This is a genomic window from Arthrobacter sp. Soil764, from assembly GCF_001428075.1.
Classification (GTDB): Bacteria; Actinomycetota; Actinomycetes; order Actinomycetales; family Micrococcaceae; genus Arthrobacter.
Map to the genome: position 1 here is coordinate 1 of NZ_LMSI01000007.1, position 57,671 is coordinate 57,671.

The 57,671-nt window shown below is 66.1% G+C and carries 51 protein-coding genes and 2 pseudogenes (1 of these 53 running past the window's edge); 17 read left to right on the forward strand and 36 right to left on the reverse strand.

The features are described from left to right. The 4 genes and pseudogenes from ASG86_RS20475 to ASG86_RS06185 all read left to right on the forward strand — a co-directional run. Positions 1-140, forward strand: a pseudogene (locus tag ASG86_RS20475) (lipoyl synthase); the annotation flags it as partial. A gap of 88 nt (positions 141-228) precedes the next feature. Then, positions 229-981: a DUF4191 domain-containing protein gene (locus tag ASG86_RS06175; protein ID WP_056331638.1), complete on the forward strand. Its 753-nt coding sequence runs from the start codon at positions 229-231 to the stop codon at positions 979-981. Positions 982-1,109: 128 nt separating this feature from the next. Continuing rightward, the gene (locus tag ASG86_RS06180) at positions 1,110-1,463 is read left to right on the forward strand and encodes a DUF3817 domain-containing protein (RefSeq protein ID WP_056331640.1); all 354 of its coding nucleotides are present in this window, start codon (positions 1,110-1,112) and stop codon (positions 1,461-1,463) included. Between the two features lie 17 nt (positions 1,464-1,480). After that, complete coding sequence (locus ASG86_RS06185) at positions 1,481-2,458, forward strand: DMT family transporter (protein ID WP_327019817.1); 978 nt, start codon at positions 1,481-1,483, stop codon at positions 2,456-2,458. 34 nt (positions 2,459-2,492) lie between these two features. On the opposite strand, the gene ASG86_RS06190 is transcribed toward ASG86_RS06185, so the two are convergent. After that, a complete protein-coding gene (locus ASG86_RS06190; protein WP_056331644.1) occupies positions 2,493-2,930 on the reverse strand; it encodes an RDD family protein in 438 nt (145 codons plus the stop codon). Positions 2,931-3,213: 283 nt separating this feature from the next. On the opposite strand from ASG86_RS06190, the gene glnA (ASG86_RS06195) reads away from it, so the two are divergent. After that, positions 3,214-4,638 (forward strand): type I glutamate--ammonia ligase, encoded by a 1,425-nt coding sequence (gene glnA, locus ASG86_RS06195; RefSeq protein WP_056331646.1) that lies wholly within the window; start codon positions 3,214-3,216, stop codon positions 4,636-4,638. A gap of 275 nt (positions 4,639-4,913) precedes the next feature. On the opposite strand, the gene ASG86_RS06200 is transcribed toward glnA (ASG86_RS06195), so the two are convergent. Genes ASG86_RS06200 through glnA (ASG86_RS06210) form a run of 3 tightly spaced genes read right to left on the reverse strand, consistent with a single transcriptional unit; the run spans position 4,914 to position 9,810 of the window. Then, positions 4,914-5,459: a GNAT family N-acetyltransferase gene (locus ASG86_RS06200; protein WP_056331649.1), complete on the reverse strand. Its 546-nt coding sequence runs from the start codon at positions 5,457-5,459 to the stop codon at positions 4,914-4,916. Beyond that, the gene (locus tag ASG86_RS06205; protein WP_056331787.1) at positions 5,449-8,460 is read right to left on the reverse strand and encodes a bifunctional [glutamine synthetase] adenylyltransferase/[glutamine synthetase]-adenylyl-L-tyrosine phosphorylase; all 3,012 of its coding nucleotides are present in this window, start codon (positions 8,458-8,460) and stop codon (positions 5,449-5,451) included. Before ASG86_RS06205 ends, ASG86_RS06200 begins: the two co-directional genes overlap by 11 nt. Before the next feature lie 9 nt (positions 8,461-8,469). Next, the gene (glnA, locus tag ASG86_RS06210; RefSeq protein ID WP_056331789.1) at positions 8,470-9,810 is read right to left on the reverse strand and encodes a type I glutamate--ammonia ligase; all 1,341 of its coding nucleotides are present in this window, start codon (positions 9,808-9,810) and stop codon (positions 8,470-8,472) included. Between the two features lie 277 nt (positions 9,811-10,087). On the opposite strand from glnA (ASG86_RS06210), the gene panB reads away from it, so the two are divergent. Further along, positions 10,088-10,996: a 3-methyl-2-oxobutanoate hydroxymethyltransferase gene (gene panB / locus ASG86_RS06215; protein ID WP_056331651.1), complete on the forward strand. Its 909-nt coding sequence runs from the start codon at positions 10,088-10,090 to the stop codon at positions 10,994-10,996. Between the two features lie 151 nt (positions 10,997-11,147). On the opposite strand, the gene ASG86_RS20480 is transcribed toward panB, so the two are convergent. Beyond that, positions 11,148-11,315 carry an SPOR domain-containing protein gene (locus ASG86_RS20480; RefSeq protein WP_156386138.1) on the reverse strand — a complete coding sequence of 56 codons (168 nt, stop codon included), beginning with the start codon at positions 11,313-11,315 and terminating at the stop codon, positions 11,148-11,150. Positions 11,316-11,436: 121 nt separating this feature from the next. Here ASG86_RS20480 and map point away from each other — a divergent pair, with 121 nt between their 5' ends. Both map and ppgK read left to right on the forward strand, forming a co-directional pair. After that, positions 11,437-12,315: a type I methionyl aminopeptidase gene (map, locus tag ASG86_RS06220; RefSeq protein ID WP_056331652.1), complete on the forward strand. Its 879-nt coding sequence runs from the start codon at positions 11,437-11,439 to the stop codon at positions 12,313-12,315. A gap of 109 nt (positions 12,316-12,424) precedes the next feature. Beyond that, entirely contained in the window at positions 12,425-13,228 is an 804-nt protein-coding gene (ppgK, locus tag ASG86_RS06225; protein ID WP_056331654.1) for a polyphosphate--glucose phosphotransferase, read from the forward strand. A 52-nt stretch (positions 13,229-13,280) separates the two neighbouring features. Here the strand turns inward: ppgK and nrdR are convergent, their stop codons facing one another. The 3 genes from nrdR to ASG86_RS06240 form a co-directional block, all read right to left on the reverse strand. Then, positions 13,281-13,784, reverse strand: a complete 504-nt coding sequence (gene nrdR / locus ASG86_RS06230) for a transcriptional regulator NrdR (protein WP_056331656.1) — start codon at positions 13,782-13,784, stop codon at positions 13,281-13,283. Positions 13,785-13,927: 143 nt separating this feature from the next. Next, entirely contained in the window at positions 13,928-15,295 is a 1,368-nt protein-coding gene (hisD, locus tag ASG86_RS06235) for a histidinol dehydrogenase (protein WP_056331658.1), read from the reverse strand. Between the two features lie 4 nt (positions 15,296-15,299). Further along, a complete protein-coding gene (locus ASG86_RS06240; protein ID WP_056331659.1) occupies positions 15,300-15,830 on the reverse strand; it encodes a hypothetical protein in 531 nt (176 codons plus the stop codon). Positions 15,831-15,958: 128 nt separating this feature from the next. On the opposite strand from ASG86_RS06240, the gene ASG86_RS06245 reads away from it, so the two are divergent. Then, positions 15,959-16,459: a flavin reductase family protein gene (locus ASG86_RS06245; protein WP_056331660.1), complete on the forward strand. Its 501-nt coding sequence runs from the start codon at positions 15,959-15,961 to the stop codon at positions 16,457-16,459. Between the two features lie 91 nt (positions 16,460-16,550). Here ASG86_RS06245 and dnaE read toward each other — a convergent pair whose 3' ends face one another. The 23 genes and pseudogenes from dnaE to dinB form a co-directional block, all read right to left on the reverse strand. Beyond that, positions 16,551-20,111, reverse strand: coding sequence for a DNA polymerase III subunit alpha (gene dnaE / locus ASG86_RS06250; protein WP_056331662.1), 3,561 nt, complete (start codon positions 20,109-20,111; stop codon positions 16,551-16,553). A 49-nt stretch (positions 20,112-20,160) separates the two neighbouring features. Next, entirely contained in the window at positions 20,161-21,087 is a 927-nt protein-coding gene (locus ASG86_RS06255) for an RluA family pseudouridine synthase (protein ID WP_056331664.1), read from the reverse strand. After that, positions 21,080-21,652: a signal peptidase II gene (gene lspA / locus ASG86_RS06260; protein ID WP_056331666.1), complete on the reverse strand. Its 573-nt coding sequence runs from the start codon at positions 21,650-21,652 to the stop codon at positions 21,080-21,082. The genes ASG86_RS06255 and lspA overlap by 8 nt, the downstream gene beginning before the upstream one ends. A 92-nt stretch (positions 21,653-21,744) precedes the next feature. Continuing rightward, positions 21,745-22,431, reverse strand: a complete 687-nt coding sequence (locus ASG86_RS06265) for a DivIVA domain-containing protein (RefSeq protein ID WP_056331667.1) — start codon at positions 22,429-22,431, stop codon at positions 21,745-21,747. Positions 22,432-22,605: 174 nt separating this feature from the next. Next, positions 22,606-22,893: a YggT family protein gene (locus ASG86_RS06270; RefSeq protein ID WP_056331668.1), complete on the reverse strand. Its 288-nt coding sequence runs from the start codon at positions 22,891-22,893 to the stop codon at positions 22,606-22,608. A gap of 135 nt (positions 22,894-23,028) precedes the next feature. Beyond that, positions 23,029-23,559, reverse strand: coding sequence for a cell division protein SepF (locus tag ASG86_RS06275; protein WP_056331670.1), 531 nt, complete (start codon positions 23,557-23,559; stop codon positions 23,029-23,031). Positions 23,560-23,649: 90 nt separating this feature from the next. Further along, a complete protein-coding gene (locus ASG86_RS06280; protein ID WP_056331673.1) occupies positions 23,650-24,402 on the reverse strand; it encodes a YggS family pyridoxal phosphate-dependent enzyme in 753 nt (250 codons plus the stop codon). Further along, positions 24,395-25,084, reverse strand: a complete 690-nt coding sequence (locus ASG86_RS06285) for a polyphenol oxidase family protein (RefSeq protein ID WP_056331675.1) — start codon at positions 25,082-25,084, stop codon at positions 24,395-24,397. The genes ASG86_RS06280 and ASG86_RS06285 overlap by 8 nt, the downstream gene beginning before the upstream one ends. A gap of 8 nt (positions 25,085-25,092) precedes the next feature. Further along, entirely contained in the window at positions 25,093-26,346 is a 1,254-nt protein-coding gene (ftsZ, locus tag ASG86_RS06290; protein ID WP_056331677.1) for a cell division protein FtsZ, read from the reverse strand. 184 nt (positions 26,347-26,530) lie between these two features. Further along, positions 26,531-27,451, reverse strand: coding sequence for a cell division protein FtsQ/DivIB (locus ASG86_RS06295; RefSeq protein WP_056331679.1), 921 nt, complete (start codon positions 27,449-27,451; stop codon positions 26,531-26,533). After that, complete coding sequence (gene murC, locus ASG86_RS06300) at positions 27,444-28,820, reverse strand: UDP-N-acetylmuramate--L-alanine ligase (RefSeq protein ID WP_056331681.1); 1,377 nt, start codon at positions 28,818-28,820, stop codon at positions 27,444-27,446. Before murC ends, ASG86_RS06295 begins: the two co-directional genes overlap by 8 nt. Continuing rightward, positions 28,817-29,917 (reverse strand): undecaprenyldiphospho-muramoylpentapeptide beta-N-acetylglucosaminyltransferase, encoded by a 1,101-nt coding sequence (murG, locus tag ASG86_RS06305; RefSeq protein ID WP_056331682.1) that lies wholly within the window; start codon positions 29,915-29,917, stop codon positions 28,817-28,819. The genes murC and murG overlap by 4 nt, the downstream gene beginning before the upstream one ends. Before the next feature lie 6 nt (positions 29,918-29,923). Beyond that, positions 29,924-31,273, reverse strand: a complete 1,350-nt coding sequence (ftsW, locus tag ASG86_RS06310; protein ID WP_056331684.1) for a putative lipid II flippase FtsW — start codon at positions 31,271-31,273, stop codon at positions 29,924-29,926. Positions 31,274-31,275: 2 nt separating this feature from the next. Then, positions 31,276-32,853: a UDP-N-acetylmuramoyl-L-alanine--D-glutamate ligase gene (gene murD / locus ASG86_RS06315; protein ID WP_056331686.1), complete on the reverse strand. Its 1,578-nt coding sequence runs from the start codon at positions 32,851-32,853 to the stop codon at positions 31,276-31,278. Further along, a complete protein-coding gene (gene mraY, locus ASG86_RS06320) occupies positions 32,835-33,944 on the reverse strand; it encodes a phospho-N-acetylmuramoyl-pentapeptide-transferase (protein ID WP_056331687.1) in 1,110 nt (369 codons plus the stop codon). Before mraY ends, murD begins: the two co-directional genes overlap by 19 nt. Further along, positions 33,941-35,404 (reverse strand): UDP-N-acetylmuramoyl-tripeptide--D-alanyl-D-alanine ligase, encoded by a 1,464-nt coding sequence (locus ASG86_RS06325; RefSeq protein WP_056331689.1) that lies wholly within the window; start codon positions 35,402-35,404, stop codon positions 33,941-33,943. Before ASG86_RS06325 ends, mraY begins: the two co-directional genes overlap by 4 nt. Positions 35,405-35,410: 6 nt before the next feature. After that, positions 35,411-37,042: a UDP-N-acetylmuramoyl-L-alanyl-D-glutamate--2,6-diaminopimelate ligase gene (locus ASG86_RS06330; protein ID WP_056331691.1), complete on the reverse strand. Its 1,632-nt coding sequence runs from the start codon at positions 37,040-37,042 to the stop codon at positions 35,411-35,413. A gap of 96 nt (positions 37,043-37,138) precedes the next feature. Further along, the gene (locus ASG86_RS06335; RefSeq protein WP_056331693.1) at positions 37,139-38,944 is read right to left on the reverse strand and encodes a peptidoglycan D,D-transpeptidase FtsI family protein; all 1,806 of its coding nucleotides are present in this window, start codon (positions 38,942-38,944) and stop codon (positions 37,139-37,141) included. A gap of 48 nt (positions 38,945-38,992) precedes the next feature. Further along, positions 38,993-39,739: a hypothetical protein gene (locus ASG86_RS06340; RefSeq protein WP_056331695.1), complete on the reverse strand. Its 747-nt coding sequence runs from the start codon at positions 39,737-39,739 to the stop codon at positions 38,993-38,995. After that, positions 39,736-40,867, reverse strand: a pseudogene (gene rsmH / locus ASG86_RS06345) (16S rRNA (cytosine(1402)-N(4))-methyltransferase RsmH). The gene ASG86_RS06340 and the pseudogene rsmH overlap by 4 nt, the downstream one beginning before the upstream one ends. A gap of 28 nt (positions 40,868-40,895) precedes the next feature. Beyond that, positions 40,896-41,324: a division/cell wall cluster transcriptional repressor MraZ gene (gene mraZ, locus ASG86_RS06350; RefSeq protein WP_018763545.1), complete on the reverse strand. Its 429-nt coding sequence runs from the start codon at positions 41,322-41,324 to the stop codon at positions 40,896-40,898. Positions 41,325-41,669: 345 nt separating this feature from the next. Next, positions 41,670-42,041 carry a DUF3040 domain-containing protein gene (locus tag ASG86_RS06355; protein ID WP_056331699.1) on the reverse strand — a complete coding sequence of 124 codons (372 nt, stop codon included), beginning with the start codon at positions 42,039-42,041 and terminating at the stop codon, positions 41,670-41,672. 253 nt (positions 42,042-42,294) lie between these two features. Then, the gene (gene dinB, locus ASG86_RS06360) at positions 42,295-43,527 is read right to left on the reverse strand and encodes a DNA polymerase IV (protein ID WP_056331701.1); all 1,233 of its coding nucleotides are present in this window, start codon (positions 43,525-43,527) and stop codon (positions 42,295-42,297) included. 123 nt (positions 43,528-43,650) lie between these two features. Here dinB and ASG86_RS06365 point away from each other — a divergent pair, with 123 nt between their 5' ends. Together ASG86_RS06365 and ASG86_RS06370 are read left to right on the forward strand one after the other, a co-directional pair. After that, complete coding sequence (locus ASG86_RS06365) at positions 43,651-44,175, forward strand: hypothetical protein (protein WP_056331703.1); 525 nt, start codon at positions 43,651-43,653, stop codon at positions 44,173-44,175. After that, the gene (locus tag ASG86_RS06370) at positions 44,172-45,266 is read left to right on the forward strand and encodes a polyprenyl synthetase family protein (protein WP_056331704.1); all 1,095 of its coding nucleotides are present in this window, start codon (positions 44,172-44,174) and stop codon (positions 45,264-45,266) included. The genes ASG86_RS06365 and ASG86_RS06370 overlap by 4 nt, the downstream gene beginning before the upstream one ends. Before the next feature lie 9 nt (positions 45,267-45,275). On the opposite strand, the gene ASG86_RS06375 is transcribed toward ASG86_RS06370, so the two are convergent. Then, positions 45,276-45,629, reverse strand: a complete 354-nt coding sequence (locus ASG86_RS06375; RefSeq protein WP_056331706.1) for an Rv2175c family DNA-binding protein — start codon at positions 45,627-45,629, stop codon at positions 45,276-45,278. 249 nt (positions 45,630-45,878) lie between these two features. Between ASG86_RS06375 and ASG86_RS06380 the strand changes: the two genes are divergently transcribed. Both ASG86_RS06380 and pknB read left to right on the forward strand, forming a co-directional pair. Then, positions 45,879-47,270, forward strand: a complete 1,392-nt coding sequence (locus tag ASG86_RS06380) for a lytic transglycosylase domain-containing protein (protein WP_056331708.1) — start codon at positions 45,879-45,881, stop codon at positions 47,268-47,270. A gap of 101 nt (positions 47,271-47,371) precedes the next feature. Beyond that, positions 47,372-49,465 (forward strand): Stk1 family PASTA domain-containing Ser/Thr kinase, encoded by a 2,094-nt coding sequence (pknB, locus tag ASG86_RS06385; protein ID WP_056331709.1) that lies wholly within the window; start codon positions 47,372-47,374, stop codon positions 49,463-49,465. 70 nt (positions 49,466-49,535) lie between these two features. On the opposite strand, the gene ASG86_RS06390 is transcribed toward pknB, so the two are convergent. Together ASG86_RS06390 and ASG86_RS06395 are read right to left on the reverse strand one after the other, a co-directional pair. After that, the gene (locus ASG86_RS06390; RefSeq protein WP_056331711.1) at positions 49,536-50,927 is read right to left on the reverse strand and encodes a class II 3-deoxy-7-phosphoheptulonate synthase; all 1,392 of its coding nucleotides are present in this window, start codon (positions 50,925-50,927) and stop codon (positions 49,536-49,538) included. 98 nt (positions 50,928-51,025) lie between these two features. Continuing rightward, the gene (locus ASG86_RS06395) at positions 51,026-51,865 is read right to left on the reverse strand and encodes a lysophospholipid acyltransferase family protein (protein WP_056331713.1); all 840 of its coding nucleotides are present in this window, start codon (positions 51,863-51,865) and stop codon (positions 51,026-51,028) included. Positions 51,866-51,976: 111 nt separating this feature from the next. Between ASG86_RS06395 and ASG86_RS06400 the strand changes: the two genes are divergently transcribed. From ASG86_RS06400 to ASG86_RS06410, 3 genes are read left to right on the forward strand one after another with little or no spacing between them, the layout of a single operon-like run. After that, positions 51,977-52,765, forward strand: a complete 789-nt coding sequence (locus ASG86_RS06400) for an alpha/beta hydrolase (protein WP_056331716.1) — start codon at positions 51,977-51,979, stop codon at positions 52,763-52,765. After that, positions 52,762-53,559, forward strand: coding sequence for an alpha/beta hydrolase (locus tag ASG86_RS06405; RefSeq protein WP_056331718.1), 798 nt, complete (start codon positions 52,762-52,764; stop codon positions 53,557-53,559). Before ASG86_RS06400 ends, ASG86_RS06405 begins: the two co-directional genes overlap by 4 nt. Next, entirely contained in the window at positions 53,546-54,106 is a 561-nt protein-coding gene (locus ASG86_RS06410; protein ID WP_056331720.1) for a hypothetical protein, read from the forward strand. Before ASG86_RS06405 ends, ASG86_RS06410 begins: the two co-directional genes overlap by 14 nt. 28 nt (positions 54,107-54,134) lie before the next feature. Here ASG86_RS06410 and ASG86_RS06415 read toward each other — a convergent pair whose 3' ends face one another. Further along, positions 54,135-55,223: an ROK family glucokinase gene (locus tag ASG86_RS06415; protein WP_235565112.1), complete on the reverse strand. Its 1,089-nt coding sequence runs from the start codon at positions 55,221-55,223 to the stop codon at positions 54,135-54,137. Positions 55,224-55,395: 172 nt separating this feature from the next. Here ASG86_RS06415 and ASG86_RS06420 point away from each other — a divergent pair, with 172 nt between their 5' ends. Then, complete coding sequence (locus ASG86_RS06420) at positions 55,396-57,204, forward strand: AMP-dependent synthetase/ligase (RefSeq protein ID WP_056331722.1); 1,809 nt, start codon at positions 55,396-55,398, stop codon at positions 57,202-57,204. Between the two features lie 239 nt (positions 57,205-57,443). Here the strand turns inward: ASG86_RS06420 and ASG86_RS06425 are convergent, their stop codons facing one another. Then, positions 57,444-57,671: the end of a pyruvate carboxylase gene (locus tag ASG86_RS06425; RefSeq protein ID WP_056331724.1), read on the reverse strand. It continues 3,171 nt past the right edge of the window; only the last 228 of its 3,399 coding nucleotides appear in the window; its start codon lies off the right edge, out of view; its stop codon occupies positions 57,444-57,446.

Consider the following 57,671-nt stretch of genomic DNA (forward strand, 5'->3'; position numbering starts at 1 on the left):
GCGCCGGCCGCCTCTGGGCCACCGCCATGCGCAAAAAAGGCCGCGACATCCCCGCCGAACTCGCCCACATCGCCGACGGCATCCAGGACTCCGGCACCACCCGCCAGGAAGCCGCCACCCTCCTGGCAGCACGTTCCTGACCTCCCTGCAGTGACGTGGCAAGGGGCCGGACGCCGGATCATTCCAGCGTCCGGCTCTTTGGTTTAAGTCACGTAGAATTGAGGCACTATGGCGAAATCCCCTGACTCCAGCAACTCCACCCCGGCGGGCTCAAGCGCGGTGAAGCGCGGCCTGTTCACGCGCAAGCCGAAGGAAGCAAAGGCCAAAAAGCCCAGCAGGCTCAAGCAGATTGGCGAGGTCTTCACCATGACCCGCCGCCACGACCCCATGGTTCCGTGGCTCATGCTGCTGGCGTTCCTGGGCGTTGTGGCGGTCAGCTTCCTGGTGGGTTTCTGGCTGGACAACTGGATTACCGGCCTCATCATCGGCATTCCGCTGGGCCTGCTGGCGGCAACGTTTATTTTGTCCCGCCGCGCCGAACGTGCCGCCTTCGCGCAGATTGAAAACCAGCCCGGTGCCTCTGGTGCCGCCCTGGGCACGCTCCGCCGTGGCTGGATCACAGAGGAGCAGCCTGTGGCTGTCAACCCGCGCACCCAGGATGCCGTGTTCCGCGCCGTTGGCCGCCCCGGCGTCGTCCTTGTCAGCGAAGGCCCCGGCCACCGCGTGAAGCCGCTGCTCGATGCCGAGCGCAAGCGCCTGGCGCGCATCCTGCCGAATGTTCCCGTGCACACCATCCAGACCGGGCACGGCGAGGGCCAGGTGCCCCTGAGCCAGGTAGCCAAGAAGATGGGCAAGATGAAGAACGAACTGACCAAGCTGGAGGTCAGCACGGTATCCAAGCGCATTGCCTCGATGGGCACCCGGATGCCCATCCCCAAGGGCATCGATCCCTACAAGGCCCGTCCCAACCGCGGACGCTAGCCGACGGAACGCCCCGGTACCGGCACTGCCGGGCCGGGGCGTTTTTTCGTACGCGCCAATTATCTGTGCCGAACGGCAGCCTTTGCCCAACTGACTGGCCCGGCCATCAACCTAGACAGGACGTGACCATGAACCCCAGGACAGCCGTGATCCGCGCCTTCCATATCCTCGCCGTGGCCGAGGCCTGCAGTTGGGCAGCGCTCCTTGCCGGGATGTATGTCAAGTGGATAGCGGGCACCAGTGAGCTTGGCGTCCAGCTGGCTGGACCCATCCACGGTGCGCTGTTCATCGGGTACGGGGTTGCCGCGTTGATGCTGTGGCGGGTGCAGCGCTGGCCCTTCATGGTGGCGGTGCTGGCGGGGTTCTCCGCCGTCTTCCCCTTTGCCACCCTCCTGTTCGAGCGATGGGCCGGGCGGCGCGGTTACCTCGGTGCCGCAGGGGCAGAAGTGCCCGCCGGTGAGCCTGAGTCCAGCCGGGTGTAGGCGAACGCTCATCAACCGTGGACTCCATTGATTCAAAACTGAAGCCAGAGCCGTCCTCCAAGCCAGGGCCGCCGTCGGGGCGCGCGCAGGGCCGCAGGCGCATGGTCGCGCTCCTCTCCCTCCTTGGGGCAACGCTGTTCTGGGCCGGCAACTACGTCGTGGGCGCGGGTGCGGTCCAAAGCATTGAGCCGCTGAGCCTGGTCTTCCTGCGCTGGGCCATCGCGCTGGTGCCGCTGCTGGTCATAGCCCAGCTGGTGGAGCGGCCAAACTGGCGCTCGGTCCTGACCGCGTGGCCGTGGCTGGTCGCCCTTAGCATCTGCGGGCTGCTCGGCTATAACCTCCTGCTGTATGTCGCCCTGGAGCACACCGATGCGTTCAATGCATCGTTGATCAACGCCTTCAATCCGGCACTCATCACGCTTGCCGCCGCCGTCTTCCTGCAGGAACGGCTGACGCGGTTGTCAGTTGCCGGCGTCCTTCTGGCCCTGGCCGGCGTCCTGATCGTGATCAGCGGCGGGGATGCCGGCAGGCTGCTCACCGCCGGCTTCGGTACGGGCGAGGTGCTGATGGTCGGCGCCGTGGTTGTCTGGACCGCGTACACGGTGATCGGCCGCCGGGCCCCGAAGATTCCTCCGATTACGGCCACGGCAGTCCAGGCAGCAGTGGCGGTGGCCCTGCTGGCCCCGGTCCGGTTGGCGACAGGCGGCCTGGCCCTGCCTTCGACCGCAAACTCCTGGGCGTCGCTGTTGTTTATCGCCGTTTTCCCGTCGGTGCTGTCTTACCTGCTGTGGAACCGTGCACTGACGATCCTGCCCGCAAGCGGTGCCGGGGTGTTCCTCAACCTCATTACGGTGTTCACCGCCATCCTCACTATCCTCGCCGGACACGTCCACACCACCGCGCAACTGGTGGGGGGCGCCATCGTGATCGGCGGCGTGGTCATTGCCAATGCCCCGAACTTCCGCCGGCAGAAAGCCCGGGAAGCGCAAGGCTGAGGATCGTGTGGATGCCCGGCAGGGGCATCCGTGCCTAGCGGCGGATGAGGAGCGTGTTCATCGCCTTGTCGTGAAGGCCGCGCTGGTCCGGGTCGAAGATCACGGCGGGGATGACCAGGCAGAGCAGCACGGCCCTGACCAGGGCCGCGAGTGGTCCGGGCGCGCCGCCTCCCGGCTTCACCACGGCGATGCCCATCATGCGGTGGCCGATGCTGTAGCCGAGCGTTCCCACCAGGAGGATCTGCTCAATGGCGAAGACCGCAAGGGTAGCCCAGGAGTCGCCGCCGAAAGCGAAGTTGCTGATGAGCAGCGCGATGCCCCAGTCGATGCAGATGGCTGCGATCCTGCGCCCCGCCCGTGCCATGGAACCCGGCCCGGACTCGGGCAGGCCCAGGCGCTCCCCCGGATACTTGGAGATGCCGGAGGTGTCCGGTCCGCTGAGCCAGGACCCAATGTCTTTGCGATCTACCACCGTCCAAGTTTACCGAGCCACGCCGGTGCCGGGTGCGCCCACAGTGTGGATGGGACTCGACCGCCATGTGGACGGAGGATAGCGTGGTCATAGCAGGGCATTCTGTAACCTGCCCGAAACAATGCGGACACGGACGGGAAATGCCGCATCCATAGTCTGTTAGCAGTTTCAAGTAATCCCCGGCAGGTACCCCGCAGGGAAACCACGCGTTCTCCCTGCTTTTGGATTGCGCTGGATCAGATGGCTTCCATGCCAGATATTTACATATGCGTTAGGAGCATAGATGTTCAAGACTGCGGACGAAGTCCTCAAGTTCATCAAGGACGAAGATGTAAAGTTCGTCGATATCCGCTTCACCGATCTTCCGGGCGTCCAGCAGCACTTCAACGTCCCCGCCAAGAGTGTTGACGCTGATTTCTTCGTCAACGGCCAGCTCTTCGACGGTTCCTCCATCCGCGGCTTCCAGGGCATCGCCGAATCCGACATGCAGCTGATCCCGGACGTCACCACCGCGTTCCTGGACACCTTCCGCATGGAGAAGACCCTCGCGCTGAACTTCTCGATCGTGAACCCCCGCACGGGTGACCCCTACCACCGCGACCCCCGCGGCGTAGCGGAAAAGGCTGAAGCCTACCTGGCTTCCACCGGCATCGCCGACACCGCGTTCTTCGCTCCCGAAGCCGAGTTCTTCGTGTTCGACAACGTCCAGTACCAGTCCTCCCCGCAGGGCAGCTTCTACAAGATCGACTCCGAGGAAGCCCACTGGAACACCGGCCGTGAGGAAGAGGGCGGCAACCTGGGCTACAAGACCCCCGTCAAGGGCGGTTACTTCCCGGTCTCCCCCACCGACAAGCAGGCTGACCTGCGCGACGCCATGTGTGTTGCCCTGGACGAAGCCGGCCTCGAGGTCGAGCGCAGCCACCACGAAGTTGGATCCGCCGGCCAGGCCGAGATCAACTACAAGTTCACCACCCTGACCCACGCTGCCGATGACCTGCAGAAGTTCAAGTACGTCATCAAGAACACCGCTGACGCCTGGGGCAAGTCTGTTACCTTCATGCCGAAGCCTGTCTTCGGCGACAACGGCTCGGGCATGCACTGCCACCAGTCGCTGTGGAACGGTGGCGAGCCGCTGTTCTACGACGAAAAGGGCTACGCCGGCCTGTCCGACACTGCCCGCTGGTACATCGGCGGCCTGCTCCAGCACTCCTCCGCCGTCCTGGCCTTCACTAACCCCACGGTGAACTCCTACCGCCGCCTGGTCAAGGGCTTCGAGGCTCCGGTCAACATGGTGTACTCGCAGGGCAACCGCTCCGCCGGTATCCGCATTCCGATCACCGGTTCCAACCCGAAGGCCAAGCGCATCGAATTCCGCGCTCCGGACCCCTCCTCCAACCCGTACCTGGCATTCGCTGCCCAGCTGATGGCCGGCATCGACGGCATCCGCAACCGCATCGAGCCGCCGGCTCCGATCGACAAGGACCTCTACGAGCTCCCGGCCGAGGAAGCCAAGGATATCCCCAAGGCTCCGGGCACCCTGGAAGAAGCACTGGAGGCCCTGCGCGAGGACAACGAGTTCCTGCAGGCCGGCGGCGTCTTCACCCAGGACCTGATCGACACCTGGATCGAGTACAAGTACGAAAACGAGATCCGCCCGCTGTCCCTGCGCCCGAACCCCTACGAGTTCGAGCTCTACTACGGCGTCTAGTCCCAGCCCTGCCCTGCAGGACAGCTGAACAGCAGAAGGCGGCCACCGGTGATGAACCGGTGGCCGCCTTCTGCGTTTGTCCGGGCCTTAAAGCCGCGGACGGAGACCATAAGGTGGGGGTCCGCCTCCAGACGTGCTGAGACCGGGAACCGGACCCCCTGACGAATGCCCCCCGAGACGAAGACTGTCCAGCCTTCCCCCCAACAAGGTTGGAGAACACCGCCAATCCACATGATCGGGCAATCGCTTGATAAGCGCAATGCCGGTCCGGCGCGTTACGCAGGCGCCTCCGCGGCGAAACTGCGGAACATGGTCCGTTGCGGCCCGGACGTTCCGCCGAGGTACGGCCCGGAGTCGATGAAGCCGGCGCGGCGGTAGGCGGAGAGGCCCGCAGGGTTTTCCTGGTTGACGGACAGTACGACGCCGGACTCGCCGCTTTGGTGCCGGGCGGTCAGCTTGCGCGCTGCCTCCAGAGCGGCGGCAGCCGCGAGCGTGCCCAGGCCCTTGCCCTGGTGCCGCCGGTCGATGAGGAACCCGCGCAGGAGCCACGCGGAGTGATCGTCAGGCCAGCCGGCGAGTCCCGCGGCACCGGACTGCAGCGTCAACAGGCCAACGGCGCTTCCTTCTGCCTCGATCACGTATGGCCGTCGTGATTCCTCCGCCAGTCCGGTAAGGGCCATCCGCAGCGGGTCGCCCACGAAACGGTCCTGGCCCGGCACCAGCCGCATGTTGGCGATGGCGTCCAGCTGAATGGCCAGGGCGTCGGAGTCCAGGTCCTCCAATTGGATGAGCCAGACCCACGGCTGGGGTTCAATGCCCATAGAAGACGCGCTCGAAGACTGCCCTGGCCCGCCGGCTCACCCTGAGGTAATCCTCCTCCAGCGCGGCGGCGTGTCCGGGCTCGTAGCCGCACCAGCGGGCCACGGCCTCAAGGTCGCGGCGCGAGGACGGCAGGAGGTCGGAGGCCTTGCCATTCCAGATGACGTTGGCGGACCGGATTCGGCTGGCCAGCCGCCAGGCCTCGGCGAGCAGGCCGGCGTCGGAGCTGTCCAGCAGCCCCAGCTCCGCTGCGGCCGCCAGGGCTTCCAGGGTGGACGGGGTCCGGAGCTCCGGATGCTTCCCGGCATGCTGGAGCTGCAGGAGCTGCACCAGCCACTCAACGTCGCTGAGGCCGCCGCGCCCCAGCTTGAGGTGGCGTGCGGGGTCGGCGCCGCGCGGCAGCCGCTCGGATTCCACCCTCGCCTTGATCCGCCTGATTTCGCGGACGTCCTGCTCGGACACGGACTCCGGGTACCGGATGGGATCGATGAGCTTGACGAAGTCAGCGGCCAGGGCGTCGTCGCCGGCCATGGGGCGTGCCCGCAGCAGGGCCTGCGCTTCCCAGATCAGGGACCAGCGGCGGTAGTACTCGGCGAAGGAGTCCAGGGAGCGCACCATGGCCCCGTTCTTGCCCTCGGGCCGGAGGTCCGCGTCCATTTGGAGCACACGCTCAGCCATGATGGCCGGTTTCAGCGGCTGGGTGAGCAGATTTGAAATTTTCGCCACGATGCGCGCGGCCTGTTCCTGCGCCTCCGCCTCGGAGAAGCCTGGAAGTGCACGGTGGACGTACATGACATCGGCGTCGGAGCCGTAACCGATCTCGCGGCCGCCCTGGCGGCCCATGGCCACCACCAGGACGGTGGTCTTGAGTGGCCCGCCGGCGGAGACGATTCCTTCCGCCACCCGCAGGGCACCCAGGACCGCGGCGCGGTCCGTATCGGCCAACGCCGTGCCCACCTGTTCCTGGTCCAGGAGGCCGGCCGAATCGGCGATGGCGATGCGCAGGATTTCGCGGCGCCGGATCAGCCTGATCAGGCGCATGGCGCTCTCCGGGTCCGCGTGCCGGGACATCTTGGCAGTGATTTCCTGCCACTGGGCCTCGAAGCCCACGGGAACCAGGTCCTTGTCCTGTCCCAGCCACGCCACGGACTCCGGCGAGACTTCCAGGAGGTCTGCGATGAGGCGGGAGTTGGACAGCATGTGGCACAGGCGTTCGGCGGCCGCGTTGGAGTCACGGAGCAGTCCCAGGTACCAGTGCGTGGTTCCCAGGGCCTCGCTGACGCGGCGGAAGGCAAGGAGGCCGGCGTCGGGATCCACGCCTTCCGCGAGCCAGTCCAGCAGGATGGGCAGGAGCTGGCGCTGCAGCGCTGCGCGGCGGCTGACCCCGCCCGTCAGCGCCTCAATATGGCGCATTGCCCCTTGGGGGTCCCTGTATCCGAGGGCCGCCAGCCGCCCCTGCGCCGCCTCGGGCGTCAGTTTGGCGTCCTCGCTGCTGAGCTTTGCCGCGGTGTTCAGCAGCGGGCGGTAGAAGATGCGCTCGTGCAGTTCGCGGACGGAGCGCTTGGTGCGCTGCCATGCTGACAGCAGGGAGTCCGGGCTGGGGCGCTCGTTGGAGAAGGGTCCCAGCACGGCTTTGGCCAGTGAGCGCAGCGCCGGCTCCGCCACCGGCATCAGGTGGGTGCGGCGCAGCTGGAACAGCTGGATCCGGTGTTCCAGCAGCCGGAGGTAGCGGTAGGCGTTGTCGAAGGCGGCGGCGTCGGAACGGCCAATGTACCCTCCGGCCGACAGCGCGGCGATCGCGGAGGTGGTGTCCCGCCGTCGTAATGACTCGTCCGCCTTGCCATGCACCAGCTGGAGCAACTGGACGGTGAACTCGACGTCGCGCAGCCCCCCGCGCCCCAGCTTGATCTGGCGCTGCTCCTCGGCGGCCGGGATGTGCTCCGTTACCCGGCGGCGCATGGCCTGGACGGACTCAACAAAGCCCTCGCGCCCGGCCGAGCTCCAGATCAATGGCGCCACGGCTTCCTCGTAGGCGCGGCCCAGTGCGGCGTCACCCGCAATGCAGCGGGCCTTGAGGAGGGCCTGGAATTCCCAGCTTTCCGCCCACCTGGCGTAGTACGTCTCGTGGGAGGCGAGCGTGCGGACCAGTGGTCCCGATTTGCCCTCGGGCCGAAGATTCGCGTCCACCTCCCAGAGCCCCGGTTCCCTGGCAACCGATGAAATGGCCCGCGAGATGCCGCTCGCCAGGGCCGTGCCGATGGTGTTGGCGTGGGCGTCCTCCAGGCTGCCCGGGTCCACCACGTAGATGACGTCGACGTCGGAGATGTAGTTCAGCTCCCGGGCTCCGCACTTGCCCATGCCGATCACGGCAAGGCCGACGTCGGCGACGTCGGCAGCGCTGTGCTGCTCCGCGGCCTCGGCCCTGGAAACGGCGAGGGCGGCCTCGATGGCCGCGGCGGCCAGGTCCGCCAGTTCGCCGCCAACGGACGGCAGGAAGTCCAGCGGATCCGCGGCGCACAGGTCCTTGACGGCGAGATCAACCAGTCCGCGCCTGTAGGCGGTGCGCAGGGCTGCGTACGCGTCCACACCTGTCACGGCGGCAACGGGACGGGCGGCGCGGGGATCGGCGCCCACGGACTGCAGGAGCGCGGCGCGCAACCGGCCCGGGTCGGCGGGAAGCGGCTCCGGACTAGCCCGGACCTCGAAGGCCTCCAGGTGCTCGGGGTGCCGGATCAGGAACTCCCCCAGAGCCTCTGAGGCGCCCAGGACGCGGTACATCGGTTCGCTGGCCTCAGGCTCGGCCGCCGCCAGATCCCGCAGTTGCGGGTGCTTTTCGATCAGCCGGACCAGGGACTGCAGTGCGGTGTCCGGGCTGGCCGCAAGATGCAGCCCGGCAAAGAGCCTGTCCTGGTCCAGTCCCTCGAGTTCGCGCGCGGCAAGGAACCGTTCGCCCTTTTCCAGGTCGCTGAATCCGGCCGCGATCAGGCGGCGTGCCAGGCTCACGCCGGGCACCTAGAGGATGCCGAGGTTGCGCTGCAGCTCGTAGGGCGTCACCTGCAGCCGGTAGTCCTGCCATTCAGCGCGCTTGTTGCGCAGGAAGTGCTCGTAGACCTGTTCGCCCAGGATCTGCGGCATGAGCTCCGAGTCCTCCATGGAGCGGATGGCATCATGCAGGCTGGCCGGCAGGGGGTCGTGGCCCATGGCGCGGCGCTCGGCCGAGCTCAGCGACCAAACGTCGTCCTCGGCGGCTGCCGGCAGCTCGTAGCCTTCCTCGATGCCCTTCAGCCCGGCACCGAGCAGGACGGCATAGGCCAGGTAGGGGTTGGCAGCGGAGTCGATGCCGCGGTACTCGATGCGCGCGGACTGGCCCTTGCCCGGCTTGTACAGGGGCACGCGGACCAGGGCCGAGCGGTTGTTGTGGCCCCAGCTCAGGTAACTGGGGGCCTCGCCGCCGCCCCACAGGCGCTTGTAGGAGTTGACGAACTGGTTGGTCACAGCCGTGAACTCGGGGGCGTGCTTGAGGATGCCGGCAATGAACTGCCGGGCCGTCGTGGACAGCTGGAACTCCGCACCTGCCTCGAAGAAGGCGTTGCTGTCGCCCTCGAACAGGGAGAAGTGCGTGTGCATGCCGGATCCGGGGTGGTCGGTGAACGGCTTGGGCATGAACGTGGCATAGGTGCCCTGCTGCAGCGCCACCTCCTTGATGACGGTGCGGAACGTCATGATGTTGTCGGCCGTCTGCAGCGCGTCCGCGTAGCGGAGGTCGATCTCGTTCTGGCCGGGCCCTGCCTCGTGGTGGCTGAACTCCACGGAAATGCCCACGGATTCCAGCATGGTGACGGCCGTGCGGCGGAAGTCCTGCGCCACGCCGCCCGGAACATGATCGAAGTAGCCGCCCTCATCAACCGGCACCGGTGCGCCGTCCGGACCGGGCTCGTGCGACTTGAGGAGGTAGAACTCGATCTCCGGGTGGGTGTAGCAGGTGAAGCCCATGTCCGCGGCCTTGGCGAGGGTCCGCTTCAGCACATTGCGCGGATCGGCCGCGGAAGGCTCGCCATCAGGGGTGAGGATGTCGCAGAACATCCGCGAGGTCTGTTCGGTCTCACCGCGCCACGGCAGGATCTGGAAGGTGGCAGGATCGGGCTGGGCCAGCATGTCCGATTCAAAGACGCGGGCCAGTCCTTCGATGGAGGAACCGTCGAAGCCAAGGCCTTCCTCGAATGCTCCCTCGACCTCCGCCGGCGCCAGGGCCACGGACTTCAGCGAACCCACGACGTCGGTGAACCACAGGCGCACGAAACGTACGTCCCGCTCTTCGATTGTGCGCAGGACAAATTCTTGCTGGCGGTCCATGATGGCCTCTTCTCCGGTCAACGTTCATGCTCCGGGGCCCGCGCAAAGGGGAAAGCCGGCAGCAGTTCATCAACACTGTACTAATCATTCGGCGCCGATGCTTGAGCCCGGGCCCTGCGTAACACAGCATTAACCTGGCAGGCACCCCAGGCCGCCCACCTCCGGGGTTCCCAACCCGCGGTGGCACGCGTCCACGCACTTTGCTATGACGCTAATCACCTTTGTCCCGCCTTGCCCGCGGTAGCTAGTACAGCGGATGGCGCACTACGCTCATCCCATGGCCTCCAGCAACAGCTCCGACTCCAGCGCGTCCGCAGAAGTACCCGCCCCGTATGGCAGCGGCCCCGGCACACCGGCTGCGGCACCGGTTCCCGCTCCGGGGGAACGGAAGCCGGCAAAGGTCCGCATCCACCACCTGCAGCAGGCCAAGCGCGATGGGACCAAGTTCGCCATGCTCACTGCATACGAGCAGTACACGGCCGAGATTTTCGACGCGGCCGGCATCGAGGTGCTCCTGGTGGGCGATTCGGCCTCGAACAACGTCTTTGGCAACGAGACCAGCCTGCCGGTGACCGTGGACGAACTGCTCCCCCTGTGCCGGGCCGTCGCCAGGTCCGCCAAGCGTGCCCTGGTGGTGGCGGACCTTCCCTTCGGCAGCTACGAGGTCAGTGCGGAACAGGCCGTGGGCGCCGGCGTCCGCTTCCTGAAGGAAGGACTGGCCCACGCCGTGAAGATCGAGGGCGGGAAGTACTATGCGCCCACGGTCCGGGCCATGGTGCAGGCAGGCATTCCGGTCATGGCGCACATCGGCTTCACCCCCCAGAGCGAACACGCACTGGGCGGGTACCGCGTCCAGGGCCGCGGCGACGACGCCCAGCGGTTGATTGACGACGCCGTTGCGCTGGCCGACGCCGGAGCGTTCTGCGTGCTGATGGAAATGGTGCCTGCGGAGACGGCGGCGGCGGTTGACGCTGCGGTCAGTGTCCCCACGGTGGGCATCGGCGCCGGCAAGGCCACCACCGGACAGGTCCTTGTATGGCAGGACATGGCAGGTTTGCGGGGCGGCCGGATGGCCAAGTTCGTCAAGCAGTACGCGGACCTGCGGAGCACCCTGCTCGACGCCGCCACCGCCTATGGTGAGGACGTCAGGTCCGGCCAGTTCCCCGGCCAGGAACATACCTTCTAAGCCCGCCCCGGCCGTCAGACGAACCAGCGCCAGCCGTCAAGACCGCGGGTGGCGCCTGGCGGCACTCCTCCGCGGACTGCCTCGGCCGCGGGCGGCCTCACCTTGACGTCCGCTTCCGGAGCACCGCAAGGCGCCTTGCCCAACAAAGCCGTCAGTCGTCGTCGTCCTGCTTTTCCCAGGCCTCGTTGCGGGCCTTGACCTTCTCCAGGGCATGTTCGGCTTCTGCCCGGGTCTTGTAGGGCCCGATTAGCTGGCTCCAATCAGACAGCCGGTCCTCTTCGATCTCGTGCGTCCTGACGTTGTACCAGTACTCAGCCATCGTTTGCTCCTCGTCCGGCGGCGGGGAAGCGGCGGCGTGACCCACGTAACGTTGATTCTTACGGAGGCCGTGCGCCGCTTCCGGTTGTTAGGCGTTCTGTGGTGCCTTATATGATCAATCTATGCCTTCCCTTGCCTCGACTGCACCCATCGGCACCCTCACCCCGGGCACCGTGAGTCCGCAGCGTCCCGTCCCGGCGTCCATCCCCCGTCCGGAGTACGTGGGCAAGCCCGCGCCTGCAAAATTCACCGGTTCCGAGGTCAAGTCCGCGGAGACCATCGAGAAGATCCGGATCGCCGGAAAGATCGCGGCACAGGCCATCGTTGAGGTGGGCAAGCACATCCAGCCGGGCGTCACCACCGACGAGCTGGACAGGGTGGGCCACGAGTTCCTGCTGGACCATCACGCCTACCCGTCCACGCTCGGCTACCGCGGATTCCCCAAATCGCTGTGCTCCTCATTGAACGAGGTCATCTGCCATGGCATCCCGGACAGCACCGTGGTCCGGGACGGCGACATCCTGAACATCGACATCACGGCCTTCATCAACGGCGTGCACGGGGACACCAACCACACCTTCCTGGTGGGGGACGTGGACGAGGAATCCCGGTTGCTGGTCGAACGCACCAGGGAATCGCTGAACCGGGCCATCAAGGCGGTGGCGCCGGGACGGGAAATCAACGTCATTGGACGTGCCATCCAGTCGTACGCCAAGCGGTTCGGGTACGGCGTGGTGCGTGACTTCACGGGCCACGGCGTTGGTGAAGCGTTCCATACGGGGCTCATCATTCCGCACTATGATGCCGCTCCTGCCTACAACACGGTCATTGAGGCCGGGATGGTGTTCACCATCGAGCCGATGCTCACCCTCGGCACCGTGGAGTGGGACATGTGGAGCGACGACTGGACGGTTGTCACCCGGGACCACCGCCGCACCGCCCAGTTCGAGCACACCCTGCTGGTCACCGAGACCGGTGCCGAGATCCTCACCCTCCCGTAGCCCGTCCCATGCCTGCACCGGGCATGCTGCCGGTGCAGACCGGACACCTGTTACTGGCCGCCGAAAGCGGCCCCTTTTCCTGCCCACCCCTGTCACGAACGGAATCCCATTGGCCAAGAAGGACGAAAAACCGCACAAGAACGCACCGCTGATCGGCATCGACATCGGTGGTACGGGGATCAAGGGCGGCATTGTCGACCTGAAGAAGGGCAAGCTGCTGGGTGACCGCTTCCGCGTGCCCACCCCCCAGCCTGCCACCCCTGAGGCCGTCGCCGAGGCCGTGGCCCTGGTGGTGGCCGAGCTTTCGGCACGCCCCGAGGCACCGGAAGCCGGCTCCCCCGTGGGCGTGACGTTCCCGGGGATCATCCAGCACGGCGTGGTCCACTCGGCCGCCAACGTGGACAAGACCTGGCTGGACACGGACATCGACGCCCTCCTCACCGCAAAACTGGGCCGCCCCGTGGAGGTCATCAACGACGCCGACGCGGCCGGCCTTGCCGAGGCCCGCTACGGTGCCGGCGCCGGCGTCTCCGGGACCGTCCTGGTCATCACCCTCGGCACTGGCATCGGTTCCGCCTTCATTTTCGACGGCAAGCTGGTTCCCAATGCTGAACTGGGCCACCTGGAGATTGACGGTTTCGATGCCGAATCGAAGGCATCGGCGGTAGCACGGGAGCGGGACGGGCTGTCCTGGGACGAGTACAGCGTGCTGCTGCAGCGCTACTTCTCCCACGTGGAGTTTCTGTTCTCGCCGGAACTGTTCATCGTGGGCGGCGGGATCTCCAAGCGGGCGGACGAGTACCTGCCCAACCTCAAGCTGCGCACCCCGATTGTCCCGGCCGTCCTGCGCAATGAGGCAGGGATTGTGGGCGCCGCGCTGGAAATCGCCCTGAAGCACAAGCTGGCCAAGTAGGCAGTGGTGCCGGTGGCGGCCGCGGCTTCCCCTCCGCTGCCGCCACCGGAGTCTAGAGGGGGCTCTTCTCGGAGCTCTTGGCGCTGGTGGCCGCGCCCTTGGCGTCTTCCTCGGCCTCGTGGCGGAGCAGGGCGATGGCGGTTTCAAAATCCTCAAGGGACTCGAACGCCTGGTACACGCTGGCAAAGCGGAGGTATGCCACCTTGTCGAGTTTCTGAAGCGGTCCGAGGATCACCAGGCCCACCTCGTGGGCATCGATTTCGGCGGCTCCCGAGGCCCGGATCTGTTCTTCAACTTCCTGGGCCAGCATGGCGAGGTCGTCCTCGCTCACCGGCCGGCCCTGGCAGGCCTTGCGCACTCCATTGATGACCTTGCTGCGGCTGAAGGGCTCACCCACGCCGGACCGCTTGATCACGGAGAGGCTGGTGGTTTCCACCGTAGTGAACCGGCGGCCGCATTCAGGGCACTGCCGGCGCCGGCGGATGGCTGAACCGTCATCCGCCATGCGGCTGTCCACCACGCGGGAATCGGGGTTGCGGCAGAACGGGCAGTACATGGCGTTCCCCCTTTTCGCTTGTGGTGTGCAACGTCGTTGGAAGCCAGCAGCACCGCCGGGGGGCAATGCTGTGGCGCTTCCCAGTTTACGGGCACATCTGGGGTAATAACAATCCTGTAATTACTAGATGTAGTGGTACAACCTCAGCCGGGGAAGCGGACCGAGACGGCGTCACCGTGGGCCGGAAGGTCCTCAGCCCGGGACAGGCTCACGATGTGTCCGCTGACCGCTGCGAGGGCGTCACGGCTGTAGTTGACCACCTGGATGGCGCGCAGGAAAGTGGTGACGTTCAGCCCTGACGAAAAAGCAGCAGTGCCGCTGGTGGGCAGCACGTGGTTGGAGCCGGCGCAGTAGTCGCCCAGGCTCACGGGGCTGTAGTCGCCAACGAAGATGGCGCCCGCATTCCGGATCCGCGAAGCCACCGCTGCAGCATCCCGGGTCATGATTTCCAGGTGCTCGGCCGCGTAGGCGTCGCAGGCGGCGATCCCCTGCTCCAGGCTGTCCACCAGCACGACGCCGGACTGCGGGCCGGAGAGCGCCTCCTTTACCCTGGCGGAGTGCTTGGTGGCGGCGGCCTGCAGTTCGAGTTCGGCGCGCACGGCCGCGGCCAGCTCTTCCGAATCCGTGATCAGGACCGAGGCGGCCTTGGGGTCGTGCTCGGCCTGGCTGAGCAGGTCGGCGGCAACCAGTGCCGGCTGCGCGGAGTCATCGGCCAGGATGGCAATCTCCGTGGTGCCCGCCTCGGAGTCGATTCCCACAACGCCCTTGACAAGCCGCTTGGCCGTGGCGACGAAGATGTTCCCGGGCCCGGTCACCACATCCACGGGCTCCAGGGCAGGCCCGGCAGGTGAGGCTTCGACGCCGTAGGCGAAGGCGGCGATGGCCTGGGCGCCGCCGATGGCATAGACCTCGGTGATGCCCAGCAGCGCTGCTGCCGCGAGGATGGTGGGGTGCGGCAGCCCGCCGAACTCCTTCTGCGGCGGCGAGGCCAAGGCTATGGACTCCACGCCTGCCGCCAGCGCGGGCACAACGTTCATGATCACCGATGACGGGTAGACGGCAAGGCCGCCGGGAACATACAGCCCCACGCGGGCCACGGGCACCCAGTTCTGGCTGACCACCGCGCCATCGCCCAGTTCGACGTCCACGTTGCGGGGGCGCTGGGCGTCAGCGAATTTCCGCGCCCTGCTGATGGATTCCTCCAGGGCGGCCCGCACCGCCGGGTCCAACTGGTCCAGCGCTGCGTCGATCGCATCCCCGGGGACCAGCGGGTGGTCCTGCGCTACGCCGTCGAACCGTTCCGCCAGCTCGGCCAGGGCCGCGAAGCCGCGCTGCCGGACGGAGGAGATGATCTCCAGGACCTTTTCCTCCGCATCCGCCACTGTCTGGCCCTGGGCGCGGGGCACGGCGGCGCGCAGGGCGGCAAGCGTCAGGTTGCGGCCACGAAGGTCGACGGTACGGAAATCGACGGCGGCTGCAGCAGGGGCGGGAAACTCCGGGAAAGTGGTCACGGGACTATTTTACTGGGCTGTTCCCGCCTGCCCGTTCCGCCGCCTCCGGCTGCGGCTTCCTGCCCGCCGCTCCCACCAGTTCCAGCACGAAGACCGATACGGCCGTGGCGGCAGGCCACAGCAGCAGCACCGGCCAGGCGCGGAGGGAAAAGGCGATGCCGGGGTTGGCTGAGGCGTCGACAGCAGGACCAAACAGCCGGGCTGCCAGGATCCCTGTCCCCCAGGCCAGGACGCTGCCGGCCAGCGCCCCGGCAAGGCCCGTCAGCACGGCTGCCTGCGGGTCCCGGCGCTTGCCGTCGGCCAGGAACACGGCCAGCAGGCAGCCGGCCAGCACCAGGATCCCGGCGAGGGTGAGGTCCCGCGGCAGCCACACCAGTGGAACAGTGCCTGATGCCAGGGCTGGATCCCGCGTCATCAGGTTCAATCCGCCCGGCGCCAGGAGCCACCAGAGGAGGCCTGCCGGAATCCCCGAAGCCGCGGGGACCAGCAGCAGTGACCAGGGCAGCCGCCGGGCAGGGCGGGCGGAAGTTGTCATGCAACACACCTTAACAAAGGTTCCTGGCAGGGCCTCCGGCCGGGGTGTTGCCGCTGCCTGTTTTCCGGCCGCGACCGCTGGCCAATACGCTTGGAGAAAGAGTTACACCACTTAGTGCAGGAGTTCCGGTGACCGACAACAGCGAGCCGTTCGAGCAGACGTTCAGGGAGATGTTCCGCCGCCACGCCGCGGGCGTGGCCATCATTACCGTGAACTACCAGGACGAGCCCTATGGCTTTACCGCCACCTCGGTGGCGTCGCTGTCCGCCAAGCCGCCCCGGTTCACGTTCAACATGGCACGTAGTTCCAGGTCCTGGCCGGCCGTGGCCAACACCCAGTACCTGGGTGTCCACATGCTGGGGCTGGAGAACCAGGAACTCGCTGCCCGCTTTGCCCGCCCGGGCAACCGCTTCGAAGGCAACCACTGGGAGATCGGGCCACACGGGGTTCCCATCCTGAAGGACGTGGCGGGCTGGCTGATCGGCGAGATCCAGATGCGGCTCTCCTTCGAGAACAACGCGGTGGTGGTGGTCCAGGTGGTGGACGGCCAGGTGGGCGGCGAGGGATCGCCCCTGCTGTACCACGGCGGCGCGTACGGGCAGCCCGTGCCGCTGGACTACGAGATCTAGCCGCGGGTAAACCAGCCCGGCACAAAAGAAGCGGCCGACGGCGGGAACTGCTTCCCGCCGTCGGCCGCTTCTTTGTCAGGCGTCCGGTCTTTCAGGCGTCGAGGCAGGCAGGGCCCAGCAGGACCTTCAGGTCGCCGAACAGCGACGGGCTGGGGTTCACGCGGAGGTGGACCGGCAGGCCCATGATCTCCGTGCGGGTATCGCCCTGCAGGTGCAGCCGCACTTCGGAATTGCCCCGGTGGGTGCGCAGCACGTCGCCCAGCTCAGTGACCACGGCCTCGGTGGCCTTGTGGGTGGGCATGGTGATTACCAGGGGTCCGTTCAACCCTTCGCTGAGGTCCGGGACGGACAGCTCCATGCAGTTCAGGGTGATGGCGCCGTCGTCGCGCTTCTGCAGGCGGCCCTTGACCACCACGATCAGGTCCTCGGCAAGGACCGATGCGATCGGCCCGTAAACCTGCCCGAAGAACATGACCTCGATCGAACCGCCCAGGTCCTCTACCTCCGCCCGGGCATAAGCGTTGCCGCTGGCTTTGGCAATGCGCCGGCTCAGCGACGTGATCATCCCGGCAATGGTGATGATGGCGCCGTCCTGGGGACCGTCCTCGCCCAGGATGGTGGTGATGCTCATCTCGGCATGCTGGGCCAGGAGGCCCTCCAGGCCCTGCAGCGGGTGGTCCGACACGTAGAGGCCCAGCATGTCCCGTTCGAAGGAAAGCTTGTCCTTCTTCTCCCACTCGGGAAGGTCCGGAATCTCGATGCTCAACGAAGAGGACTCCGCACCGGCGTCCTCGAAGCCGGCGAAGAGGTCGAACTGGCCAATGGCCTCGTTGCGTTTGAGGGTGATGACGGAGTCGATGGCCTCTTCATGGATCATTGCCAGGGCGCGGCGGTGGTGGCCCAGCGAGTCGAACGCGCCGGACTTGATGAGGGATTCGATGGTCCGCTTGTTGCAGACCACGGCCGGGACCTTCATCAGGTAGTCCTTGAACGAGGTGAAGGCACCCTCGCTTTCGCGGGCAGCCACCATGGCCTCGACGGCGTTGACGCCCACGTTGCGGATGGCACCCATGCCGAAGCGGATGTCGTTCCCTACCGGGGTGAAGTTCAAGGCGGATTCATTGACGTCCGGCGGAAGCACCGTGATGCCCATGCGGCGGCACTCGTTGAGGTAGATGGCGGACTTGTCCTTGTCATCACCCACTGAGGTCAGCAGCGCCGCCATGTACTCCGGCGCGTAGTGCGCCTTGAGATAGGCGGTCCAGTAGGAGATGACGCCGTACGCGGCCGAGTGGGCCTTGTTGAAGGCGTAGTCGGAGAAGGGCAGCAGGATGTCCCAGAGGGTCTTGACGGCCTCCATTGAGTAGCCGTTGTCCTGCATGCCCTGGGAGAAGCCCGCGAACTGCTTGTCCAGCTCGGACTTCTTCTTCTTGCCCATGGCGCGGCGGAGGATATCTGCCTGGCCCAGCGAGTAGCCGGCCAGCTTCTGCGCCACGGCCATGACCTGCTCCTGGTACACGATCAGGCCATAGGTTCCGCCGAGGATCTCCTTGAGGGGTTCCTCCAGTTCCGGATGGATCGGGATCACTTCCTGGATCCCGTTCTTGCGCAGCGCGTAGTCGGTGTGGGCGTTGGCGCCCATGGGGCCCGGACGGTACAGCGCCAGCACGGCGGAGATGTCTTCGAAGTTGTCAGGCTTCATGAGCTTCAGCAGCGAACGCATGGGTCCGCCGTCGAGCTGGAAGACACCCAGGGTGTCACCGCGGGCCAGGAGTTCGTAGGACGGTGCGTCGTCCAGCTCAAGGTTTTCCAGGTCCAGGTCGATGCCGCGGTTCATCTTGATGTTCTCAAGGGCATCGGAAATGATCGTCAGGTTCCGCAGGCCCAGGAAGTCCATCTTGATCAGGCCAAGGCCCTCGGACGTGGGGTAATCGAACTGGGTGATCACCTGGCCGTCCTGGAACCGGCGCATGATGGGGATGACGTCGATGATGGGGTCCGAGGACATGATCACGCCGGCGGCGTGCACGCCCCACTGGCGCTTCAGGCCTTCGATGCCCAAGGCGGTCTCGAAGACCTTGGCAGCTTCGGGGTCGGTAGCGATCAGCTGCCGGAAGTCCCCTGCCTCGCCGTAGCGCTTGGCTTCCGGGTTCTGGATGTCCGCCAGCGGGATGTCCTTGGCCATCACGGCCGGCGGCAGGGCCTTGGTCAGCTGTTCGCCCATGCTGAAGGGGTAGCCGAGGACGCGGGAAGAATCCTTCAGGGCCTGCTTGGTCTTGATGGTGCCGTACGTGACGATCATGGCCACGCGCTCGTCGCCGTACTTCCGGGTCACATAGTCGATGACTTCGGAACGGCGCCGGTCATCGAAGTCGACGTCGAAGTCGGGCATGGATACGCGGTCCGGGTTGAGGAACCGTTCGAAGATCAGCCCGTGGCGGAGGGGGTCGAGGTCGGTGATGCGCATGGCGTAGGCCACCATGGAGCCTGCACCCGAGCCACGCCCCGGGCCCACGCGGATGCCGTTGTTCTTGGCCCAGTTGATGAAGTCGGCAACCACCAGGAAGTAGCCCGGGAAGCCCATGGAGGTGATGACGCCGAGCTCGTAGTCGGCCTGCTTGCGGACCTCGTCCGGGATGCCGGCCGGGTAACGGTACTTCAGGCCCTTGTCCACTTCCTTGACCAGCCAGGAGGTCTCGTCCTCACCGGGCGGGCAGGGGAACCGCGGCATGTAGTTGGCATCCGTGTTGAAGGACACCTCGCAGCGCTCGGCGATGAGCAGGGTGTTGTCGCACGCCTCCGGGTGGTCGCGGAAGAGTTCACGCATTTCCTGCGGCGATTTGAGGTAGTAGCCGCTGCCGGAGAACGCGAACCGCGATCCGCCGTTGTCGTATGTGGGTTCCAGCAGCGTGGAGCCGGACTGGATGGCCAGCAGGGCCTCATGCGCCTTGGCGTCGTGCTCGTGGGTGTAGTGGAGGTCGTTGGTGGCAACCAGCGGCAGGTTCAGGTCCTTGGCAAGCCGCAGCAGGTCCCCGGTGACCCGCCGCTCAATGTCCAGCCCATGGTCCATCAGTTCGCAGAAGTAGTTTTCCGCGCCGAAGATGTCCCGGAATTCGGCCGCCGCTTCAAGGGCTTCGCGGTACTGGCCCAGCCGCAGCCGGGTCTGGACTTCCCCGGAGGGGCAGCCGGTGGTGGCAATGAGCCCTTCGGAGTAGGTGTTGAGCAGTTCACGGTCCAGCCGGGGCCACTTGCCGAACACCGAATCGAGGGACGCGATGGACGAGGCCCGGAAGAGGTTCCGCATGCCCACGTTGTTGTAGCTCAGGAGCGTCATGTGGGTGTAGGAACCACCGCCGGAGACATCATCCTTGCGCTGGGATTCATCGCCCCAGCGGACGCGTTCCTTGTCCGTGCGTGCGGTGCCGGGAGTTACATATGCCTCGACGCCGATGATCGGCTTGATGCCCTTGTCCGTGGCTTTCCGCCAAAAATCGAAGGCCCCGAACAGGTAGCCGTGGTCCGTCGTGGCGAGGGCAGGCATGCCCAAACGCTCGGTTTCGTCGAACAGCTCCCCCAGGCGGGCCGCCCCATCCAGCATGGAATATTCGGTGTGGGTGTGCAGGTGGACAAACGAATCATTGCTGGAACTCACCGGACCATTCTAAGCTCTGCCGAGTTGCAGCCCCGCCAGGCGGTCCGTGTCAGGCCTGTCCCGATTCCAGTACTTCCAGGGCGTAGGCCAGGTCCTGGGGGTAGTCGCTGGAGACCGTGACACGCTCCCCCGTCACCGGGTGGTCAAAGGCCAGTTCGCGGGCATGCAGCCACTGCCGGGTAAGGCCCAGGGTGGCGGCAAGGCGGGGGTCGGCGCCGTAGGTCAGGTCGCCGGCGCAGGGGTGCCGGAGCGCGGAGAAGTGCACCCGGATCTGGTGGGTGCGTCCGGTCTCCAGGTGGACCTCCACCAGGCTGGCCTTGCCGAAGGCCTCCAGGACTTCGTAATGGGTCACCGAGGGGCGGCCGTCCTCGATGACGGCAAATCGCCAGTCGTGTCCAGGGTGGCGTCCAATAGGGGCATCGATGGTTCCGGTCAGGGGATCGGGAAGGCCCTGCACCACAGCGTGGTAGACCTTGTCCACCGTGCGCTCCTTGAAAGCCCGCTTAAGGGCTGTGTAGGCCGGCTCGGACTTGGCGACGACCATCACGCCGGAAGTGCCGACGTCGAGCCGGTGGACTATGCCTGCCCGCTCCGGGGCACCTGAGGTGGAGATGCGGTAACCAGCGGCGGCCAGGCCGCCCACCACAGTGGGTCCCACCCAGCCGGGCGACGGGTGGGCTGCCACGCCCACAGGTTTGTCGACAACGACGAAATCGTCGTCGTCCAGCAGGATGTTCAAGCCTTCCACAATCTCCTCCACGACTTCCAGCGGGTCCCGCCGTTCCGGGACAGAGACGTCCAGGACGTCCCCGGCCACGAGTTTTGCCGACTTGCCCAATGCTTTGCCCCGGTTCAGCACGTGGCCTTCCGCCAGCAGGGATGCGGCCACGGAGCGGGACACCCCCAGAAGGCCGGCCAGACCGGCGTCCGCCCGCGTCCCGCCGTACTCTTCGGCCACGATAATGCGCTCAGTCATGGGCGGGCTTTTCCTGGGGTGCGTTCCCCAGCCGCGTTCCGTCCAGGGCTATTCCTCGGATGGTCAGGATGCAGATGATGGCGACGGCGGACACGACAGCGGAGTCGGCGATGTTGAAGATGGCGAAATTGGGCAGCTGGATGAAGTCCACCACGTGGCCCATGCCGAAGGACGGCTCACGGAAGAGCCGGTCGGTGAGGTTGCCAAGGGCGCCGCCCAGCAGCAGGCCCAGGGCGAGGGACCACCAGGCCGAACCCAGCCTGCGCACCTGGAAAAGAATTGCGATGGCCACGGCGGCCATGATGATGGAGAACACCCACGTGACGTTCTCACCGATCGAGAACGCAGCACCGGAATTACGGATGAAGTACCAGTGCAGGAGGGGCGGCAGGACGGGGATCCGCTCCCCCTCCACCATGGTGGAAGTGACCCAGAGTTTGGTCAGCTGGTCCAGGACGTAGGCGAACACCGCGAACCCGGCGAACAGGGAGAGCAGCACCGCCCGGCGCGGGCGCGGTGAGGGTGGGACAGGGCGTGCCGCATCCGCAGCAAGTTCGTCAGTCATGGTGCTTTCAATTCGTGGAGCTGGTGTCAATGCCAAAAGCCGGTGGCCGAGGAATCCTCAGCCACCGGCTTTCAGAATACGTGCTGCCAGGCTTAGTTGGCTTCGCTGACTTCCGGGGTAGCCACGGAGCCACGGGCATCCAGGTCGCGGAGCTGGCCTTCGATGTAGGCCTTCAGGCGTGAACGGTAGTCGCGTTCGAAGCCGCGGAGCTGTTCCACCTTGCGTTCCAGGACGGAGCGCTGCTGCTCCAGGGCACCGAGGATCTTGCGGGACTTCTCCTGGGCGTCGTTGACGAGGCTGCTGGCTTCGATCTGCGCTTCGGCGATGATCTTGTCCTTCTGCGCCTGGCCGTCGGCGACGTGGCGGTCGTGCATCTGCTGGGCCATGGCCAGCAGGCCGGCGGCGGATTCAGCGGAAGGAGTGGCGACAGCTGCGGGCGCGGCCGGTGCGGCGGCAGCCGGGGCAGCCGGCTGGACGTCCTTCTTCTTGTTGGCCTCGGCAGCCTTGGCCTCGGCCTCAGCCTTCTCGCGGGCCTCGTCCTTGTCGGCCTTGACCGGCGCGGGGACCTTCTCCACCACGGGAGCGGCAGCTGAGCTTGCCGGAACGCTCGAACCTGCTTCAGCGAGCTTCTTGCGGAGCTCGTCGTTTTCCTGGTTCAGGCGGCGGAGTTCAACGACGATTTCGTCCAGGAAGTCATCAACCTCGTCCTGGTCATAGCCCTCGCGGAACTTGGTGGGCTGAAAGCGCTTGTTGACAACGTCTTCTGGCGTCAAAGCCATCTGGTCACCTCACTGGTCTGGTTAGTCAGTAGGCCTTCCGGCCGTCAAAACTACGGTACCTAAATTTGGTCTGCTTACTCTAATTCAACACTGCGGTGTCAAACGCGAGGTTTCTTCGCTTTACACTAGCCGTTCCGCGGGGGAACACACTGCATTGCCGGTCCGGTGCGTGGATCAGGCAAGTCCCCTGGTGACATTCATCGCGATGCTGACGCCGATGAACAGGATCAGGAAACCCAGGTCCAGGGAAATGCCGCCAAGCCGGAGCGGCGGAATCATGCGCCGCAGGCCCTTGAGGGGCGGATCGGTGATGGAGTACACGGCGTGCGCCACAACCAGGGCCGCGCCCCGTGGCCGCCATTCCCTTGCGAACATCTGTACCCAGTCGAACACCAGGCGGATGATGAGGGCGACGAAGAACAGCAGCAGGGCGAGATAGAGAAGTCCGAAAACAATTCCCATGACTTATTTCATATCTCCATATTCGTGCGGCGCTGCCATAGCGGAGGCCGCTGTTGTCCTGCTGTTGTCTTGTCTATTTCAGCACAGATGCCAGACAGGTGTCCCTGCCTGGCATCCGGATGCGGCTTTTGGTGCTCAGCTTTGGTTGAAGAAACTGGCCTGCGTGTCGCTGGCCTTTTTGTCGTCACCGATCACTTCGACGTAGGACGGGGAGAGCAGGAACACCTTGTTGGTCACCCGCTCGATGCTTCCCCGGAGGCCGAACACAAGGCCGGCGGAGAAATCCACCAGCCGCTTGGCATCGGATTCGCCCATGTCCGTGACGTTCATGATCACCGGAATGCCATCCCGGAAACTCTCACCGATGAGCTTGGCATCGTTGTAGGAACGCGGGTGGATGGTGGTGATCTGGCGAAGTCCGGTGTTCTCTTCGCGGCTCGACGCCGCGCGTTTAATGGGGGTCACAGGGGCGCGGTATTCCTCTTCAGGGGCGTAGGACGCCTCGCGGCTGACTTCGCGGACCGGCGCCGGAGCGCGGCGTTCCTCGCGGTCAACTTCCATCGGTTCGTCCTCATCCTTACGTGTGGTCTGTTGCTCGGACTCGTAATGCTCATCGCCGTCGGCGAGCCCAAGATAGATCATTGTCTTGCGCAGAGCGCCGGCCATGGTCGACTCCTAATCGTGTCCCGTAAGCGGGCCGCCCAATGATTTGACAGCACTGGAGTCCCCCGCCCATCACTTCCAATAGGACCGACGCTACCCCACCGCGGGACGGGAACCGAGAATATCCGAACCGATTCGCAGGTGTGTCGCTCCGAACTTGATGGCGGCCTCAAGGTCCTGGCTCATGCCTGCCGAGATGCCTGTCGCCGCGGGGTAGGCCGCCGCCAGCCGGGCGGAAATCCCGGCGAGCTGTTCGAACGCCGGCTCCGGTGGCGCACCCAGGGGCGCCACTGCCATCACGCCGGCCAGGTTCAGGCCCTCCGCCGCGGCAATCCGCTCTGCCAGGAGCGGCACATCGGCGGGGTCTGCACCGCCGCGGTGCGTGCCGCCGTCGCCCTCAAGGCTGACCTGGATAAAGCAGTCCAGCGCCGCCCTCCCGCTGGCCTCCATCTCATGGGCAACCGCCTTGGCCAGTGCGTCCACGAGCTGCGGCCGGTCCACGGAATGGACCGCGGAGGCGTAGCGCGCCACGGATTTGGCCTTCTTAGTCTGCAGCTGGCCTACGAAATGCCAGGTCAAGGTCAGATCTGCCAGCTCGAGGGCCTTGGCAGCGGCCTCCTGGTCCCGGTTCTCGCCAACATCCGTAACTCCAAGGGCGGCCAGGCGACGGATATCGTCCGCCGGGTGGAACTTGGTGACCACGATCAGGGTCGGAAGCCGGTCCCCGCGCCCCGCGTCCCCGGCGGCCGCTGCGATCCGCTTCCGCACGGCGGCAAGCCGTTCGGAAAGTTCCGCGCTGCGGGGATCATCTGCCCCGCCCTGCCCTGTGCTTGCCGGCTCAGTCATGGCACCAGATCAGTCCGGCGAAACGGCCGGTATTCCGGTCGCGGCGGTACGAGTAGAGGGTGTCCGTCTCGAGGGTGCAGCCACCGGCGTATTCCACGCCCACGCCGGCCGTCTCCAGCTGGCTCCGCGCACCGGCGGGAAGGTCCAGTGCGGGTGTTCCCCATGAGGTGGTGCTGCGGGTGGCAGGGACCAAAGCGGCCACCTCATCCTGCAGTGCCGAAGGAACTTCATAGCAGGACCCGCAGATCGATGGGCCCATCCAGGCCCGGATCCGTGAGGCTCCAAGGGACAACATGTTCTCCACGGCGGCCGGGATGATACCGTTCGCGATGCCGGGACGGCCTGCATGCACTGCGGCAAACACTGGCCCGCCTGGTGTCTCCCCCGCGAGCAACACCGGAATGCAGTCCGCCACCATGACGGCCAGGGGAAGTCCGCGGGACACCATGGCGTCGGCCTCAGGTGAAGGCACATCCGCACCCACTACTGCCACGGTCGTCCCGTGGACCTGGTTCATGAAGCGGAGCGATTGCGGACGCACGCCCATATACTCCTCCAGCCGGGCACGGCGCTGCCGGACCTCGCCTGGATCATCCCCTACATGCAGGGCAAGATTTCCCGCATCCACATCAGTGAACGCGGCCGACACCCCGGGCAGGATGTCGGCGCGCCAATGGAACAAACCGCTGCCTACTTCAGGAAGTCGGGGACATCCAGGTCATCCGGGTGGGTGCCGGTCAGGTCCGGCTCCACGACGGAGGGAAGGTCGACGTCGAAGCCTGAGTCGGCGGGGACGGCCGACGGGCGCTGCTGTCCCCAGTTGCTGAGGCCCGCGGCACCGACGCCGGCATGGATCGGCTGGACGTTCTGCTGGTGGTTGCCGTTGCCCTGGTGGTTTCCGTTCTGCGGGTGGGCAGAGGCGGGGGCGGCAGCGGGGGCAGCGGGCCGCTGCGGGGCGGCCTGCGGCTGGGACTGGTCCATGGAGGGCGAGGTGGCCTTGACGTCGTCGAACCCGGCCGCGATGACCGTGACACGCGCTTCATCACCCAGGGCATCGTCGATGACGGCACCGAAGATGATGTTCGCCTCGGGGTGGGCCACTTCCTGGACCAGCCGCGCCGCCTCGTTGATCTCGAACAGGCCCAGGTCCGAGCCGCCCTGGATGGACAGCAGCACGCCGTGGGCGCCGTCGATGGATGCTTCCAGCAACGGCGATGCGATGGCCAGTTCGGCCGCCTTGACGGCGCGGTCTTCACCCCGGGCGGAACCGATGCCCATCAGGGCCGAGCCGGCGCCCTGCATGACGGACTTGACGTCCGCGAAGTCAAGGTTGATCAGGCCGGGCGTGGTGATGAGGTCGGTGATGCCCTGGACACCGGACAGCAGGACCTGGTCCGCGGAGCGGAAGGCGTCAAGAACGGACACGTTGCGGTCGCTGATGGACAGCAAACGGTCGTTGGGGATGACGATCAGGGTGTCCACCTCGTCACGCAGGGCGTCAATGCCGGCCTCTGCGGAACCGGCACGCCGGCGGCCCTCGAACGTGAACGGACGGGTGACCACGCCGATGGTCAGGGCGCCGAGCGAGCGGGCAATGCGGGCGACGACGGGCGCGCCGCCGGTGCCGGTGCCGCCGCCTTCGCCGGCGGTGACGAAGACCATGTCGGCGCCGCGCAGGACTTCCTCGATCTCGTCGGCATGGTCCTCGGCGGCCTGCTTGCCCACCTCCGGGTTGGCGCCGGCGCCCAGGCCCCGGGTCAGCTCCCGTCCGACGTCGAGCTTCACGTCGGCGTCACTCATGAGCAGGGCCTGGGCGTCGGTGTTGATGGCGATGAACTCAACACCCCTGAGGCCGACCTCGATCATGCGGTTGACTGCGTTCACGCCACCGCCGCCGATGCCGACGACTTTGATGACGGCCAAGTAATTCTGCGGAGCTGCCACGTTACGTGTCCCTTGTTCGTGTCTTATTGCGAAAACTGATGGAGAGCTTGAAGGCTGAAACCTTAACCTTCGAGTTGAAGGTTATAGTTATGTCAAGTAACTCTTGTCTGTGACGGTATTTCCTCTGGTTCCGACATTCAATAACCGGGTCCGCGTGTCGGATTAATACCGGAAAAGAAAGCGCTCAGCGCGTCACCGGGTGCCGTGGAACGCTGACATCGTAGACCCTGACCGGGTTCTTGGGATCGGCCGGAGCCTTGAGGAGCGCGGCCAGGACCTTGGCCTTGAGTTCCTTCTCGGAGGCGTTGCCCCACACGATGGTTTGGCCGTCCACCAGCTTGAGTTCCACGGCGTCCACGGACTGCGCGGACGCGTTGGACAGCTTTGCCAGCACGTCGGCCGGCAGCGCCCCGAGGACTGCGGCGGTGGCACGGAAGAGATCCTGTCCGATCGCGCCGGCACCGCCGTCGATGACCGGCAGCGAGGCCGACGCCGGATCATCAGTGGTTGCCAGCTGGATGCCGTCGACGTCCACCAGCTGGTACTGCTCCCCCTGCTTGACCAGCGCCACCGGCACACGCTCATGCACCGCGACGGCGAGGGTGGACGGCGGCCGGGCCTCCACGGAAACGGACTTGACCTGGATCAGGGAGCCCAGGAGCCCGCGGACGTCGTCGTCGCTGATCTGCGGCAATGGCTTGCCCCGCAGGGGCTCCAACGCAGCCTGAACCTGGGCCGGCGTGACAAGCCGCGTGCCTGTCACCGAAATGGTCCGCATGGCAAGCATTGGGGAGTAGACGGCGGCCGCCAGCAGCCCGGCCACCAGGACCAGCACAGTTCCCACGGCGAGCAGGACTTTCTTCCTGCGGCGCCGGCCCTTGGGTTCCGGGAACGCCAGGACCGTTGCCCCGGCGGCCTTGGGCTCCTTCAGCTGCTGCGGGGACGCCTGGTCAGGGATGCTGCGGGATGCCGTGATCACGTCATTGCCTGCGCCCCCGGGCATGCCGGACGATTGTGCCGCTGCGTCCGTGCCGTTCCCGGACGGGGCGTCAGGGCGCTTGGTCCGCTTGGCCGGGGCATAGGTGGGGCGGCGGGAGCTAGGCACGCAGTGCCTCCACGATTTTGGGACCGTAGGCTGTGACGTCACCGGCGCCCACCGTGAGGACAACGTCCCCGTCCGCGGCTGCTTCGGCCAGGGTGCCGACTGCGTCGTCGGCGGAGACGAGCCGTCCGCCTTCCTTCAGGTGGTCGGCGATGAGCTGGCTCGTGACGCCCGGGATCGGGTCCTCCCTGGCGGGGTAGATGTCCAGGACCAGGGCGGTATCGGCCAGGTTGAGGGCATCCGCGAACTGCGCAGCGAATTCGCGGGTACGGGAAAACAGGTGCGGCTGGAACAGGACATGGACCTTGTGGCCGCCTGCCACCGACCGGGCAGCGGTGAGGGCGGCGCGGACTTCCGTGGGGTGGTGGGCGTAGTCGTCGAACACGCGCACCCCCCTTGCCCCGCCTTTCAGTTCAAAGCGGCGGGAGGCGCCGGAGAAATGGGCCAGCCCGGCGGCAGCGGCAGCCGCGTCCACACCGAGCTCGAGGGCCACGGCAAAGGCGGCCGCCGCGTTGAGGGCGTTGTGCCGTCCGGGCACCTGCAGCGACAAAGGGAACCGGGCGCCATCTGCCGATATGGCAACCTGTCCCCTGCCGTCGTCGTCAAGCCTGATGTCCGCCGCGTCACTGGTGCCGTACAGGACCACCCGCGTGTTGCCCCGCGCCCTGGTCCGTTCCGCCAAAGCCAGCGCGCCGGCGTCGTCACCGCAGGCCACCAGGAGGCCGTCCGCGGGCAGCAGTGCAGTGAAGCGGTCGAAGGACTCGTAGACGGCTTCAGCGGTGCCGTAGTAGTCGAGGTGGTCAGGCTCCACATTGGTGACGACGGCGATGCGGGGCCGGTAATTCAGGAAGGACCCGTCGGATTCGTCAGCCTCCGCAACGAAGACGCCGGACGTCCCATGCGCGGCGTTCACGCCCAGCGCGGGAATGTTGGCGCCGACGGCAAAGGACGGATCCAGGCCCGCCGCGCGGAGCAGCACGGTAACCATCGATGTGGTGGTGGATTTGCCGTGCGTTCCGGCAACCGTCACCACCGTGTCCCCGCCCATGGTGGCTGCCAGGGCCTGGGACCGGTGCAGCACAGGCAGCCCAGCCGCGCGTGCCGCCGCCAGTTCGGGGTTGTCCTCCCGGATGGCTGAGCCTGCAACCACAGTCTGCGCGTCCGCCAGGTTGCCCGCGGAGTAGCCGACGGCAATGCGTGCCCCCGCCGCGGCAAGGTCCGTCATAACGGGCAGGTCCTTGGCGTCGGATCCGCTGACCGGGACTCCGCGGGCCACCATGATGCGGGCCACGGCGGACATGCCTACTCCCCCGATGCCGACGAAGTGCACCTTTCCAAGGGATTCCAGGCTGGGAGTGTTGTCGGGGCTCATGCAGATACCGCTTCCAGGACAAGACCAGCCATGCGCTGGTCGGCATTTCGGATTCCGAGCCGGTAGGACTTGGCTTCCATGGCGGCAAGCCGTGCCTTGTCGGTGATCAGGGGAATCAATTCGCGGTCAACCCATTCCGCCGTGAAGTCGCGGTCAGCCACCAGCAGCGCTCCGCCTGCGGCCACCAGGCCGGCTGCGTTCAGTGCCTGTTCCCCGTTGCCGATGGGCAGTGGCACCAGGACCGCCGGGACGCCGACGGCGGCCACCTCGCACACCGTGGCCGCGCCCGACCGTGCCAGAAGCAGGTCCGCAGCGGCATAGGAAAGCTCCATGCCGTCGATGTACTCCACCTGCCGGTAGCCCTTTGCCGCGAGGGGCTGGCCGGCCTGGTCCAGGACTGTCTTGCCGCGGCCGGTGATGTGGAGGGTCTGGATACCGGCATCGGCAAGGCGGCCGGCAGCGGCGGCGATGGTCCGGTTGATGCTCTGGGCGCCGGAGGAACCGCCGGTGACGATCAGGGTTGGCTGGTGGGGATCGAGCCCAAGGGCCTCCCGCGCGGCGCTGCGTGCGGTCTTCCGGTCCAGGCCGGAAATTTCCTTCCTCATGGGCATTCCCACATGAACGGCATTGCGCAGCGGGGTGCCCTCGAAGGCCACGGCAACCCGGCCGTTGAGGAAGGCCCCCACCCGGTTGGCCAGCCCGGGACGGGCGTTGGCTTCATGGATGACCATGGGGATGCCGCGCTTCCGTGCCGCCAGGTACATGGGCGTGCAAACGTATCCGCCCACTCCCACCAGCACATCGGCCCGGGCCTGGTCCAGGATGGCACCGGCCTGGCGGACCGCCCCGGCCAGCCTGGCAGGCAGGCGCAGCAGGTCCGCAGACGGCTTGCGCGGCAGGGGCACCCGGTCAATCGTGGCCAACTGGACGCCGGCGGCGGGAACCAGCCGGGTTTCCATCCCCGAGGGCGTTCCAACCGCCAGGATGGATGCGTCGGGGGCTTCGCTCCTCAGGGCAGCGGCGATGGCGAGCATTGGGCTGATATGGCCCGCTGTTCCGCCGCCGGCCAGGACGATGGAGGGTTGTGTCGGAGTCATCTGGAGTTAGGCACGCTTTCTGGATGTCTTTGGTTTGTTCTTGTCCCGCCCCGGCCGGGCCTTGAACTTCAGCATCCGCTTGGGCCGAATAGCCGGGGCCATCTGCTCCCGCGCCAACGAGAGGACCACCCCCACGGCGCACAGTGACATCAGCAGGGCCGAACCGCCGTAGGAAATGAACGGCAGCGGCACGCCGATGACCGGCATCAAACCCGTGACAACGGACATGTTCACGGTGGCCTGGCCCAGGAGCCAGACCATGATGCTGCCGGCCAGGACCCTGTGGAACATGTCCTCCTGCGCCACCACCACGCGGTAGATGGCAGCGCCCAGGATGGCGAACAGGATCAGGACGACGACGGTTCCCACCAAGCCGAGTTCCTCGCCAATGATGGCGAAGATAAAGTCGTTGTGGGCTTCGGGGATCCAGCTGTACTTTTGCCGGCTCTGCCCCAGGCCCACGCCCAGCCAGCCGCCGGAGGCAAGGCCGTACATTCCGTTGGTGGCCTGGTAGTTGGCGTCGATGCCGTCTGCGCAGGACTGGCCGGTCCACCACGAGGTGATGCGGCACATGCGGTTGGAGCTGGTGACGGCCATGACGGCGGTGCCGGCAGCGGCGATGATGCCGGCGATGCCGAAGAGGTAGAGCGGAACACCCGCGAAGAACAGCGCCGCTGCGACGATCATCATAATGATCATGGCCGTTCCGAGGTCGTTGCCCACCAGGATCAGCACGATGACGATGGCCGCCATGGGCACTGCGGGGACCAGCACGTGCTGCCACCGGCTGAGCAGTTTGCCCTTCCGGGCGAGCACCGTGGCCAGCCACAGGGCGAGGGCCAGCTTGGCGGCCTCGGAAGGCTGGAAGGTGATGCCGCCGAGGTCGATCCAGTTCTTGTTGCCGTTGACTTCGTCGCCAACCACCTGCACCAGGCCCAGGAGCAGCACGGCGGCGCCGACGGCGGGCCATGCGAGCCGCTTCAGCCACACCACATTGATCCGCGAGAGCACGAACATGGTGAAGATCCCGATTGCGGCGAAGACACCCTGCTTCAAGGCATCACCATAGGGGGACTTTCCGGCAGCGATGGATTCAACGCTGGAGGCAGAGAGGACCATCATGATCCCGATGGCCGTCAATGCGAGTGTGGCACCGAGGATGAGGTAGTACGTGGAGCCGTTCCGGGACGTGCCTGTTCCCTCCAGCGCGGACCAGAACCGGCGGTAGATGGTCCGCAGCTTTAGGCCCGCCGAAGCAGGCTGCCGGGTGGCCGTGGAGCCGGGGCGGGGCTTGCCACCCTGGCTTTTGACACCCTGGGGCTTGCCACCCTTGGGCCGGGTGGGCGTGCTGACCATTGTTACTCCTCGCCGGTCTGGGCCTGCCCTTCCACCAGCTCGCGGACAGCGTCGATGAAAGTACCGCCACGGTGAGCGTAGGAAGAGAACTGATCCATGGAAGCAGCTGCGGGAGCCATCAGCACGGTGTCGCCGGGTTCAGCAAGCTGTGCTGCTGACGCAACGGCCCGGGACATCACCTGTTCTCCGTTGCCGGGTGAACCGGCAGGAGTGCCACCGGGCGCCGAAGCAGTCTGCACTCCTTCAGTGTCGCCTGCCCCCGGTTCGATCACCGGGACATCGGGCGCGTGTCGCCGGAGGGCCTCCCGGAGCGGTGAGGTGTCTGTTCCGATCAGTACCACGGCCTTGAGCCGCGCCGCGTGGTCCCTCACCAGGTCGTCGTAGCTGACGCCCTTCGAGAGGCCGCCGGCAATCCAGACCACGTTGGTGAAGGCCGACAGGGAAGCAGACGCCGCATGCGGGTTGGTGGCCTTGGAGTCGTTGACCCAGAGGACCCCATCCATGCGGGCCACGGGCTGGATGCGGTGGTCGCCCGGGACGTAGTCCAGGATGCCTTGGCGGACCGCCTTGGCATCCACGCCGTAGGCGCGCACCAGGCCGGCGGCGGCGAGGGCGTTGGCCACCATGTGCCGTGGGGCCAGCGGACCAAGGTCGGCCATCGAGGCAAGTTCGGCGGCGCTGTTCCGGCGCTCCTCGATGAACGCCCGGTCCACCAGGAGGCCTTCCACGACTCCGAGCATGCTGACCGCGGGGGTGACTGTGGTGAAGCCGACAGCGCGGCAGCCTTCCACCACATCCGCGTTCTCCACCATGCGCTCGGTTTCCACCTGCTCCGCGTTGTAGATGCAGGCTTTCCGGGTCCGCTCGTAGACCTTGGCCTTGTCCGCAAGGTACGAGTCGTAGGAACCGTGCCAGTCCACGTGGTCTTCGGCCACGTTGAGGCAGACACTGGCTACCGGGGACACGGATTCCGCCCAGTGCAACTGGAAGCTGGAGAGCTCAACGGCGAAGACGTCGTACTCTACCGGGTCGCGCAGGGCATCCAGGATGGGGGTGCCGACGTTTCCGACCGCGATTGCCTTGAGCCCGGCGGCACGCAGCATCGATTCGGTGAGTCCAACGGTTGTCGTTTTGCCGTTCGTGCCGGTGATTGCCAGCCAGTCGGCCGTTTTCCGTCCCTCCCGGGTCCGCACGCGCCATGCCAGTTCGACGTCGCCCCAGACGGAGATGTGTGCCCGGGCCGCTGCAGCCAGGAGGGCCTGGTCCGGCCGCCATCCGGGCGATGTCACGATCAGTTCCGGAAGTTCGCCGTCGACGCGCGGTATGTGGGTGACCGCGTCCGGTCCCAGCAGCACATCGGCGGCGCCCACGATCTTGAGGGTATCGGCATGCGCACGCGCTGTTTCGCTGGTGGCGGCGTCCACCACCACCACGCGTGCACCGAGTTCAATCAGGGTGTCTGCGGCGGCGAAGCCGGACACGCCGATACCGGTCACGACCACGCGCAGGCCGGCCCAGTCGGAGTCCCAGGAGACAAGGTTTGCCAGGCGGGGGGAAACGGTCACAGCAGTACAACCCATTCAGCGTAGAAAATGCCCAGGCCCGCGGCGACGAAGAGTCCGCCCAGGATCCAGAACCGGACAACGACGGTCACTTCGGCCCACCCCTTCAGCTCGAAGTGGTGCTGCAGCGGCGCCATCTTGAAGACGCGCTTTCCGCCAGTGGCCTTGAAGTAGCCCACCTGGATGATGACGGACAGGGTAATCAGCACGAAGAGGCCGCCCACGATGCCCAGCAGAAGCTCGGTCCGGGAGAGGATGGCGAAACCAGCCACCGCACCGCCAATGGCCAATGATCCGGTGTCGCCCATGAAGATCTTGGCCGGCGAGGTGTTCCACCAGAGGAAACCCACCAGGGCAGCACTAAGGATTGCCGCGAGCAGAGCGAGGTCCAGGGGGTCGCGGACCAGGTAGCAGCCGCTGCCGGCTTCCCTGGGCGAGCCGCAGGCCTGGTTGTTCTGCCATATGCCCATGAGCGTATATGCGCCGAATACCATGATGGATGCACCGGCGGCCAAGCCGTCAAGGCCGTCCGTAAGGTTCACGCCGTTGGTGGCGGCGGTGACGATCAGGTTGGACCAAATGACGAACAGGATTGCGCCGAGGACGGTGCCGCCAAAGGCGAGGTCGAGCCACGGCAGGTCGCGGACCAGGGAGATCTTGGTTGACGCCGGGGTCAGGCCTGCGCTGTTGGGAAAGTTCAACGCCAGGACGGCGAAGATGATGCCCACGGCCGCCTGGAGGATGAGCTTCGCCTTGGCATTGAGGCCCAGGCTTCGCTGGCGCGAGATTTTGATGAAGTCGTCCAGGAAGCCCACCAGGCCCATGCCCACCATGAGGAACAGCAGGATAAGTGCTGAGGCTGAAGGCCCGGGGGAACCAGGGTTCATCATCAGCATGATGAGGTGCGTGAGTCCGTAGCTCAGCAGGACGGCGGCCACAACGACAGTTCCGCCCATGGTGGGTGTTCCACGCTTGGTGTGGTGCGACGTGGGGCCGTCGTCACGGATGAATTGGCCATAGCCGCGGTGCACCAGCAGGCGGATGAAGAGGGGCGTGCCCACCAGGGCAAACAGCAGGGCCAGGCCTGCGCCGATCAGCAGAGCAATCACAGCAGAGTGCTCCTTTCGTCGGCAGGGGTCGGGGTTGGGGGTAATGCTATCCGATCGCCCAAATGACGCAGCCCCACACTGTTGGAGGACTTGAACAGCACCAGGTCGCCGGGTTGGAGTTCTGCGTCGAGGATTTCGTGGGCCTCATCCACAGTTTCGGCAAAGAGGCATTCGTCGCCCCAAGACCCTTCCTGTACCGCGGAGACGTAAAGGGCACGCGCTTCCCGGCCCACCACCAGCAGCCGGGAGATGTTGAGGCGCACCACCTGGGTACCCACGGCGGTGTGCTCCCGGATGGAGTCGTCCCCCAGTTCCAGCATGGCTCCCAGGACGGCCCAGGTGCGGCGGCCCCGGCCGAGGTCTGCCAGCGTTCGGAGCGCGGCGCGCATCGATTCGGGGTTGGCATTGTAGGCATCATTGATGATGGTCACGCCGTCAGGCCGCTCGGTGCGTTCCATCCGCCAGCGGCTTGCGGCTGCCTGGCTGCTGAGCGAGGCAGCAATGTGCTCTCCCGGAACTCCGGCAGCCCATGCGGCTGCCGCGGCCGCCAGCAGGTTTCCCGTGTGGTGGGCCCCGATCAGCCGGCTGCTTACGTGGAGGGGTGCATCGCCGTTGGGCAGCTGCAGGTCGAATTCGGGGCTGCCCGCGGCATTGGTGTCCGCATTGAGCGCCCGGATCTGCGCGTCCTGGCGTCCGTCGGCGGAAAAGCCGAGGACGTTGGCCGAGGTACGGCTGCGCATGGCGGCGACGCGTTCGTCGTCGAGATTGATGACGGCGGTGCCGGCGCCGGAAAGGCCTTCAACCATCTCGCCCTTGGCCAGCGCAATGTTCTCCACCCCTCCGAACTCGCCGGCATGTGCAGTGCCCACTGCCAGGACCACCCCGATGTCCGGCTTGACCATCTCCGCAAGGTAGCGGATGTGGCCGATACCCGTGGCCCCCATCTCGATGACCAGGTAGCGGGTGTCGGCGTCAGCCCGGAAGACGGTCAGCGGAACGCCCACCTCACCGTTGTAGGAGCCCTGGGGCGCGACGGTGTTGCCTTGCGTGGCCATGATCCCGGCCAACAGGTCCTTGGTGGTGGTCTTGCCGGCCGAACCGGTGATGCCCACGACGGTCAGCTGCTCCCCCGCTGCTGCACGGGCGGCACGGATGCGGCGGACTGCTTCGGCAGCCAGGGCACCCATTGCCAGGACGGCGTCGGCGACCACGATGGACGGGTAGGCGGTGCCCCCCGGAGCTTCGACCGTGCGCTCGACGAGGGCCAGGACAGCTCCGGAGGCAAAGGCGGCGTCGATGAAGTCGTGGCCGTCGGCGTGCTCGCCCGGCTTTGCGACGTAAAGCGAGCCGGGCGTGGCTTCGCGTGAATCCGTCACCACCGAGAGGGGCGTAATTCCGGGATTGGCGTCCAGGCGCCCGCTGGTGATTTCGGCGATTTCCGCCGCAGTAAATGCAATCATCTCGGTCTAGGACTCTATCCGGTCGTCATGGAGAACGTTGAATCCCCTGGCTGTCAAGGCGCTGCGCAGTTCCACCCTGTCGTCCAGCGCGAGGTTCACGCCTTTCACTTCCTGCCAGATCTCATGGCCGCGGCCGGCCACCAGGATAGTGTCCTGCGGCCGTACCAGGCCTGCGGCGTGCCGGATGGCCTCGTCCCGGGGAAAGACCTCCAGCAGGTCGGTGTCCAGGGACTCCTTTTCCACCGCTTCCCGCGCACCGGCCAGCACGTCGGCCCGAATCGCTGCTGCGTCCTCGTCGTGCGGGTCGTCGTCGGTGATGATCACGGTGTCGGCAAGCCGGGCGGCGATGGCTCCCATGGCCGGGCGCTTGCCCTGGTCGCGCTGTCCCGTGGCGCCGAAGACAACGATCAGGCGGGAGTCCTGTTCCGATGAGCGGACTGCTTCCAGGGCCCGTGCCAGGGCGTCGGTGTTGTGGGCGAAATCGACGACGGCGGCCGGCCGCTCGGCGACCAGCTGCATGCGCCCCGGCACTGCCGTGCTGAACGGATCGGCACGGTCCAGGGCGGCCTGCAGGTCGGCGGCGTCAACTCCGGACGTGAGGACCATGAGCGCCGCGAGGGCGGCGTTGGCAACGTTGAAGCTGCCGGGCAGCCCGGTGTGGACGTTCAGGACGGCACCGGAGGGCCCCGTAAGGGTGAAGTCGGTGCCGAGCCCGCGTGGCGAGGCAGCGCTGACTGTCCAGTCCGCCGTGGTCCGGCCGGTAGTGCTGAGCGTGGTGATGGGCACCTCGCTGTTGCCGGCAAGGCGTTGGCCCCACTCGTCGTCGACCGTCACCACGGCCCTGCGGGCGCGCTCCGGTGTGAAGAGCTCTGCTTTAGTGGCGAAGTACCCGTCCATCGTGTGGTGCAGGTCCAGGTGGTCCTGGGTGAGGTTGGTGAACCCTGCGACGTCGAAGACCAGGCCGTCCACCCGCTGGTACGAGATCGCATGGGAGGACACCTCCATGGCCGCGGCGTCCAGCCCGCGCTGGTGCATGAGTGCGAGGAGTCCGTGGACCTCCGGCGATTCCGGCGTGGTGAGGAGGCTGGGGATGGGCTCCCCGCCGGCCAGGATCTCGATGGTGCCGATTAGGCCGGACTGCCGCCCCAGCGCGCGCAGCAGCGAGGTAATGAAGTAGGTGGTGGTGGTTTTCCCGTTGGTCCCGGTGACGCCGAAAAGCTGCAGCGGACGGCCGTCGGCGGACTGGCTCCGGTAAATCATGGCGGAGAGGGGTCCCACCTCGTTGCGTGGCTTGTCGACGACGAGCACGGGCACGGGCGTGTCCGCGGACAGGGCGAGCAGCCGCGCGCCGGCGTCGTCCGTGAGGACTGCTGCAGCCCCGGCACCGATGGCGTCCGTGGCGAAGTCGGCGCCGTGCCTGCTGGCCCCCGGCAGGGCCACGTACAGGTCGCCGGGCTCGACCGTGCGTGAGTTGATGGAGATGCCAGTGATGTCCACGTCGGCGGCTGGAGCGGGTACGGATACGCCCACGGCCTGCCCGACGGCGGCCAGCGGGACCGCCGCCACGGCTGCGGGCCGGAAGCGGCCCGGATTTTCGTCCCGCGCAGTATCGCTGCCGGGCGTGGTGAACTCTGACAAAGGGATCTCCGATGGTGCTAGTGCGTGCCCGGCATGGTTCGCGCCGGGCACTGTGAGGCGCTGGATGCTGCTGGTACTTCCGGCGGGGCGCAGCGGCTACTTGGCGTACTGCGGCATTCTGGCCGGCTGGCCGGTCGAAGGCTGGACGTTGTAGGTCCGCAGCGCCTGGCTCATGACGGACCGGAAAACCGGCCCGTTGGTAATGCCGTAGATGCTGCCCTTCGGCCGCTGGAGGACCACCTCCACAATAAACCGCGGATCATCCATCGGCGCCATTCCCACAATGGAGGCCGTGTACCCGCAGTAGCCGGACTTGCCGTCGTCGCAGGGTGATTCGGATGTCCCGGTCTTGGCTCCCACGCGGTACCCGTCGATCCCTGCGTCCTTGATCTCGCCTTCGGTGACGGCGCTTTCCAGGATGTCCTGGACCTGCTGGGCCGTGCCTTCGGAGACAATTTGGCGCGACGGCTGGGCGGGAACTTTCTCCTCGGTACCGTCAGGGGAAATGTACGAATCGATCAGCCGCGGCTGGAGCATGACGCCGTTGTTGGCGATGCTCTGGTAGGCACGGACCGTCTGGAGCGTGGACTGGGAAACGCCCTGCCCGAACAGGACGGTGTACTGCTGGCGTCCGTCCCACTGGTCCGGGGGCGTGAGGATGCCCGCTGCCGTGGCGGGCAGCCCGACGTCCGGAGCCTCGCCGATCCCGAACTTCTTCAGCCAGTCGTACCGCTGCTCCTTGCTGAGCCGCTGCCCCGCCATGACCGTTCCGGTATTCATGGAATAGCCGATGATGCCCGCCAGCGTCCGTTCCTCCGTGCCGTGGGCAAACGCGTCACTGAAGGTCTGGCCGTCCACGGTGTAGGTGGGCGGAATGGTGAAGTGGTCCAGGGGGCTGGCAAGTCCTTCATCGATCACGGCCGCCGCCGTCATCATCTTCTCCACCGAACCGGGCTCATAAGCCGCGGTTACGGACCGGACGCCACGGTCCTTGGCTGCCACCAGGCCGGGGTTGTTTGGGTCCGGGGAGTTGGTGTCGGCCAGGGCAAGCAGGTTCCCGGTCTTGGCGTCCATCACGATGATGACGCCCCATTCGGCACTGAGTTTGTCCGCCTGGCTCTGGACTGCCTGCTGCGCAAAATACTGAAGATCGGAGTTGAGCGTGAGCTTGACGTCCTTGCCGTTCTGCGGCGGGGTCAGCTCGTCCAGGCCCACCGGGATGCGGAGCCCGTCCGCGCCGATCTCGAACAGGCGCTTGCCGTCCTTGCCCTTGAGTTGGTCGTCCTGCGTCTGCTCGATCCCGGCCAGGCCCGTGGTGCCGTCCTGCAGAAAGCCGACAACTCCGCCTGCCACGGCACCGTTCGGGTAGACGCGTTTGCTCACACCCTCGGCGACAATGCCGGGAACCTGAAGCTTGGAAATGCGGTCCTCGACGTCGGGCTTTACGTCCTTGGCCACAATGTAATAGGGCTGTTCCCCTGTCACCGCGTCACGGACGGCATTGGTGTCCATGCCAAGCGCGGCGGCAAGTTCGGAGATTGCCTGGTCGCGGCTGACATCCACCAGCTTGTCGTGGCCGTCGGCCTGGGGCTCGAGCCTCTTGTAGGCCTCAGTTTTCGTGTTGACACGCTGGTCAACCACGATGTTGTAGCGGATCACGCTGTTGGCCAGGACGGTGCCGCGGGAGTCCAGGATACTGCCCCGCTCAGCCGGAAGGATCGCCGAGGTCATCCGGCTGTTCAGTGCCGCCTCGGCCATGCCGCCGACGTCGAGCCCCTGGACCAGGAAGAGCTTCCCGCCCACCACCAGCAGGAGCGTGAGCATGACGCCCAGCCCCAGGCGCAAGCGCTTGGTGGCGTTCGGTGCCTTGCTTTTTCCTGCCTTGCCGGTCGTCTCCGCCACCGTGATATTCCTTGCTGCTCGACGCTGCTGCCTGTCCTGCCTGCTGGCCTACTGTCCGGGGACCTTCTGCTGGGGTGCCGGGACGGAGCCGCCGTGAAGCTCGGGGGCCGGAGCGGCTGCGGCGGCCTGGGCGGCAGCCGCCTGGGCAGCATCCGCGGAGGGAGCGGCGGCAGGAGCCTTGCCGGCATCCGGCGTCGTGGCCTTATCCGCCGCCGCGTCCTTGGACTGTCCATCCTTGGACTTTGGATCCTTGGACTTGGCATCCTTGGAGTTCGCATCCTTTGAATCTGCGCTCTGGGACGCGGGCGGCACAATCAGCTGGCCTGCCACTGCCGGCGACGGAATGACGGCTCCTGATGCTGCGCCCTTGACCGCCGGGGTCGCTTTCCCGGTCACTGACAGCGTGGACAGGTCAATTTGGCCCTTGACGGTGGATGCCACCATTCCCAGTTCGGTGGCCTTGGCTGCCAGGTTCTGCGGGGCCTCGAAGCTCTGCACCTGCTGGGTGAGATCCTGGTTCGACTTGGTCAGTGTGCTCTGCTTGGCACGCAGCTCCACCAACTGGTACTGCGCCGTGGACACCGAGATATTCAGGACCAGCACCGCCATCAACGCTACTGCGAGCATGGCGAAGCACAGGACCACGAACGGCGCCCGGCGCTTTCGCGGCGCCGTGCGGACCACGGAAAGCGGGGTGCGGCCCTTCCGGCCCCCGGCCTGTTCAGCCGCACGCCTGGTGTCGGCCGCCGAACTGCCGGAGACAACGGGAAAGTTCTTGACGGCGGCGGTGCTCATGCAGCTCTCCTGGCTCTGATACGTTCTGCCGCGCGAAGCCTGGCGGAGGCAGCGCGCGGATTTTCGGCGATTTCGACGGCGGTGGGCACCTCGGTGCCCTTGGTCAAGGTCTTGAGTTCGGGTTTGTGCTCTTCCAGCTCAACGGGGAAGCCAAGCGGAGCAGAAGACTTGGAGCGGGCCTGGAAAACGCCTTTGACAATCTTGTCTTCCAGCGAGTGGTAGGACATGACCACGATGCGGCCGCCGAGGGCCAGGGAAGCGACTGCAGCGGGAACGGCACGTTCCAGGACGTCGAGTTCCTCGTTGACCTCGATCCTCAGGGCCTGGAAAGTCCGCTTGGCAGGATGTCCACCGGACTTCGCCGCGGAGGCGGGAACCACGAAACGGATCTGCTCCACCAGTTCGCCCGTGGTGGTGAATGGTTTGACGGCACGTGCCGCGACGATCCTGTTGGCGATCCGGCCAGCGAACTTTTCCTCGCCCCATTTGCGGATGATCCGGACCAGGTCCTCTTCACTGTAAGTGTTGACCACGTCCGCTGCAGTCTGGCCCCGGCTGGTATCCATGCGCATGTCCAGAGGCGCATCAAAAGAGTAGGCGAAACCGCGCCCACGCTCATCCAGCTGCAGGGACGAAACACCCAGGTCCATCAGGATTCCGTGGACTTCAGGTACACCGAGGTCTTCCAGGACGTCCTGGATTTCGTCGTACACGGCGTGGACCAGGTCAGTCCGCGCGGCGAACGGAGCGAGCCGCTCTCCCGCCAGGGCCAGTGCTTCCTCATCACGGTCAATGCCGATGAGGTGGAGGTCGGGGAAGCGCTGGAGCATTGCCTCGGAGTGACCGCCCATGCCCAGGGTTGCATCAATGGCAATGGGGGTCTCACCGCGCAGTCTTGCTGCTTCGAATCCCGGTGCCAACAAATTGATGCACCGGTCGCGAAGGACCGGCACATGGCGTTCGGACGTGGGCTTGGGTTGATCGGTCATGCCTGGTCCTTTCCCGCCATCGTTGTCACCTGCTGTTCCTTGGACCAGATCCCCATCCGCGCCTACCGTTCCGCCCGCCTGGCTCCGGGGAAGGTGAGCCAGGTTGGCAGCCGATGGGCCGGCTGGAGATCTCATCCAAGAAACCCCCTGCTGCCCCGCTCCGGAATTCAGAGAATGCCCGGAATGGGATCGTCAGTTTCGGAGAAGGCTGTTTCCTTCTCCGCGAGGTATTCATTCCAAGCCTGGGCGTCCCAGATCTCGGCGCGGGTACCGGCGCCGATAACGGCAAGTTCCCTTCCGAGTCCTGCATACTCCCGGAGCGCCGGTGGAATGGTCACGCGCCCCTGCTTGTCAGGTACCTCGTCCGAGGCTCCAGAGAGAAATACGCGGATATAGTCACGCGCCTGCTTGGAGGAGATTGGTGCCTCCCGCATCTGCTCGTGGACCCGTGCAAATTCCTTCTCGCTGAAGACGTAGATGCAACGTTCCTGGCCCCTTGTGAGCACCAGACCGCTGGCAAGCTCCTCACGGAACTTGGCGGGGAGAATGATCCGGCCCTTTTCATCCAGACGCGGCGAGTGAGTGCCCAGAAACACTGGCCCACCGCCTGTCCGCCGTCAGGAACTGCACATCCCCTATGTTGCAACCACCCTCTTATGTCCTCCACATTACTCCACTTTCCCCCACAGTCAACGCAGAACGTGCCGTGTACGGGACGGACTATGGGAAAAGACCCTCGAAATGGCGGGGATTTAGGGCGGTGGTGGAAAGTGGAGGACTTTTCGCATGAAGTGGGCAAGCCGCTGCCATGGATGCGTTACGAGGCAGGCTTGGAATAGCCCCTTAAACACGAAAAGACCCGCCGTAGCGGGTCTTTTCGTGCCATCCCCTTCTGTCAGGGGAGCGAAGTGGAGGAGCCTGGCACCCGGGGTCCTTACTGCTTACGGCTCACCCCGGCGGCGCTCGTCCCAGCGCTCTTCAAGGTTGCTCATGAACGAACTCCGTTGCTTGCCGGGTTTCCCCCCTCCGGCCTTGGCCCCGCCCGTTCCGCGGGAACTGCGCATGGTGGCGAAGTAGACTCCCCCGCCCATCACCACGAAGCCCAGCACGCCGACAAAAATGTTCTGGAGCGTGACACCGACCAGCAGCAGGAAGACGCCGGCAAGGGCGCAGAGGACCCCAATAACCACATGCCTCGTGGACCAGGAACGTCCCGGGTCGGAACCCATTGAGTTCGCGAACTTCGGGTCGTCCTCGTGAAGCTGCTTTTCAAGCTGCTCAAGCAGCTTCTGTTCGTGCTCCGACAGCGGCATCACGACCTCCTTTTGTAGGCCAACGTCCGGGCTGATCCCAGCCACTACTTCTACACCGTTGAAACGCCTGCTGTTGCTGGAAAGTTCCCGCCTCGCCGACAGTGGCCAAAACAGGAATGCAGCATGCGTTCGCGGGAGCGGGAGCATGTCCAAGAGGGTCCGGCAGTAAGTCCATTCACTCGAAAACTATGTATCTATAAGGATAGATTGTTGAGGCCTGATCTGAAAGACGGCAATGACTTTGCCGGACCCCTTAGGCGGGCCGCTGCGAACCGTCTACCGGCCGGTTTTCCTGCTCCATCAGGCGGGCGGGCAGGACGGACTTGCTGCCGAATTTGCGCGCCACCTCGTCCAGTGCCTGTTCAGCTGCCCGCCAGTTCTCTTCCCTGCGGTCAATGCTTAGCTGGAGCGAGGTGCGGGCCGCTTCCTCCAGCTGCTCAGCCCTGACCCCCACCAGCCGCACAGCCATGGGCCGGGTCCCCACCGACTCCAGGAGCTGGAGTGCCACCGCATAGACCAGCTGGGCACTATCCACCGGCGTCTGGACCGTCCTGCTGCGCGTGATGGTGGAAAAGTCGGCGAAACGCAGCTTCAGCGCTACGGTCCGGGCCACCATTCCGGAGCTCCGGAGGCGGGTGGCGGTGCGGTGGGAGAGCCGCAGCAGTTCCCGGCGAAGGAGGGCATCATCAGTGGTGTCCACCGCAAAGGTCTCTTCGGCACCAATGCTCTTTTCCAGGCGCACCGGGGTAACGGGACGGGGATCGATTCCCCAGGCAAGCTGGTGCACGTGTTCGCCGGTGGCGCCAAGGACCTTTTTCAAGGAGGACACGGGGGTCGCCGCCACGTCCGCCACAGTCCTGATCCCCATCTTCGCGAGAACCTCCCCGGTCTTGGCGCCAACGCCCCAGAGGGCACCTACCGGGAGGCTGTGAAGGTATGGAACGGTTTCGTCCGGGCCGATGAGCAGCAGGCCGTCGGGCTTGCACCGCGTGGAGGCGATCTTCGCCACGAACTTGGTTTCCGCGATCCCCACCGATGCGGTAATGCCAAGTTCAGCTGCCACCCGCCGGCGGATGAGCTCACCGATTCCCCTGGGCGGCCCCAGACGCCGCAGTGCTCCGGTAACGTCAAGGAAAGCCTCGTCAACGCTGAGCGGCTCGACGAGGCCGGTAACGGACTCAAAGATGGCCATCAGTTGCCCGGACACCTCGTAGTACAGCTTGTGCCGGGGTTCAATGACCACCGCCTGTGGGCACATCCGCATTGCCACAGCCATGGGCATTGCCGATTTGACGCCAAAGGCGCGGGCCTCGTAGGACCCCGAGAGGACCACCGAACGCTCCCCGGGGAAGCCGACAATGACGGGCTTGCCGCGGAGCTCCGGGCGCGTCCGGAGCTCCACCGAAACGAAGAAAGCATCCATGTCCACATGCATGATGCACGTGGGCCTGCGGCCCGGAGGGCGCGCGGCGGATGGCTGGTTCATACCTGCGGGCCCCACAGATCCAATCCTATCGGTTCGCCGGGACTGCCCGGTTTGTCAGGACCGCAGGTCAGGCTGGCTAAACTGGAGGCTGGTTCCGCCAACAACACCAGGAGGAAAGTCTCTGTGACGGCTATTGGAAACTTCAAGCCGGCCGGCCTGGCCGCACTTGCCGCCATCGGGGCACTGACCCTGGCGGCATGCAGCCAGACCCCGTCCGGACAGGCAGAGCCAAATCCCTCCACGTCCGTTACTGCCACCCAATCCACCCTGACCGCCTCCCCCAGCCCGTCGCCGTCGCCCAACACCTCCGCAACAGTCGGAGCCGTGGTGGAAGGGTTCCCTCAGCAACTCCTGCCCCTGATGCCGGGGGCGACCGTGGTATCCAGCAGCTTTGACAAAGCTAAAGCGCCTGCAACAGCCGCAATGGTGGGGAGCGTCAAGGCCCCCACGGCCTCCGTCCTGGACTTCTATTCAAAGACTCTGGAAGGCCAGGGTTTCAAGGCCGTTCCCGGCGACAAAGTGGGCGCAGTCGCTTCGAAGGATTTCGTCCGCGGTGACAACGAGACCGTCAACCTCTCCGTGGTCGAGGCCGCCGGTGTTTCCACTTTCACCATCGGTGCCAACGTGGCAGTCGAGTCAGCCAAGTGACCGCCGCGGAGCAGTTGCGGAATGAACAGGCTGATTTCGTTGCGGGGGTTGCCGGCGAGCTGACCAGTTTCCTCACGGCACGACAGTCGGTCATGTCCGGCATTTCCCCGGACATTGAGCCCATCATGGGCTCAATCTCGAACTTGGTGACGGGCGGCAAGCGCCTGCGTGCCCTGATGTGCTACTGGGGCTGGCGGGGCGCCGGCGGTGAGGCCGGGGCCAGCCAGGTGGTCACGGCCGGTGCAGCGCTTGAGCTGTTCCAGGCCGCCGCCCTGATCCACGACGACATCATCGACCGTTCGGACACCCGGCGGGGAGGCCCCAGCGTTCACCGCCGCTTCAGCCAGCTGCACACTTCCCAGGGGTGGGCACTGGACAGCGAACGGTTTGGCCAGGCGGCCGCCATCCTGGCGGGTGACCTTTGCCTGTCCTTCAGCGAAGAGGCGTTCACCGATATCGGCGAGCGGGCGGCATCCGGAAGCAGGGCCAGGCTGATCTTCAACCTGATGCGCGCCGAGGTCATGGCCGGTCAGTACCTGGACATCCTGGAAGAAGTGGCCGGTCCAGTCCGGGACCGCGCGGGTGCCGTCGGCAGGGCGCAGTCCATCATCAGGTTCAAGAGCGCCAAGTACTCCACGGAGCACCCACTGGCATTGGGCGGAGCCCTGGCCGGAGCGTCCAATGACCTGCTCCGCGGCTACTCCTCATTCGCCCTCCCCCTCGGCGAAGCGTTCCAGCTCCGCGACGACGTCCTGGGGGTATTTGGAGATCCGCTCACTACAGGCAAGCCGGCCGGCGACGATTTGCGTGAAGGGAAGCGGACCGTTCTGGTGGCCCTCGCACTGGACCAGGCTTCGCCGGAAGAGTCCGCCTTCATTGATGCCAGCCTCGGCAGGCCGGACCTGTCCGAATCCGACATCGTCGAAATCCGCCGGATTATCGAGGACTCAGGGGCACTGCAGGCCACCGAAGTCCTAATTAACGAATTCGGCGCGGCAGCATTTGATGCCCTGGACGGGCTTGAGTTGGAAGAATTGCCTAAGACTGCCCTGCGGAGGCTGGCTGAAGCGACCGTCAGCCGAGCCTCCTGATCCCGGCGGCTACCAGGCCAAGGTCTGGGCCCTGCGCCTGATTTCGGTCTTGCGGCCTTCCCGCAGGGCATCGATAGGGCGGCCGCGAAGCGACTCGTCGGCGGTAAAAAGCCACACAATAAGGTCCTCGTCCGAATAACCGGCATCTGCCAGCACCACGATGGTCCCCTTAAGGCTGTCCACCACCTGGCCGTCCTGGATAAATTCCGCGGGAACCGACCGGATCTTCCGGTCTCCAACGCGCAATGCCGCGAGGGCGTGTTCGTCGATCAGGCTGTGGACCTTGGTGACGGAAACATCCAATAAACGGGCTACGTCGGGCAGCGGCAACCACTGGCCCACCAGGTTTTCTACGTTATTCACGGATCAAGGTTGCCACGCGGCGCGCCTTCGCGCCTAGTCCGGGCAAATCATTCCGCTCTTGGCCTGCGGACACTCCCATAAAGAGGGCATTACGCGGAATCCGAAAATTGTTGTGCTAATCCAAAATTCGTGAGAGATTCACATTCATCACAGTTGTAACACTAATAACTTAAGTCACAGTAGTATCAAGATTGACAGCGGCATCCCCGCCCGCGTCCGCACCCGCAGTTGAGAAGAGGATTCCTTCCGATGACGATGTCCCGCTCGCCCAAGCAGCCCCCCAAGCCGAGTCTGCCCATGATTGCCGCCACCACTGCGGCACTGCCAGCGGTCGTACTGTCATCATTGGCCCTTGCCCAGCCTGCTGCCGCACAGCAGCCGGCCCGGAATATCCCCAGCAGCCTGGCAGCAGCAATGAAGGCCCAGGCTGCAGCAAAAGCGGCCGGAGCAGTCATCCCCGCTGCTGTTGTCTCCACCACCATTCCGGCGGCCTTCAAGCCCGCGCAGCCGGCCGCCCCGGCGGAGTACACGATTGTCCGGGGTGACACAGTCAGCGCCATCGCCGGCCGCTTCGGCTTGGACACCGGGGAAATCCTCAAGCTCAACAACCTGCAGGCCAACACCATCATTTACCCGGGCCAGAAGCTCAAGCTGTCCGGCTCGGCCCAACCGGCCGCACCTGCGGTCGCTCCTGCACCGGCGGCTGCCCCGGCAGCTCCTTCCCCTGCAGGCGGGGCAACTTACACGGTGAAACCGGGCGACACCCTGGGTGCCATAGCGGCAAAGCACAACGTGGCGCTTTCCGACGTCTTCGCCTGGAACAACCTCTCCATGCGCTCGATCATTTACCCGGGGCAGAAGATCAAGGTGGGCGGCGGAGACCCCGCCCCTGCCCCGGCCGCCCCCGCCCCTGCCGCACCGGCACCGCTGGCAGCCACCTCAGCACCGGCAGCGGGTTCCTACACCATCAAAGCCGGCGACACGCTCTCGGCAATTGCTTCCCGGAACGGAGTGAAGCTCGCCGACCTGCTCTCCGCGAACAAGCTGGGCATGACCAGCATCATCTACCCCGGCAGCAAGCTGGTGATTCCCGGCGCCTCCGCCCAGCCCGCTCCCCAGCCGGCACCCGCGGCGCCGCAGGCTCCCGCCGCGCCCCTGGTCCCCAGCTCCTTCCTTGGCTTCAGCTACCCGGCCGCTGTGGTCAGCTCGGCGAATGAGAATAAGGCATTGCTGAATGCCTCGCCTGTTCCCTCGCGGGAGGAAATGAAGAACATCGTGGCCGACACCGCACGCCGGATGGGTGTTGATCCTTCCCTGGCCCTTGCCTTCGCCTTCCAGGAATCGGGTTTCAACCAGCGCGCCGTGTCACCGGCCAACGCCATCGGCACCATGCAGGTCATCCCCAGTTCCGGGCAGTGGGCGTCGGACCTGGTGGGACGGAAGCTGAACCTCCTGGACCCGTACGACAACGCCACAGCCGGCGTGGCCATCATCCGGCAGCTGCTGGCAACCAGCAAGGACCAGGACACTGCTATTGCGGGTTACTACCAGGGCCAGTACTCGGTGAGCAAGTACGGCATGTACGACGACACCAAGGCCTACCTCGCCGCCATCAAGGCGCACCAGAAGAACTTCCGCTGAGCCTCGCCACTGGCCGGTTCCTGCGCGCGGGTCCGAACCGTTACCGGTTCGGACCCGCTTTCGTGTCGGACGCCGTTTTGCTGCGGGATTAGGATCGTAAGGTGCAGGAACACGTGTCAGACCCAGTTGCAGGGACGCTGGTGGACAACCGCTATGCAGTCACCTCCCGGCTTGCCCGCGGCGGCATGTCCACTGTCTACCTGGCCGTGGACCAACGGCTGGACCGCGAAGTGGCATTGAAGGTCCTGCACCCCCACCTCGCTGCTGACGAAAACTTCCTGGACCGGCTGGGCCGGGAGGCGAAGGCTGCCGCCCGGTTGTCCCATCCGCACGTGGTGGGTGTCCTGGACCAGGGCAATGACGGCACCGCCGCCTACCTCGTCATGGAGTACATCAAGGGCCACACGCTGAGGGACGTCCTCAGGGACAGGGGTGCCCTGCCGCCACGGCTGGCGCTGGCGCTGATCGATCCAGTGGTGGAGGGGCTGGGTGCAGCGCACGCCGCGGGTTTCATCCACCGTGACGTGAAGCCCGAAAACGTCCTGATCGCCGATGACGGCAGGATCAAGATCGGCGACTTTGGCCTGGCCCGCGCCGTCACCAGTTCAACCAGCACCGGGGCATTGATCGGAACCGTTGCCTACATCTCGCCGGAACTGGTGCTGGGCAAGCCGGCGGACGAGCGCAGCGACGTCTATTCCGTGGGCATCATGCTGTACGAGATGCTGACCGGCAGGCAGCCGTTCGAGGGCGAAGTGCCCATCCAGGTGGCCTACCAGCATGTCAACGGAACAGTGGGCCCGCCGTCGGCCCTTGTGCCTGGGCTGGCGGCGGAAGTGGACGAACTGGTGCAGTGGTGTACTGCCAATGATCCGGAGAAACGGCCGGTGGACGGCAACGCGCTGCTGCAGGAACTGCGCCACATCCGGACCAACCTCACCGATGCCGAACTGGACCTGCAGCCTCCTGCCGCCTCTGCCGCCGGGTCCCAACACCAAACGGAGGTCCTGGCCCGCCGCAGCAATCCCACGACGCTGATGCCTCCCTCCCGGCCTGCCGCGCCTGCCTATCCACCCGGACGGCAGCCAGGCGTACCGGCCCGGCCGGGAGCGGCGGGACCTGCCGCCCCGGGGGACTACCACCAGCGTCCCGGGCTGGCGCTGCCCGACGACGACGATGCCGACAGCGGATGGTCTCCCCCGCCGCCGCGGCAGGGAAAGCGGGCCCAGCGCCGGGCGGACAGGGAAAGCGAGAAACTCCGCGCCCTGGCCGCTGCCACGCCGGCGCGTACGCTGCACGAAGGAAATCCCCGCCGCCGTGGCGTCCTGTGGGTCCTGGTCCTCATCATCGCTGCCCTCCTGGCCACGGGTGCCGGGTGGTTCTTCGGAATGGGCCCGGGGGCTGCTGCCGCTGTACCGGCCGTGGCCAACAAGACGGTGGCGCAGGCCCAGCAGTTGCTGGGCGGGGTGGGCTTCCGGTCCACCACGAGCGACGTGTTCGACGACCAGGTGCCCACAGGACTGGTGGTAGGCACGGAGCCCGCTGCCGGGACGGAGATCCGGAAGTTTCAGCCCGTCTCACTGCTGGTTTCAAAGGGTCCGCAGCTCTTCCCCTTGCCCAAACTGACCGGCGGAACTCTGGCAGAGGCGAAGAACTCCCTCAACGCGGACCAGATGGCATTAGGCACTGTCACGGAACAGTTCGATGAAAAGGCAGCAGCGGGCACGGTGCTGTCGCAGGATCCTGCTGCCGGCACGCCTGCACGGCACGGCACGCCCGTGGCGATTGTTGTTTCCAAGGGTCCGCAGCCCATCCCGGTCCCTTCGGTGGTCGGGAAGTCCGCTGATGACGCCGTGGCCGCGGTCAAGGCGGCAGGGCTTACGGCAGAAGTCGACCCGGAGAAGGTATTCGACCGGAAGATCCCGGCGGGCGCCGTCGTCAGCCAGTCCCCTGCCAGCGGGACACTGACCCGTGGCGGCACTGTCACTTTGACCGTTTCCAAGGGCCCCAGGATGGTGGCGGTTCCGAGCTACATCGGCAAGCAGGCAGGTGAGGCCCGCAAGGCGCTGGAAGCCCTGGGCTTCGAGGTGCGGGTTAACAACATCCTGGGCGGCTTCTTCGGCACGGTCCGGGACCAGTCGCCGGTGAACAAAGAAGTCCCGGAAGGCTCCGTCATCACCATCACCGTGGTGTAGCCCCGCGTCCTGCAGGAAAGGGTGGGCCGGCGCCGCCGGCCCACCCTTTTCCGGTGTGTTGCTCTGATCCCTAATGCTTGGCGAGGGCGCCGGCCACCAGGAACGCCATCTCAAGCGACTGCATGTGGTTCAGGCGGGGATCGCAGACCGACTCGTAGCGGTCCAGGAAGGCCTCCTGGTCGATCGGGTCCGCGCCGCCCAGGCACTCGGCGACGTCGTCGCCGGTCATTTCGACGTGCAGTCCACCCGGCACCGTCCCCAGCCCGTGGTGCACCTCGAAGAAGCCGCGCACCTCGTCAATGACGTCGTCGAAATTGCGCGTCTTGTACCCGTTGGGCGACGTGACGGTGTTGCCGTGCATGGGGTCCGTGACCCAGAGGACCTGGGCGCCGGAAGCGGTGACCTTTTCGACGACGGCCGGCAGCTTTTCGCGGATGTTTCCGGCGCCCATGCGGGTGATGAAAGTGAGCCGGCCGGGTTCGCGCTCCGGGTCCAGCTTGTCGATGAGGCGGAGGGCGTCGTCACCGGTGGTGGACGGCCCGAGCTTGACGCCGATGGGGTTGCGCACCCGGGACAGGAAATCGACGTGGGCGTGGTCCAGCTCGCGGGTGCGCTCCCCGATCCAGAGGAAGTGCGCGGAAGTGTCATAGGGGAAGCCGGTGCGGGAGTCGATGCGGGTAAGGGCGCGTTCGTAATCGAGCAGCAGGGCCTCGTGGCTTGCGAAGAACTCCACCCGCTTGAGCGCTTCGAAGTCGGCACCGCAGGACGCCATGAACTTGATGGCCCGGTCGATGTCCCGCGCCAGGGACTCGTAGCGGGCGTGGGCAGGGTTTTCGGTGAAGCCCTTGTTCCACTGGTGCACAGAGCGCAGGTCCGCGAAGCCACCCTGAGTGAAGGCCCGGATCAGATTCAGCGTGGACGCGGAGGTGTGGTAGGCGCGCAGCATCCTGGAGGCGTCGTGCCCGCGTGACTCGGGGGTGAAATCGTAGCCGTTGACGATGTCGCCGCGGTAGGCGGGCAGGGTAACCCCGTCACGGGTTTCGTCATTGGAGGAGCGGGGCTTGGCGAACTGTCCCGCCATCCGGCCCATCTTGATGACGGGCATCGCTGCGCCGTAGGTGAGCACCACCGCCATCTGGAGGATGGTCTTGACGCGGGCGCTGATCTTGTCAGCCGTCGCGGCCTCGAAGGTTTCGGCGCAGTCACCGCCCTGCAGCAGGAACGCCTTGCCCTGGGCAGCAGCAGCCAGGCGTTCACGCAGGACGTCCACTTCGCCGGCGAACACCAGCGGCGGAAGGGCGGACAGTTCCTTTACCGACGCCTCGAAAACATCCCGGTCCTGCCAGCTTGGCTGCTGGGAGATGGGAAGGTCCCGCCAGTGGTCCAGTCCGGGATAGTTGGCGGCTCCGCTCTGGGCGGTGCTGGACAGCGAAAAGGCGGGTTTTGCAGATAGCTCAGTCACCCTCTAAGACTAACGGCAGGGCGGCACCGCCGGGCACCGGGCCGTCACGCTGCCCGCTGTCGCCGTCACAACCGTGGCGCGTCCATCGGAAGGTTCCGCTACCCTGCCGCTGACGTGCCGGCGTCGTCCTCCACGGCGCCGTCCCCGGCACCGGAGTGCCCGGCGGCCGGACGGCCGGAACCGGCGTCCTGGACAAACATGCCTTCGGACGCCACAGGGGCGGCAAGCGGCTCGGCAGCGGCCACGGGTTCTCCATCCTTGCCGGCGAGCCGGAGCTTCACCACGGCGGCGTATTCGTCCACGTATTCCTGCCCGGACAGCTTCATCAGGTGCGTCATGATGTCATCCGTGACCTTCCGCTGGACCGTCCTGTCCTCCGCCTGCTCCCGGTATTGGCTGAAATCCAGCGGTTCACCGAAGATCATCCCGATCCTTCGGATGTTGGGCAGCCGCTTGCCGATGGGCTGGACCTTGTCGGTGCCGATCATGGCAACCGGAATCACCGGGACCCCGGCCTCCAGGGCCAGCCTGGCCACGCCCACCTTGCCGCGGTACAAGCGCGCGTCCGGGCTGCGGGTGCCTTCGGGGTAGATGCCCAGCAGTCCGCCTGCGTTGAGGACTTCCATGCCGGCGTTCAGGGACGCGGCGGAGGCAGCGCCTCCGGACCGGTCCATGGGCAGCTGGTTGGTGAGGCGGAAGAACGCGGCCGTCAGCCTGCCCTTGATTCCCGTGCCAGTGAAGTATTCGGACTTTGCCAGGAAGACCACGGGCCGCCGCACCATGAGCGGCATGAAGATTGAGTCGGAAAACGACAGGTGGTTGGAGGCGATGATGGCGGCCCCCTGCGCCGGAATGTTGTCCAGGCCCTTGACCCACGGCCGGAACAGCAGCTTGATCACCGGACCGAGGAAGATCCTTTTCATGACCCAATAGAACACGTGGTGAACCTCTCCGGAAGGCAGCCCCCAGGCCCTGCATCGGGCCTGGCCAGCGATTCAATGCAACCCTACTCTAGTGAGATTTGGCTGGAACAGTGACACGATGGAGTCATGACTGAAAGCAGCACCCCGTCCCGTCCGGCCGCTTTCAGCTATCCAGGGCACGGCGCCAATGCCCGCATTGGAGTGGCCATCTGCCACGGATTCACCGGCAGCCCGCTGAGCATCATGCCGTGGGCGCAGCACTTGGCGGAGCTGGGGTATGCCGTGTCCGTCCCCCTCCTGCCCGGCCACGGCACGGACTGGCGCCAGCTTGCCAGGACCGGCTGGAAGGACTGGTACCGCAGCTACGAGGAGTCATTCCTCGAGCTGGCAGGGCGGACCGACATCTGCTTCACGGCCGGCCTGTCGATGGGCGGCGCCATCGCACTGCTTGCGGCGTCCCGCCACCCCGTCGCAGGGGTGAGCGTGGTCAACCCGGGCCTGAGCTTTTATGACCGGCGGGTGCGGATCATCGGCCTCCTTAAGTACTTCCAGCGGACCACCGTCCCGCTCCAGGAGGACCAGACCGGGGCACCAGCGACGGACGACGGCGACTATTCACTGACTCCGCTGGCTGCCGTGCATGAGCTCAAGAAACTCTTCGGGGCAGCGGTGCGCGGGCTGCCGGGCGTGGACGCCCCCGTGCAGGTCTTCAAGTCCCGCACCGATGCAGTTGTTCCGCCTACCTCGCTGGCGCTGCTGCGCAAAGCGCTGGGCGGGAACCTCACAGACGTGACCGACCTTGCCAGCAGCGGACATGTGGCTACTCTGGACGTTGACGCGCCCGCAATTTTCGCCGGGTCGGCAAATTTCGTCGCCGCCCACGCCCGCCGAACCAGCACCTTGGAGACGACATGACGTCCGGCCCGGACCACAGCCCCTTCAGCAGCGCCTTCAGCGGCGAAGGGGCCCGCACCGGCGTTGTCCTCTCCCACGGCTTCACGGGAAGCCCCCATGGCCTGCGTGCCTGGGCCATGGCATTCGCCGAGGCCGGTTTCGCCGTCCGGATGCCGCTGTTGCCAGGCCACGGGACCACATGGCAGGACCTCGCCCGGACCCGCTGGCAGCAATGGCACGGTGCCCTGGACGACGCCTTCCTGGAACTGGACGCCGAGTGCGACCAGGTCTTTGCGGCCGGCCTGAGCATGGGCGGAGCGCTGGCCCTGCGCCTCGCCGCTACCCGCCCCGTCGCCGGGGTGCTCCTGGTCAATCCCGGCCTCGTCATTGATGATCCCCGTGCATCGCTGGCCGGACTCCTCAAGCTGGTCCTGAAGAGCACCCCGTCCATTGGCAATGACATCCTCAAAGCCGGGGTGGACGAGGGCGCGTATGCCCGCACCCCTGTGGCCGCAGCCCACGAGCTCAACAAGATGTTCAAGGACACCGTCCGGCTCCTCCCCCGCGTTACAGCGCCTGTCCAGGTGTACCGATCAACTGTGGACCACGTGGTGTCCGATGCCAGCATGGATGTCCTGCGGCGCGGGCTGGCCAACGCTCCCCTGGAAGTGGTCCGGCTTGAGAACAGCTACCACGTCGCCACCCTGGACAACGACGCCGACCGTATCTTTGAAGGGTCGGTGGACTTTGTCCGGCGCGTGCTGGAGTCCGGGCCGGCGGGACCGGGACGGGAGGTCCGCAGTGAACAGGCCTGATTCCGGGCAGCCGGACCAGGGCGCCAACCAGGACGACGCCGTGTGGCTGGACCTGGTGGCACGGCTCGAATCGGACACGGTGGCCCTTCGCCCCGATTCCCCGACGCCCGGGGAACAGTTGCCGGCGGAGACGGAACCTGCACCGGAAAAGCCGACGCAGTCCGCCTTCCGCGATTTCGACCCCCTAGGCCTGGCGGGGGCACCGCCCGCCGAATTGTCCGCGGCGCAGCGCCAGGCGGCAGCGGGCGGGCAGGATGCCGCGCAGGAATCCCCGGAGGGACCGCGGGACTATGAGGTGGACGACGACGGCGGGGAGTTCGTGCCGGAGGAGCCGCCCAGCCTGGCCGGCGCCGACCCCCTGACCATGCTGGCCTGGCTTGGGGCGGTGGGCGGACCGGTGGCACTGCTGCTGTCGGCGATGTTCTGGCGCGCGGCGCCCCTGCTCGCCATCGTCGGCATTGTTGCCGCGTTCGTGCTTGGAACCGTGTACCTGATCATGAAACTGCCCCAGGAGAAGAACGGGGACGACGACGGCGCAAGGGTTTAGCGTCCTTCCCGCCGACCTGCCGCCGTTGTCAATTGCGGACGCGGCTGCTGACCCGCGATAGATCTGCGGCACCGATGAGCCCGGCGTTGGGGCCAAGTGCGGCCAACTCTATTCCTGCAGCCGGGCGGAAGCCGCGGCCCGTCAGGTTCCGGGCGAACGCTTTGCGGGCCGGCTCCACCAGCAGGTCACCGGCTGAGCACAGCCCGCCGCCGATAACGAAGAGGCCCGGGTCCAGCGCAGCCGCCAGATTGGCCAGCCCCAGGCCCAGCCATTCGCCTACTTCCTCGATCAGCTCCCGTGACGCGGGATCTCCGGCCAGGGCAAGTTCGGTGACGACGGCTCCGGTGATGGCGTCGGGATGTCCGCCCACGGCTGCCAGCAGGTCCTGGGCCATCGGCGAATTGGACCGGGCGAGGAGCCTGGCTTCCCGGCCCAGGGCGTTGCCGGACGCGTACTGTTCCCAGCATCCGCGATTGCCGCACTCGCACCGGTGGCCGCCGGGCACGATGATCTGGTGGCCGAACTCCCCTGCCACGCCGAACCGGCCGCGTTCCACCCTGCCGTCCATCACCATGGCGCCCCCGATGCCGGTGCCCAGCGTGATGCAAACCAGCCGGTCCTCCCCCTGCCCCGCACCGAAGCGCCACTCGGCCCAGGCCGCAGCATCGGCGTCGTTGGTCAGCAGCACCGGACGGCGCAGGAGCCGCTGGAGGTTCTCGCGCAGCGGTTCATTGCGCCAGGCAAGGTGCGGGCTGAAAAGCACGGTTCCACCGGCCAGGTCCATCCACCCGGCAGCTCCGATGCCCACTGACCAGATGCGGTGCCCCCGGCCCAGCTCCTCCACCAGTTCCACGATGACCTGCTCCACCGCGCGCGGATCCGTCCCCGGGGTGGACCGCCGTGCCTCATTGAGGATCCTGCCTTCGGCGTCCACCACGCCCGCCGCCACCTTCGTTCCCCCGATGTCGATCCCGATGGCAAGTCCCTTGCGGCCAAGGCGAAGGTGCCCGCCGACACCACCGTGCAGCTGCCCGGCCCGGTATGTGGCGGGACGGCGGCGCCAGGGCGCTGGTCTTTTGAGGGGGCCGGCCTGATCGCCGGACAAGGGTCCGTACATAGTGCACCATTCTAGGCGGGCGGAATGATTGTCTTGACATATACGCCCCGCATGCCGCTCCCATTGACGGCTAAGTTACTCGCCAGTAGGTTTGTGTACTGCACAGTTCCGGCAGGGGTACTAGTCTTTAGGCAAACCCCTGCGCGGGACTTCAGATATCAAAGGAGCTATAGTGCGCGAATTCAGTGTTCCGCCCCTGGTTGTTGTCCCACCCGAGACCAACATCACCGATCTGGTGTTGCGGCAGGCGGCCAAGCCCAGCAACCCGGCACTGTTTTCCCGGCTCGACGCCGCAGGCTCGTGGCGCGATGTGCCTGCCACGGAGTTCCTTGCCGACGTGAAGACACTGGCCAAGGGGCTCATGGCCAGCGGAGTCGGAACAGGTGACCGCGTCGGCATCATGTCCCGGACCCGTTACGAGTGGGCTCTGGTCGACTTCTCCATCTGGTTCGCCGGGGCCGTGTCGGTGCCCATTTACGAAACCTCCTCCCCTTCCCAGGTTGCCTGGAACCTTGGCGATTCGGGCGCTGTGGCCGCCTTCGGCGAGTCCGCCCACCACGAGAACGTCATCCGCCAGGCCGTCACCGCCGAAGGACTAACGGCAGTGCAGCATGTGTGGCAGCTTGAGGGCCAAGGCCTGGACAGCCTCCGCGAGGCAGGCCGCGATGTCAGTGACGAAGAACTGGAGTCACGCAGAAGTGCAGCCGGCCTCCAAGACGTTGCCACGATCATTTACACGTCCGGAACCACCGGGCGCCCCAAGGGCTGTGAACTCACGCACGGCAACTTCGTTGAACTCTCGGACAACGCACTGGCCATCATCGGCGAAATAGTCCACGAGAACGCCAAGACCATCATGTTCCTGCCGCTGGCCCACGTCTTTGCCCGCTTTATCTCGGTGCTGGCCATGGCTGCCGGAACCACCGTTGCCCACACACCGGACATCAAGAACCTCCTGGCCGACCTGCAAAGCTACGAGCCCACATTCATCCTGGCGGTGCCCAGGGTCTTCGAAAAGGTCTACAACTCAGCCCTGACCAAGGCGGAGGACGGCGGCAAGGGCGCCATCTTCCACCGCGCCACCGAAACCGCCATCGCGTTTTCCAAAGCCCGGCAGGACGGCCGCGTCGGCCTGGGTTTGAAGCTCCGGCACGCCCTGTTCGACAAACTGGTGTACGGCAAATTGCGCGCCGCCATGGGCGGGCACGTTGCCCACGCGGTGTCCGGCGGCGGCCCCCTTGGCGAGCGGTTGGGACACTTTTTCCAGGGCATCGGCCTGCAGGTGCTGGAGGGGTACGGTCTCACCGAAACCACGGCACCCATCACGGTCAACACGCCGTCACGGATCAAGATCGGCTCGGTGGGCAAGCCCCTGCCGGGGAACGCCGTGAAGATTGCCGACGACGGCGAGATCCTCGCCAAGGGAGTCTGCGTCATGCGGGGCTATTACCGGCGGGAAGACCTCACGGCGGAGGCGTTCACCGATGGCTGGTTCCATACCGGTGACATCGGCCGGGTGGACGATGATGGCTTTGTCTGGATCACCGGCCGCAAGAAGGAGATCATCGTCACCGCCGGCGGCAAGAATGTCATCCCCGCGCTGCTTGAAGACCAGATCCGCGCCGACGCCCTCGTGTCGCAGGTCCTGGTGGTGGGCGACAACAGGCCCTTCATCGGGGCCCTGGTGACCCTGGACCAGGAAGCCCTCCCGGGCTGGCTCCAGCGCCACGGACTTCCGGCCGACACCACCTTGGAGCAGGCCGCCTCGAATCCAGTGGTCAAGGCAGCGGTGCAGGACCTGATCACGGCCGCAAACACATCCGTATCCCAGGCCGAGGCTATCAAATCCTTCCGCATTGTCCCGGCAGACTTCACCGAGGCCTCCGGGCACCTGACCCCGTCCATGAAGGTGAAGCGGGCGCAGGTGATGAAGGACTTCGAAACCGTCATCGAGGAAATGTACTCGGCCCCGCGTTCCTGACCCCGGGGGCGGAGGCGGACCCCGATCCTCTGCGTGCTATTCCCCGCGCCCCGCTAAGGCCGCTTCGCGGCGAGCAGGGGCGCGGGGCCCCTTTTACGCACGCTGCCGGACCGCGGCCCGCCTGTACCCACTACCGAACCGGCCTGCCGTAACTCGAGCTTGGTCCCTTGGAACAGGAGAAGGCCGCTCCCAATCAAATCGGGAGCGGCCCTCTTCCTGTCGCTGGCGTTTGTTGCTGCTTACTGCTCGATGACCAGCAGCAAATCGCCGCCCTGGACCTGCTCCACCGAGGAGATGGCGAGGCGGGAAACCTTGCCGCCCACCGGCGTCGTAATCGATGCTTCCATCTTCATTGCCTCGATGGTTGCCACCGTGTCGCCGGCTTTTACCTCGTCGCCGGGCTTGACCGTGACGGTGACGGCGCCCGCGAAGGGCGCGGCCACGTGGCCGGGCTGGGCGGGATCGGC

Bases quoted from the DNA above. Each gene is read 5' to 3' on its own strand.
- ASG86_RS06175 (WP_056331638.1), top strand. From the start codon at position 229: ATGGCGAAATCCCCTGACTCCAGCAACTCCACCCCGGCGGGCTCAAGC.
- ASG86_RS06180 (WP_056331640.1), top strand. From the start codon at position 1,110: ATGAACCCCAGGACAGCCGTGATCCGCGCCTTCCATATCCTCGCCGTG.
- glnA (WP_056331646.1), top strand. From the start codon at position 3,214: ATGTTCAAGACTGCGGACGAAGTCCTCAAGTTCATCAAGGACGAAGAT.
- ASG86_RS06200 (WP_056331649.1), bottom strand. From the start codon at position 5,459: ATGGGCATTGAACCCCAGCCGTGGGTCTGGCTCATCCAATTGGAGGAC.
- glnA (WP_056331789.1), bottom strand. From the start codon at position 9,810: ATGGACCGCCAGCAAGAATTTGTCCTGCGCACAATCGAAGAGCGGGAC.
- panB (WP_056331651.1), top strand. From the start codon at position 10,088: ATGGCCTCCAGCAACAGCTCCGACTCCAGCGCGTCCGCAGAAGTACCC.
- ASG86_RS20480 (WP_156386138.1), bottom strand. From the start codon at position 11,315: ATGGCTGAGTACTGGTACAACGTCAGGACGCACGAGATCGAAGAGGAC.
- map (WP_056331652.1), top strand. From the start codon at position 11,437: ATGCCTTCCCTTGCCTCGACTGCACCCATCGGCACCCTCACCCCGGGC.
- nrdR (WP_056331656.1), bottom strand. From the start codon at position 13,784: ATGTACTGCCCGTTCTGCCGCAACCCCGATTCCCGCGTGGTGGACAGC.
- ASG86_RS06240 (WP_056331659.1), bottom strand. From the start codon at position 15,830: ATGACAACTTCCGCCCGCCCTGCCCGGCGGCTGCCCTGGTCACTGCTG.
- ASG86_RS06255 (WP_056331664.1), bottom strand. From the start codon at position 21,087: ATGACTGAGCGCATTATCGTGGCCGAAGAGTACGGCGGGACGCGGGCG.
- lspA (WP_056331666.1), bottom strand. From the start codon at position 21,652: ATGACTGACGAACTTGCTGCGGATGCGGCACGCCCTGTCCCACCCTCA.
- ASG86_RS06265 (WP_056331667.1), bottom strand. From the start codon at position 22,431: ATGGCTTTGACGCCAGAAGACGTTGTCAACAAGCGCTTTCAGCCCACC.
- ASG86_RS06270 (WP_056331668.1), bottom strand. From the start codon at position 22,893: ATGGGAATTGTTTTCGGACTTCTCTATCTCGCCCTGCTGCTGTTCTTC.
- ASG86_RS06275 (WP_056331670.1), bottom strand. From the start codon at position 23,559: ATGGCCGGCGCTCTGCGCAAGACAATGATCTATCTTGGGCTCGCCGAC.
- ASG86_RS06280 (WP_056331673.1), bottom strand. From the start codon at position 24,402: ATGACTGAGCCGGCAAGCACAGGGCAGGGCGGGGCAGATGATCCCCGC.
- murC (WP_056331681.1), bottom strand. From the start codon at position 28,820: ATGAGCCCCGACAACACTCCCAGCCTGGAATCCCTTGGAAAGGTGCAC.
- murG (WP_056331682.1), bottom strand. From the start codon at position 29,917: ATGACTCCGACACAACCCTCCATCGTCCTGGCCGGCGGCGGAACAGCG.
- ftsW (WP_056331684.1), bottom strand. From the start codon at position 31,273: ATGGTCAGCACGCCCACCCGGCCCAAGGGTGGCAAGCCCCAGGGTGTC.
- murD (WP_056331686.1), bottom strand. From the start codon at position 32,853: ATGGGTTGTACTGCTGTGACCGTTTCCCCCCGCCTGGCAAACCTTGTC.
- ASG86_RS06325 (WP_056331689.1), bottom strand. From the start codon at position 35,404: ATGATTGCATTTACTGCGGCGGAAATCGCCGAAATCACCAGCGGGCGC.
- ASG86_RS06340 (WP_056331695.1), bottom strand. From the start codon at position 39,739: ATGAGCACCGCCGCCGTCAAGAACTTTCCCGTTGTCTCCGGCAGTTCG.
- ASG86_RS06355 (WP_056331699.1), bottom strand. From the start codon at position 42,041: ATGCCGCTGTCGGAGCACGAACAGAAGCTGCTTGAGCAGCTTGAAAAG.
- dinB (WP_056331701.1), bottom strand. From the start codon at position 43,527: ATGAACCAGCCATCCGCCGCGCGCCCTCCGGGCCGCAGGCCCACGTGC.
- ASG86_RS06380 (WP_056331708.1), top strand. From the start codon at position 45,879: ATGACGATGTCCCGCTCGCCCAAGCAGCCCCCCAAGCCGAGTCTGCCC.
- ASG86_RS06400 (WP_056331716.1), top strand. From the start codon at position 51,977: ATGACTGAAAGCAGCACCCCGTCCCGTCCGGCCGCTTTCAGCTATCCA.
- ASG86_RS06405 (WP_056331718.1), top strand. From the start codon at position 52,762: ATGACGTCCGGCCCGGACCACAGCCCCTTCAGCAGCGCCTTCAGCGGC.
- ASG86_RS06415 (WP_235565112.1), bottom strand. From the start codon at position 55,223: ATGTACGGACCCTTGTCCGGCGATCAGGCCGGCCCCCTCAAAAGACCA.